Source organism: Stenotrophomonas sp. 220_Sma (assembly GCF_056487375.1).
On the sequence record NZ_CM151348.1, the window covers coordinates 278,893 to 333,872 of the forward strand.

57 protein-coding genes and 1 tRNA gene (2 of these 58 only partly in view) are annotated in these 54,980 nt (G+C 66.3%); 29 read left to right on the forward strand and 29 right to left on the reverse strand.

Annotation, left to right across the window (positions count from 1 at the left end):
• A protein-coding gene (locus tag ACZLIB_RS01330) for an enoyl-CoA hydratase/isomerase family protein (protein ID WP_478468956.1) crosses the window boundary here: on the forward strand, positions 1-835 show its 3' portion. 341 nt of this gene lie to the left of the window's left edge; 835 of the gene's 1,176 nt are visible here — the last part of the coding sequence; its start codon lies beyond the left edge, outside the window; it ends in the stop codon at positions 833-835.
• Positions 832-1,722 carry a 3-hydroxyisobutyrate dehydrogenase gene (gene mmsB / locus ACZLIB_RS01335; RefSeq protein ID WP_004136647.1) on the forward strand — a complete coding sequence of 297 codons (891 nt, stop codon included), beginning with the start codon at positions 832-834 and terminating at the stop codon, positions 1,720-1,722. The genes ACZLIB_RS01330 and mmsB overlap by 4 nt, the downstream gene beginning before the upstream one ends.
• A gap of 100 nt (positions 1,723-1,822) precedes the next feature.
• On the opposite strand, the gene ACZLIB_RS01340 is transcribed toward mmsB, so the two are convergent.
• From ACZLIB_RS01340 to ACZLIB_RS01355, 4 genes are all read right to left on the reverse strand, one after another.
• Positions 1,823-2,713, reverse strand: a complete 891-nt coding sequence (locus ACZLIB_RS01340) for a nucleotidyl transferase AbiEii/AbiGii toxin family protein (protein ID WP_049399844.1) — start codon at positions 2,711-2,713, stop codon at positions 1,823-1,825.
• Positions 2,714-2,722: 9 nt separating this feature from the next.
• Positions 2,723-3,649, reverse strand: coding sequence for a type IV toxin-antitoxin system AbiEi family antitoxin domain-containing protein (locus ACZLIB_RS01345; protein WP_049463053.1), 927 nt, complete (start codon positions 3,647-3,649; stop codon positions 2,723-2,725).
• Between the two features lie 280 nt (positions 3,650-3,929).
• Positions 3,930-4,355: an organic hydroperoxide resistance protein gene (locus ACZLIB_RS01350; protein ID WP_049399846.1), complete on the reverse strand. Its 426-nt coding sequence runs from the start codon at positions 4,353-4,355 to the stop codon at positions 3,930-3,932.
• Between the two features lie 111 nt (positions 4,356-4,466).
• The gene (locus tag ACZLIB_RS01355) at positions 4,467-5,423 is read right to left on the reverse strand and encodes a cation diffusion facilitator family transporter (RefSeq protein ID WP_164081302.1); all 957 of its coding nucleotides are present in this window, start codon (positions 5,421-5,423) and stop codon (positions 4,467-4,469) included.
• Positions 5,424-5,665: 242 nt separating this feature from the next.
• Between ACZLIB_RS01355 and ACZLIB_RS01360 the strand changes: the two genes are divergently transcribed.
• The 6 genes from ACZLIB_RS01360 to ACZLIB_RS01385 all read left to right on the forward strand — a co-directional run bounded on the left by ACZLIB_RS01360 (position 5,666) and on the right by ACZLIB_RS01385 (position 11,956).
• Positions 5,666-7,129 carry a SulP family inorganic anion transporter gene (locus ACZLIB_RS01360; protein WP_478468957.1) on the forward strand — a complete coding sequence of 488 codons (1,464 nt, stop codon included), beginning with the start codon at positions 5,666-5,668 and terminating at the stop codon, positions 7,127-7,129.
• 144 nt (positions 7,130-7,273) lie between these two features.
• Positions 7,274-7,924, forward strand: coding sequence for a DUF6338 family protein (locus tag ACZLIB_RS01365; protein ID WP_049399849.1), 651 nt, complete (start codon positions 7,274-7,276; stop codon positions 7,922-7,924).
• Between the two features lie 206 nt (positions 7,925-8,130).
• Positions 8,131-9,162, forward strand: coding sequence for a tRNA dihydrouridine(20/20a) synthase DusA (gene dusA / locus ACZLIB_RS01370; RefSeq protein ID WP_071229406.1), 1,032 nt, complete (start codon positions 8,131-8,133; stop codon positions 9,160-9,162).
• Positions 9,163-9,374: 212 nt separating this feature from the next.
• On the forward strand, positions 9,375-9,749 hold the full coding sequence (locus tag ACZLIB_RS01375; protein WP_049399851.1) for a hypothetical protein: 375 nt from the start codon (positions 9,375-9,377) through the stop codon (positions 9,747-9,749).
• 73 nt (positions 9,750-9,822) lie between these two features.
• A complete protein-coding gene (locus ACZLIB_RS01380) occupies positions 9,823-10,506 on the forward strand; it encodes a response regulator transcription factor (RefSeq protein WP_004136763.1) in 684 nt (227 codons plus the stop codon).
• Between the two features lie 25 nt (positions 10,507-10,531).
• Complete coding sequence (locus ACZLIB_RS01385; RefSeq protein WP_032128221.1) at positions 10,532-11,956, forward strand: ATP-binding protein; 1,425 nt, start codon at positions 10,532-10,534, stop codon at positions 11,954-11,956.
• Between the two features lie 468 nt (positions 11,957-12,424).
• Here ACZLIB_RS01385 and ACZLIB_RS01390 read toward each other — a convergent pair whose 3' ends face one another.
• The gene (locus ACZLIB_RS01390; RefSeq protein WP_188348095.1) at positions 12,425-13,216 is read right to left on the reverse strand and encodes a M90 family metallopeptidase; all 792 of its coding nucleotides are present in this window, start codon (positions 13,214-13,216) and stop codon (positions 12,425-12,427) included.
• The gene (locus ACZLIB_RS01395; RefSeq protein WP_478468958.1) at positions 13,183-13,461 is read right to left on the reverse strand and encodes a hypothetical protein; all 279 of its coding nucleotides are present in this window, start codon (positions 13,459-13,461) and stop codon (positions 13,183-13,185) included. Before ACZLIB_RS01395 ends, ACZLIB_RS01390 begins: the two co-directional genes overlap by 34 nt.
• A gap of 144 nt (positions 13,462-13,605) precedes the next feature.
• On the opposite strand from ACZLIB_RS01395, the gene birA reads away from it, so the two are divergent.
• The 4 genes from birA to ACZLIB_RS01415 all read left to right on the forward strand — a co-directional run bounded on the left by birA (position 13,606) and on the right by ACZLIB_RS01415 (position 16,276).
• The gene (gene birA / locus ACZLIB_RS01400; RefSeq protein WP_049399854.1) at positions 13,606-14,574 is read left to right on the forward strand and encodes a bifunctional biotin--[acetyl-CoA-carboxylase] ligase/biotin operon repressor BirA; all 969 of its coding nucleotides are present in this window, start codon (positions 13,606-13,608) and stop codon (positions 14,572-14,574) included.
• Positions 14,571-15,302, forward strand: coding sequence for a type III pantothenate kinase (locus ACZLIB_RS01405; protein WP_012509777.1), 732 nt, complete (start codon positions 14,571-14,573; stop codon positions 15,300-15,302). Before birA ends, ACZLIB_RS01405 begins: the two co-directional genes overlap by 4 nt.
• A gap of 9 nt (positions 15,303-15,311) precedes the next feature.
• The gene (locus ACZLIB_RS01410) at positions 15,312-16,160 is read left to right on the forward strand and encodes an SPOR domain-containing protein (protein WP_478468959.1); all 849 of its coding nucleotides are present in this window, start codon (positions 15,312-15,314) and stop codon (positions 16,158-16,160) included.
• Positions 16,161-16,200: 40 nt separating this feature from the next.
• A tRNA-Thr gene (locus ACZLIB_RS01415) sits at positions 16,201-16,276 on the forward strand.
• Between the two features lie 127 nt (positions 16,277-16,403).
• Here the strand turns inward: ACZLIB_RS01415 and ACZLIB_RS01420 are convergent.
• From ACZLIB_RS01420 to ACZLIB_RS01430, 3 genes are all read right to left on the reverse strand, one after another.
• A complete protein-coding gene (locus ACZLIB_RS01420; RefSeq protein WP_478468961.1) occupies positions 16,404-17,255 on the reverse strand; it encodes a hypothetical protein in 852 nt (283 codons plus the stop codon).
• A gap of 121 nt (positions 17,256-17,376) precedes the next feature.
• Complete coding sequence (locus ACZLIB_RS01425; protein WP_154351906.1) at positions 17,377-18,501, reverse strand: XVIPCD domain-containing protein; 1,125 nt, start codon at positions 18,499-18,501, stop codon at positions 17,377-17,379.
• A 22-nt stretch (positions 18,502-18,523) separates the two neighbouring features.
• A complete protein-coding gene (locus ACZLIB_RS01430) occupies positions 18,524-19,123 on the reverse strand; it encodes a hypothetical protein (RefSeq protein WP_478468963.1) in 600 nt (199 codons plus the stop codon).
• A gap of 233 nt (positions 19,124-19,356) precedes the next feature.
• On the opposite strand from ACZLIB_RS01430, the gene ACZLIB_RS01435 reads away from it, so the two are divergent.
• Both ACZLIB_RS01435 and ACZLIB_RS01440 read left to right on the forward strand, forming a co-directional pair.
• A complete protein-coding gene (locus tag ACZLIB_RS01435; protein WP_010486984.1) occupies positions 19,357-19,644 on the forward strand; it encodes a type II toxin-antitoxin system RelE/ParE family toxin in 288 nt (95 codons plus the stop codon).
• A 58-nt stretch (positions 19,645-19,702) separates the two neighbouring features.
• Positions 19,703-20,005: an addiction module antidote protein gene (locus ACZLIB_RS01440; protein ID WP_049431463.1), complete on the forward strand. Its 303-nt coding sequence runs from the start codon at positions 19,703-19,705 to the stop codon at positions 20,003-20,005.
• 57 nt (positions 20,006-20,062) lie between these two features.
• Here the strand turns inward: ACZLIB_RS01440 and ACZLIB_RS01445 are convergent, their stop codons facing one another.
• Positions 20,063-20,386 carry a hypothetical protein gene (locus ACZLIB_RS01445; RefSeq protein ID WP_285301416.1) on the reverse strand — a complete coding sequence of 108 codons (324 nt, stop codon included), beginning with the start codon at positions 20,384-20,386 and terminating at the stop codon, positions 20,063-20,065.
• Positions 20,387-20,466: 80 nt separating this feature from the next.
• Positions 20,467-20,874 (reverse strand): hypothetical protein, encoded by a 408-nt coding sequence (locus tag ACZLIB_RS01450; RefSeq protein WP_149909334.1) that lies wholly within the window; start codon positions 20,872-20,874, stop codon positions 20,467-20,469.
• A 581-nt stretch (positions 20,875-21,455) separates the two neighbouring features.
• Here ACZLIB_RS01450 and ACZLIB_RS01455 point away from each other — a divergent pair.
• A complete protein-coding gene (locus tag ACZLIB_RS01455; RefSeq protein WP_478468964.1) occupies positions 21,456-22,400 on the forward strand; it encodes an ankyrin repeat domain-containing protein in 945 nt (314 codons plus the stop codon).
• 17 nt (positions 22,401-22,417) lie between these two features.
• Here ACZLIB_RS01455 and ACZLIB_RS01460 read toward each other — a convergent pair whose 3' ends face one another.
• Complete coding sequence (locus ACZLIB_RS01460; RefSeq protein WP_132808861.1) at positions 22,418-22,765, reverse strand: hypothetical protein; 348 nt, start codon at positions 22,763-22,765, stop codon at positions 22,418-22,420.
• Between the two features lie 132 nt (positions 22,766-22,897).
• On the opposite strand from ACZLIB_RS01460, the gene rocF reads away from it, so the two are divergent.
• The 3 genes from rocF (at position 22,898) to ACZLIB_RS01475 (ending at position 24,543) form a co-directional block, all read left to right on the forward strand.
• On the forward strand, positions 22,898-23,818 hold the full coding sequence (gene rocF / locus ACZLIB_RS01465) for an arginase (protein WP_478468966.1): 921 nt from the start codon (positions 22,898-22,900) through the stop codon (positions 23,816-23,818).
• A gap of 162 nt (positions 23,819-23,980) precedes the next feature.
• The gene (locus ACZLIB_RS01470) at positions 23,981-24,118 is read left to right on the forward strand and encodes an entericidin A/B family lipoprotein (protein WP_008266021.1); all 138 of its coding nucleotides are present in this window, start codon (positions 23,981-23,983) and stop codon (positions 24,116-24,118) included.
• A 203-nt stretch (positions 24,119-24,321) separates the two neighbouring features.
• Positions 24,322-24,543, forward strand: coding sequence for a CsbD family protein (locus tag ACZLIB_RS01475; protein WP_004153772.1), 222 nt, complete (start codon positions 24,322-24,324; stop codon positions 24,541-24,543).
• 73 nt (positions 24,544-24,616) lie between these two features.
• On the opposite strand, the gene ACZLIB_RS01480 is transcribed toward ACZLIB_RS01475, so the two are convergent.
• The gene (locus ACZLIB_RS01480) at positions 24,617-25,417 is read right to left on the reverse strand and encodes a hypothetical protein (protein ID WP_478468967.1); all 801 of its coding nucleotides are present in this window, start codon (positions 25,415-25,417) and stop codon (positions 24,617-24,619) included.
• A 108-nt stretch (positions 25,418-25,525) separates the two neighbouring features.
• On the opposite strand from ACZLIB_RS01480, the gene ACZLIB_RS01485 reads away from it, so the two are divergent.
• From ACZLIB_RS01485 to ACZLIB_RS01500, 4 genes are all read left to right on the forward strand, one after another.
• A complete protein-coding gene (locus ACZLIB_RS01485) occupies positions 25,526-26,818 on the forward strand; it encodes a tryptophan--tRNA ligase (protein ID WP_478468969.1) in 1,293 nt (430 codons plus the stop codon).
• Positions 26,819-26,944: 126 nt separating this feature from the next.
• On the forward strand, positions 26,945-27,247 hold the full coding sequence (locus ACZLIB_RS01490; RefSeq protein ID WP_065724234.1) for a hypothetical protein: 303 nt from the start codon (positions 26,945-26,947) through the stop codon (positions 27,245-27,247).
• 156 nt (positions 27,248-27,403) lie between these two features.
• The gene (locus ACZLIB_RS01495; RefSeq protein WP_032128178.1) at positions 27,404-28,336 is read left to right on the forward strand and encodes an MBL fold metallo-hydrolase; all 933 of its coding nucleotides are present in this window, start codon (positions 27,404-27,406) and stop codon (positions 28,334-28,336) included.
• 105 nt (positions 28,337-28,441) lie between these two features.
• On the forward strand, positions 28,442-30,094 hold the full coding sequence (locus ACZLIB_RS01500) for a M28 family metallopeptidase (protein ID WP_478469898.1): 1,653 nt from the start codon (positions 28,442-28,444) through the stop codon (positions 30,092-30,094).
• A gap of 126 nt (positions 30,095-30,220) precedes the next feature.
• Here the strand turns inward: ACZLIB_RS01500 and ACZLIB_RS01505 are convergent, their stop codons facing one another.
• Both ACZLIB_RS01505 and ACZLIB_RS01510 read right to left on the reverse strand, forming a co-directional pair.
• A complete protein-coding gene (locus ACZLIB_RS01505; RefSeq protein ID WP_478469899.1) occupies positions 30,221-30,517 on the reverse strand; it encodes a hypothetical protein in 297 nt (98 codons plus the stop codon).
• A 67-nt stretch (positions 30,518-30,584) separates the two neighbouring features.
• Entirely contained in the window at positions 30,585-31,919 is a 1,335-nt protein-coding gene (locus ACZLIB_RS01510) for an MFS transporter (protein ID WP_010486964.1), read from the reverse strand.
• A 223-nt stretch (positions 31,920-32,142) separates the two neighbouring features.
• Here ACZLIB_RS01510 and yedA point away from each other — a divergent pair, with 223 nt between their 5' ends.
• Positions 32,143-33,048, forward strand: coding sequence for a drug/metabolite exporter YedA (yedA, locus tag ACZLIB_RS01515; protein ID WP_049462312.1), 906 nt, complete (start codon positions 32,143-32,145; stop codon positions 33,046-33,048).
• Complete coding sequence (gene rarD / locus ACZLIB_RS01520) at positions 33,045-33,941, forward strand: EamA family transporter RarD (RefSeq protein WP_032128173.1); 897 nt, start codon at positions 33,045-33,047, stop codon at positions 33,939-33,941. Before yedA ends, rarD begins: the two co-directional genes overlap by 4 nt.
• A 118-nt stretch (positions 33,942-34,059) precedes the next feature.
• Here the strand turns inward: rarD and ACZLIB_RS01525 are convergent, their stop codons facing one another.
• From ACZLIB_RS01525 to ACZLIB_RS01545, 5 genes are all read right to left on the reverse strand, one after another.
• Entirely contained in the window at positions 34,060-36,885 is a 2,826-nt protein-coding gene (locus tag ACZLIB_RS01525; RefSeq protein WP_478468970.1) for a TonB-dependent receptor, read from the reverse strand.
• Between the two features lie 426 nt (positions 36,886-37,311).
• Positions 37,312-38,634 (reverse strand): ABC transporter permease, encoded by a 1,323-nt coding sequence (locus ACZLIB_RS01530; RefSeq protein WP_478468972.1) that lies wholly within the window; start codon positions 38,632-38,634, stop codon positions 37,312-37,314.
• A 13-nt stretch (positions 38,635-38,647) separates the two neighbouring features.
• Positions 38,648-39,805: an ABC transporter permease gene (locus ACZLIB_RS01535; protein ID WP_478468973.1), complete on the reverse strand. Its 1,158-nt coding sequence runs from the start codon at positions 39,803-39,805 to the stop codon at positions 38,648-38,650.
• A gap of 14 nt (positions 39,806-39,819) precedes the next feature.
• Entirely contained in the window at positions 39,820-40,509 is a 690-nt protein-coding gene (locus ACZLIB_RS01540) for an ABC transporter ATP-binding protein (RefSeq protein WP_049399872.1), read from the reverse strand.
• Between the two features lie 102 nt (positions 40,510-40,611).
• Positions 40,612-41,865, reverse strand: a complete 1,254-nt coding sequence (locus ACZLIB_RS01545; protein ID WP_478468975.1) for an efflux RND transporter periplasmic adaptor subunit — start codon at positions 41,863-41,865, stop codon at positions 40,612-40,614.
• 202 nt (positions 41,866-42,067) lie between these two features.
• Between ACZLIB_RS01545 and ACZLIB_RS01550 the strand changes: the two genes are divergently transcribed.
• From ACZLIB_RS01550 to ACZLIB_RS01565, 4 genes are read left to right on the forward strand one after another with little or no spacing between them, the layout of a single operon-like run.
• A complete protein-coding gene (locus ACZLIB_RS01550) occupies positions 42,068-42,964 on the forward strand; it encodes an ABC transporter ATP-binding protein (protein WP_478468976.1) in 897 nt (298 codons plus the stop codon).
• The gene (locus ACZLIB_RS01555) at positions 42,961-43,737 is read left to right on the forward strand and encodes an ABC transporter permease (protein WP_478468977.1); all 777 of its coding nucleotides are present in this window, start codon (positions 42,961-42,963) and stop codon (positions 43,735-43,737) included. The genes ACZLIB_RS01550 and ACZLIB_RS01555 overlap by 4 nt, the downstream gene beginning before the upstream one ends.
• A 6-nt stretch (positions 43,738-43,743) precedes the next feature.
• Positions 43,744-44,958 (forward strand): sensor histidine kinase, encoded by a 1,215-nt coding sequence (locus ACZLIB_RS01560; protein WP_478468978.1) that lies wholly within the window; start codon positions 43,744-43,746, stop codon positions 44,956-44,958.
• Positions 44,955-45,557, forward strand: a complete 603-nt coding sequence (locus ACZLIB_RS01565; protein WP_014035676.1) for a response regulator transcription factor — start codon at positions 44,955-44,957, stop codon at positions 45,555-45,557. The genes ACZLIB_RS01560 and ACZLIB_RS01565 overlap by 4 nt, the downstream gene beginning before the upstream one ends.
• 534 nt (positions 45,558-46,091) lie before the next feature.
• On the opposite strand, the gene ACZLIB_RS01570 is transcribed toward ACZLIB_RS01565, so the two are convergent.
• From ACZLIB_RS01570 to ACZLIB_RS01610, 9 genes are all read right to left on the reverse strand, one after another.
• Entirely contained in the window at positions 46,092-46,628 is a 537-nt protein-coding gene (locus ACZLIB_RS01570; protein ID WP_012509795.1) for a cytochrome b, read from the reverse strand.
• A complete protein-coding gene (locus ACZLIB_RS01575) occupies positions 46,625-47,728 on the reverse strand; it encodes a catalase family peroxidase (RefSeq protein WP_180838488.1) in 1,104 nt (367 codons plus the stop codon). The genes ACZLIB_RS01570 and ACZLIB_RS01575 overlap by 4 nt, the downstream gene beginning before the upstream one ends.
• 135 nt (positions 47,729-47,863) lie before the next feature.
• Positions 47,864-49,231 carry a leucyl aminopeptidase family protein gene (locus ACZLIB_RS01580; RefSeq protein WP_478468979.1) on the reverse strand — a complete coding sequence of 456 codons (1,368 nt, stop codon included), beginning with the start codon at positions 49,229-49,231 and terminating at the stop codon, positions 47,864-47,866.
• Between the two features lie 3 nt (positions 49,232-49,234).
• On the reverse strand, positions 49,235-49,954 hold the full coding sequence (locus tag ACZLIB_RS01585) for an HAD family hydrolase (RefSeq protein ID WP_049398104.1): 720 nt from the start codon (positions 49,952-49,954) through the stop codon (positions 49,235-49,237).
• A 31-nt stretch (positions 49,955-49,985) separates the two neighbouring features.
• On the reverse strand, positions 49,986-51,095 hold the full coding sequence (locus ACZLIB_RS01590; RefSeq protein ID WP_478468981.1) for an AI-2E family transporter: 1,110 nt from the start codon (positions 51,093-51,095) through the stop codon (positions 49,986-49,988).
• Positions 51,096-51,162: 67 nt separating this feature from the next.
• Entirely contained in the window at positions 51,163-51,624 is a 462-nt protein-coding gene (locus ACZLIB_RS01595) for a protein sip-5 (RefSeq protein ID WP_293794230.1), read from the reverse strand.
• Positions 51,621-52,091 (reverse strand): phage holin family protein, encoded by a 471-nt coding sequence (locus ACZLIB_RS01600; protein ID WP_478465088.1) that lies wholly within the window; start codon positions 52,089-52,091, stop codon positions 51,621-51,623. Before ACZLIB_RS01600 ends, ACZLIB_RS01595 begins: the two co-directional genes overlap by 4 nt.
• Before the next feature lie 8 nt (positions 52,092-52,099).
• A complete protein-coding gene (locus tag ACZLIB_RS01605; protein ID WP_032128158.1) occupies positions 52,100-52,465 on the reverse strand; it encodes a hypothetical protein in 366 nt (121 codons plus the stop codon).
• A gap of 101 nt (positions 52,466-52,566) precedes the next feature.
• The gene (locus tag ACZLIB_RS01610; protein ID WP_032128157.1) at positions 52,567-54,000 is read right to left on the reverse strand and encodes a Do family serine endopeptidase; all 1,434 of its coding nucleotides are present in this window, start codon (positions 53,998-54,000) and stop codon (positions 52,567-52,569) included.
• A 492-nt stretch (positions 54,001-54,492) separates the two neighbouring features.
• Between ACZLIB_RS01610 and ACZLIB_RS01615 the strand changes: the two genes are divergently transcribed.
• Positions 54,493-54,980, forward strand: partial view of a hypothetical protein gene (locus ACZLIB_RS01615; protein ID WP_049435203.1) — the 5' portion only. The gene runs 406 nt beyond the window's last position; the window shows 488 of its 894 coding nt (coding positions 1-488); it begins with the start codon at positions 54,493-54,495; its stop codon lies off the right edge, out of view.

Consider the following 54,980-nt stretch of genomic DNA (forward strand, 5'->3'; position numbering starts at 1 on the left):
TTACCTCATCCACACCTACGCCAAGCCGATCCTGTGCTGGGGCCACGGCATCGTGATGGGCGGTGGCATCGGCCTGATGTCCGGTGCCAGCCACCGCGTGGTCAGCGAGCGCTCCAAGCTGGCCTTCCCGGAAATCACCGTCGGTCTGTTCCCGGATGTGGGTGGTAGCTGGCTGCTGCCGCGCGTACCGGGCAAGGGCGGCCTGTTCCTGGCGCTGACCGGTGCGCTGCTCAATCCGGGCGACGCCATCTACGCCGGCCTGGCCGACGTGCACGTGGCCGAAGAACGCCGCAGCGCGGTGTTCGATGCGCTGCTGCAGGTCGCGTGGTCCAGCGATGCCGCACACAACCACGAACGGCTCAGCCATCTGCTGCAGTCGCATGCCAGTGACGCCGCGACCGGTCCGCTGCTGGCCAATGCGGCGCAGGTCGATGCGCTGTGCGAAGGCGATGACCTCTCCGCGATCATCGGCCGCATCTCCACTCTGCAGACCGACGATGCCTGGCTGCAGGCGGCACAGAAGACCCTCGCCGCCGGTGCACCAGGCTCGGCACGGTTGTCGTACGAACTGCAGCGCCGCAGTGCCGGCCAGGGCCTGGCCGCGATCTATCGCCTGGAGTACATCGTCGCCCTGCATTGCGCCGCCCACGGTGATTTCGCTGAAGGCATCCGCGCGCTGCTGATCGACAAGGACCGCAATCCGCAGTGGAACCCGGCCACTCTGGCCGAGGCCACCGGCGCGTGGGCCGACACCTTCTTCGCTTCCCCCTGGGCCGATGCCGCGCATCCGCTGGCCGACCTGGGCACTCCCCTTGTTGAAAGGAGCCTTGCATGAGCCGCATTGCATTCATCGGGTTGGGCAACATGGGTGGCCCGATGGCCGCCAATCTGGTCAAGAACGGCCACACCGTGCGCGTGTTCGATCTGGTCCCGGCCGCGGTGCAGGCCGCCGTCGATGCCGGCGCCAGCGCGGCCGCATCGGCGCGCGAAACCCTGGCCGATGCGGAGGTGGTGATCTCGATGCTGCCGGCCAGCCGCCACGTCGAAGGCGTGTACCTGGGCGATGACGGCATTCTTGCCGCGATTCCGGCCGGCGCACTGGTCATCGACTGCAGCACGATCGCACCGGCCAGCGCCCGCAAGGTCTCTGAAGCCGCTGCCGCACGTGGCCTGCAGATGATCGACGCACCGGTGTCCGGCGGTACCGCCGGTGCCCAGGCCGGCACCCTGACCTTCATCGTCGGTGGCGAGGAGGATGCGCTGGAGCGCGCCCGCCCGGTGCTGCAGGCGATGGGCAAGAACATCTTCCATGTCGGCGCCAGCGGTGCCGGCCAAGTGGCCAAGCTGTGCAACAACATGGCGCTGGGCGTGATCATGGCGGTCACCGGCGAAGCCATCGCCCTCGGCGTGGCGCACGGGCTGGATCCGAAGGTGCTGTCGCAGATGATGGCGGTCAGCACCGGCCGCAGCTGGGCCACCGAAGTGTGCAATCCGTGGCCGGGCGTGCTGGAAAACGCCCCGGCCTCGCGCGGCTACAGCGGCGGCTTCGGCAGCGATCTGATGCTGAAGGACATGGGCCTGGCGGTGGAAGCGGCGATGAGTGTCGGCGCCTCGATCCCGCTGGGCGAAGTGGCCCGCAACCTGTACTCGATGAACCACCAGGCTGGCCGCGGCAAGCTGGATTTCTCCAGCGTCGTGCAGCTGATCACCAGCGAAAAGTGACCTGGTAGTGCCGGCCGCTGGCCGGCAACCTCATGCCCCCGTGCGGGACAACGAAGGTGGGATGGGCGGATGTTCGGTTTCGACCGGCATCCGCCCATTTTTACGTCTTCTGGATGGGGAATGGGTTGGCAATAGGCAGGATGAGGCAGGATTCCCAATAGGCGACAATCGCCTGCAGATTCGTCCACGCGGTGTTGAAGTCGATGTCCTTGGGTAAGGTCGGGTCAGATTCGTAAGTGGCCTTGGTAACGGCGAGAGCTTCCGAGAACGTTGCCATGTTGCTGCAGTCGATGAAGCGGGACGCGCAGGCAAGTTTGAATTCGGCGCCCGCGGCATTCCAGAACGCAGTGTCTTCGAGCGGATGCGCTGCCAGTATCTTTGAAACATCATAGATATCCTTGACGCGGACGACTTCGCCTGGCTTCTGGACTTTGGTCCGATAGGCGGGAAGCGAGCTGAGAAATGCCCTGAGCTTTTCGCCAGCGATGCGCTCAAGCGTGTAGGCGAATACGGTGTGCCCATCGACCTCCAATGGGGCAACGGCAATGTCACCCAGGGCCTCTGGCGCAGCAACGTCAAATGAAACGAACGGAAGCCCACGAACGCCTTCGTTGTTGAAGTCTTTCAATCTCACCTTCACATCAAAGGCATTCCAGCCCATGGGATGGTTGGGTGGGTTGTGCGTGATGTCCAATCTGTCCAGTTCGAAACGTACAGGATCCTGTGCCGAAGCGAAGTTGGAAATCGCAGTGCTGAACAAGTCGTGCAGGATTGCTGACTGCTCGTTTCTATCTGGCGTTCTGACCGCGAACGATAGAAGGATGTTGGCATCCAGGTCATAAGACGCTCTTTGTTGCCCTCCAAGCCGCAGGGCAAGGATGCGGGCACCTTTGTAGACGATTTTTCGGGACAGTTCGTTGCAGCTGGCCAGTGCCTGGAAACACATATCGAGGGCTTCGCGCTTCCATGCATCCTGTTGACTCCGATTCATGCACTTTCCTCAAGGTGTTCGCAGGTGCCAGTCGTTCGCGGTATTGCTGTATGGAATGCCTGGAAGCAGTGATTCGGGAGGTTGGTCGGTGGGAAAACCCCTCAGTGCGCTGCGGATCTGATCCAGCAAGGCAGAAGTGGTTTGGTGGTACTCCAGCATGTAACCGGCGCGCCGCATCAGGTTGGGGTTTTGGATCGAGTCGAGCAGCGCCCAAAGCTTTGCGGCATTTGATCGGGGCAAGCCGGATGCCCAGGCCTCGAAAACAACGGCCGGCCCGCCGGCGCTTCGGGGGCGATGCAGGCAATCGAGCAATGTCTGCTCAAGTGTGGTGACCCGCACCGTGCACTGCGAGTGGAGCTGGCGGCGTTGTATGCCCTGGAGATTGTTCGGGTCGCGGCTGGTCAGGAAGCACTTCACATCCTCAAGCGTGAACACTTCAACGCCGAGAGATTGCGGTTTGTCACTGCTTTCTGCCGGCGGCTCGACGGCAGAAGACGCTATGCCTGGCCTGAATTCCGCCAGGTGATAGTGAGGTGTCGGTTGGGTCGTCAACCCGTGCAGTTCCAGGGCCGAAAAATAGCAAAGCGTCCCGGCGGGACGGTAAGCCTGCATGACCTCCAGAGCGGAGGGCTGCGAGGTTTCATTGAAGCCCAGGACGTAGATTTTCACGGGCCTGCCCCGTGGTGACGTCAGTGGCAACCGGCGCAGCAGTTCAGCGCTCTCCAACACCGCGATGATCCTGACCGCAGAGTAGGTGCGGAACGTACCTGAGGTGAGCGCCTTCTGCGTCCGCTGGATGATCGGTACGAGCGAAGCGTGGCTGATGCAGCGCGTAGACGGCAGTTCCTGGGAGGCCGTCAGCAGGGTGAGCTGAAATACGTCAATCAGCTCCGCCGTTGCGTCTATTACTGCTCGATCTCGCAGGTCATTTTTCATTGGTCACTGCGGCCTCAGGCTTCGCAGGCGAAGCCTGAGGCCGCAGTGACCCATTGTCAAACTGAGCGCTTGAATTGGTTCAGGAGTGCAGGACTGAGGCTAATGCGGGCCACAGGGTCCTTCAGTCGGATCTGATCCACCAGTGGCGACTAAGCTTCGCAGGCGAAGCTTAGTCGCCACTGGTGGATATGTCAAACAAATCGCCATCATATTTCGTCAGATTACCTGAATCGGGGTCGGATCCCGTTCACAAGGCGAAATGAACCCGACCCCGGTTCCATCAGGCAACGACCAGCGTCACGTCGATGTTGCCACGCGTGGCATTCGAGTACGGGCACACGATGTGTGCCTTCTGCACCAGTTCTTCCAGCTGCTCGCGCGGCACGCCAGGAGCGCTGATGGTCAGCTCGGCTTCGATGCCGAAACCGGTCGGGATCTGGCCGATACCGACCTTGCCGGTCACCGTGGTGTCGGCCGGCAGCGCGACCTTGGCCTGGCCGGCCACGAACTTCAGCGCGCCCAGGAAGCAAGCCGAGTAGCCGGCCGCGAACAGCTGTTCCGGGTTGGTGCCCGGGCCGCCGGCGCCGCCCAGCTCGCGCGGGGTCGACAGCTGGATATCCAGCACGTTGTCGGAGGAGACGGAACGGCCTTCACGGCCGCCGGTGGAGGTGGCCTGGGCGGTGTACAGAACCTTTTCGATGGACATCGGGATGCTCCTGGTCGGTGGGTGGGTGTTGCGATGGAGCCTACTTTGCCCGGTTTCCGCGTACGTTGGGTTGCAATGCGTACGAAAAATTTGATTGATCGTCCTGCCAGCCTAGATCGTCCATTCGCGGTCGGTGGTGAACATGATGGTCAGCCAGCGGTCCGGCGAGGCCTCGCCCAGTGCATCGCCGATCTCGTCGCGCAGCTGGTCCCATTCCACCAGGGGCCGCGGCGGGTCGTTTTCCGGTACCACGAAGAACAGCTCGATCTGCTCGCCACGCCCCACCTGGGCCACGTAGCTGCGGTGCTCGACGAAGCCGTGCTTGGCCACGATCCCGCGTGCCACTGCATCCACATGGGCCTGCAGTTCCGGCGGGGTGACCAGCAGGATGCCGGCCAGCGCCCGGCGCACCGTGCCGAGCGGGGCGATCATCACCAGCACGCAGACGAAGGCGAGGATGGCCGGGTCGATGTACGGCCCGACCCACGCCAGCGACGTGCCCTGCACCAGTACGCCGCCGAGGAAAGCCAGCAGGTAGCAGGCCGACATGCTGGCCGCGATCACCCAGTTCTTCGCGTCCAATGCGATGAACTCCGAGCCGATGCGGCGGTTGGCGCGCAGGATGAACCAGGCCAGCGCGCCTTCGCCCACGATCGACAGCCCGGCGAAGGCAATGGCCGGGCCGAGGGCGATGTGGCGGCCCCCGGACATCAACGCGTCCACCGCATTGACCAGCGCATACAGCGCCGCACCGATCATCAGTGTGCCGCTCACCCCCAGCACGATCGGCTCCAGGTGCCAGAAGCCCATGGTGAAGCGCTGGTTGAGCCGCGATTGCAGCGCATCGGTCTGCGTGGACAGCGCGATCAGGCGCGCCACCAGCAGTGACAGCCAGGTCATCACCACGTCGATCAGGCCGTAGATGCCGTCGAAGATGATCAGCGAGGAATTGGCCAGCAGGCCGAACACCACCGCCGCCGCGGCCAGCACCAGAGAGGCGGCGATCGACAGGCGCAGCACGCCCTGTTCGGTGGCGGGGTCGAAGAACTGCGGGCGGTTGGCGGCCATGGTTCAATTGTAGAGCGGAGCCAGGCTCCGCTGCCTTTCGCTGCCTTCGCCGGCCAACCGCGCTACCCCCGTGGGGCCGCTTCCCGTAGACTGCGCCCCTCCCACGTACCGACGCCCGCCTGCAGTGATCACGCCACCCTGACCCTTGCCGCACATCGGCAGCCGGCCCGCCCGGCTCAGGAACCCGTGTCTTTCCACTGCAGCGCCATGCGGCCACGCCCGCCTGTGCGCGGAGCTTTCCCATGCAAACGTCCTACCCCCTGCGCCAGCAATGGCTCGGCAACATCCGTGGCGACCTGCTGTCCGGCATCGTCGTCGCCCTGGCCCTGATTCCCGAGGCCATCGCGTTCTCGCTCATCGCCGGCGTCGACCCCAAGGTCGGCCTGTATGCCGCGTTCTCGATTGCCGTCATCACTGCCATCGCTGGCGGCCGCCCTGGCATGATCTCCGCCGCCACCGGTGCAATGGCGCTGGTGATGGTCGACCTGGTCAAGGACCACGGCCTGCAGTACCTGTTCGCTGCCAGCATCCTGGCCGGCCTGCTGCAGGTGCTGGCCGGCGTGTTCAAGCTCGGCTCGTTGATGCGCTTCGTCTCGCGCTCGGTCATCACCGGCTTCGTCAACGCGCTGGCGATCCTGATCTTCCTGGCACAGATGCCCGAGCTGATCGGTCGCGGGCCTACGGTCTATGTGCTGTGCGCCGCCGCGCTGGCGATCATCTACCTGCTGCCACGCATTACCCGCGCCGTGCCATCACCGCTGGTGGCCATTGTGGTGCTGACCGCCGTGGTGATCGGCTTCGGCGTGGACGTACGCAGCGTCGGTGACATGGGCCAGTTGCCTGACAGCCTGCCGCATTTCCTGCTGCCCGATGTGCCGCTCACCTGGGAGACGCTGCGCATCCTGCTGCCGGTGTCGGCCACGCTGGCCGTGGTCGGCCTGCTCGAATCGATGATGACCCTGCAGATCGTTGAGGACATCACCGAAACGCCGAGCGAGCGCAACCGCGAATGCGTCGGCCAGGGCGTGGCGAATACGGTCACCGGCTTCCTCGGCGGCATGGCCGGCTGCGCGATGATCGGCCAGTCGGTGATCAACGTGACCTCCGGTGGGCGCGGCCGCCTGTCCTGCCTGGTGGCCGGCGTGTTCCTGCTGATACTGGTGGTGTACGGCAGCGAACTGGTGCGGCAGATCCCGATGGCGGCGCTGGTGGCGGTGATGATCATGGTCAGCATCGGCACCTTCAGCTGGCGCTCGCTGCGCGACCTGCGCACGCATCCGCGCAGTTCCTCTGCGGTGATGCTGCTGACGGTGGTGGTCACCGTGGCTACCCACGATCTGGCCAAGGGCGTGCTCAGCGGTGTGCTGCTGTCGGCCCTGTTCTTCGCGCGCAAGGTTGGCCGCATGCTGGACGTGCAGCGCGACGATGCCGATGACACGCAGGTCTATCGCGTGCGCGGGCAGGTGTTCTTCGCCTCGGCGGGGCAGCTGGGTGCAGCGTTCGATTACCAGCACGTGGCGCCGAAGGTGCAGATTGATCTGCGCGATGCCCACCTGTGGGACCTGACTGCCGTGGCCGCGCTGGAGCGGGCGCAGGAAAAGCTGGCCGCGCACGGTGCGGAGGTGACGGTGGTGGGGCTCAATGCGGCCAGCCAGACCCTCATTGAGCAGGTGGGTGGCAAAGGCGCTGCTGGCAGCGCGCATTGACGCTATCGGCCCTCGTGGGGCAACTGCAACGCCATGGCCGCCGTTGGTGTTGCTGCATCTTCAGCCTGTGAACCCCACCCAGGGTGGAAGAATCGCTGTGATCGTGCTCCGTTGTGATCCTCACGACGGAGTACTTCTGCCGGAATGGATTCGCTCTTCAACAACGCCACCACGCTGCTGACCTTTCTGCTGCCGGGCTTCCTGTCTGCATGGGTGTTCTATGGGCTGACATCCCATCCCAAGCCGCCGCAGTTCGAACGGACCGTGGAAGCGTTGGTGTTCACCTTCGCGGTCCAGGTGCTGGTCAAGTTCACCGAACTGATGCTCCTGCTGGCGGGTCGCTGCTTTGTGCTGGGGACCTGGACCGAGACCAGCAGCCTGCTATGGGGTTTTGTCCTCGCCGCACTGCTGGGGGCAGGATTGGCCCTCGCTGCGAACAAGGATTCCCTCCACAGGGTTCTCCGCCGCGCAGGCTTCACCACGAGGACATCCCACCCGAGCGAGTGGTACTGCGTGCTGGGTACGCGTCCTGCCTTCGTGGTGCTGCAATTGAAGGATGGCCGTCGATTGACCGGCTACCCCAAGGAGTGGCCGATCAGCCCCGCTGCGGGACAGTTCTACATGCAGATGCCGGCCTGGCTGGTGGATGCGGATCCACCCGATGAAGGTGCCGATCCAGCAGCGGATCCCGTGGCCAGCCCCGCCGTGGTCGAGCTTCCGCAGCTCGATGGCATACTGATTCACGCAGTGGATGTGCAGTGGGTCGAGATTCTCCAGGAGACAGACGATGGCTAAGTTGAGGAAGGGTTCCAACCCACCACTGGACCAGTTGGTCGTATCCATGGAGAACGCGAACCCCAAGCTCCCCGAGGGCAGGAAGCGTCCGCCGCCACCGCCCAGCCCGCCCCGGCCGCCAGCCGGAGCCGGGCCCAACCGGCGCTCGCCGCGCGGCTGACCGGGCGCATTCAGCCGCCCGGTGTAAACTATTGATCTCACTGGCAATGCCAGTCTCCACGATCAATGCCCCGATGACGTCCGCCACCGCCCGTTACGCCGATTCCCTGCGCCTGTCCGTTGCCCCCATGATGGACTGGACGGATCGCCATTGCCGCGTGTTCCACCGCGTGCTGGCGCCGGGCGCGCGCCTGTACACGGAAATGGTGCACGCCAACGCGGTCATCCACGGCGACCGCGAGCGCCTGCTCGGCTTCGACCGCAGCGAGCAGCCGCTGGCGCTGCAGCTGGGTGGCAGTGATCCGGTGCTGCTGGCGCAGGCCGCGCGCATCGCCGCCGAGTGGGGCTATGACGAGGTCAACCTCAACTGCGGCTGCCCGTCCGACCGCGTGCAGGCCGGGCGTTTTGGCGCCTGCCTGATGCGCGAGCCGGCGCTGGTGGCCGAATGCGTTGCGGCCATGGTCGATGCGGTTGATATCCCGGTGACGGTGAAGTGCCGCCTGGGCGTGGACGAGGACAACGACTACGACGTGTTTGCCAGCTTCGTCGACCGCCAGGTCGCCGCCGGTGCGGCGATGGTGGTGGTGCACGCGCGCAACGCGTGGCTGAAGGGCCTGTCGCCGAAGGAGAACCGCGAGGTTCCGCCGCTGAAGTACGACTGGGCCTACCGCCTGAAGCAGGAGCGCCCGGCACTGCCGGTGGTGATCAACGGCGGCCTGGCCAGCATCGAGGCGGTGCAGGCGCAGGCCGCGCACGTCGATGGCGTGATGCTGGGCCGCGCGGCCTACCACGACCCCTACCTGCTGCATCAGCTGGAGGCGCTGCACACCGGCGCCCCGCTGCAGGCCCGTGGCGACCTGCTGCGCGCGATGCGCCCCTACATCGAGGCGCAGCTGGGCGAAGGCCTGGCGCTGAAGCACATCACCCGCCACCTGCTCGGCCTGTTCCACGGCCAGCCCGGTGGGCGCGCATTCCGCCAGGTGCTGAGCGAGGGCGCACACCGTCCGGGCGCCGGCTGGAGCCTGATCGAACAGGCCCTGGCGGTCACCGACCGCGAAGCTGATCGCGCCGCAGCGTGACCGCAGTCACATTCCTGACTTGACAAGGGACGGCGATTCGTCCCGAATGTTCACTTAGCTGAACGAATCGGGCGTAGGGCCGGAAAAGTTCAGACCGGATTCACTGCTGTAAACCAAGAATTTGCAAAAGATTTGTAAAACGCTGGGTTTCGAACCCGGCGCCGGATTTACGACTTTTGAACGAATCGCCGTGCTCGGCTAGGATCGCATCGATGTCTTCCGCTCCCTTCCATCGCCGCATTGCCCTGGCCACCTGCGTGGTGCTGTCGGCTGTGCCGCTGTCTTCGGCGCTGGCGCAACAGCCGCCGCGCGGCGACCAGGGGCGGGCGGAGATGATGGAGCGGGGCGAGCGCGGCAACCGTGGCGACGAGCGTTCGCTGTCCGATGCCGTGCGCCGCGTGCAGCGCACCACCGGCGGCCACATCCTCGGCGCCGAGCGCGTGCCGTTCGATGGTCGTGATATCAACCGGGTGAAGTACATGGACGATCGGGGCCGGGTCCGCTACATGGACGACCCCGCGCCGTCGCGTTCACAGCCGCGCACGCCGCGGTCGGATATGTCATCACTACGCGGCGATAACCCCTGAACAGGGATAGTCGTCGCTATCAACCCGTACCCCACAGGCCTCCGGGCCATACCCAGGACACTAGGGAGAGTTCATGCGTATCCTTCTGGTCGAAGACGAAGCCCCGCTGCGTGAGACCCTGGCAGCCCGGCTCAAGCGCGAAGGCTTTGCCGTCGATGCTGCGCAGGACGGCGAGGAAGGCCTCTACATGGGGCGCGAAGTCCCGTTCGATGTCGGCATCATCGACCTCGGCCTGCCCAAGATGTCGGGCATGGAGCTGATCAAGGCCCTGCGTGACGAAGGCAAGAAGTTCCCGGTGCTGATCCTGACCGCGCGTTCGAGCTGGCAGGACAAGGTCGAGGGCCTGAAGCAGGGCGCCGACGATTACCTGGTCAAGCCGTTCCACGTCGAAGAACTGCTGGCCCGCGTCAACGCGCTGCTGCGCCGCGCCGCTGGCTGGAGCAAGCCGACCCTGGAATGCGGCCCGGTTGCCCTGGACCTGGCTGCCCAGACCGTCAGCGTGGCTGGCAGCAATGTCGACCTGACCAGCTACGAGTACAAGGTGCTGGAGTACCTGATGATGCATGCCGGTGAACTGGTCTCGAAGGCCGATCTCACCGAGCACATCTACCAGCAGGACTTCGACCGCGACTCGAACGTGCTGGAAGTGTTCATCGGCCGCCTGCGCAAGAAGCTGGATCCGGATGGCGAGCTGAAGCCGATCGAGACCGTGCGCGGTCGCGGCTACCGTTTCGCGATCCCCCGCAACGAGGGCTGAGCCGGCTCACCCTGGCGATACCATGATGTCCGGCCGTCTGTGGTTCTTCCGACGCTGGCGGCCGCGCTCACTGCAGGCGCGCCAGATGCTCGCCGCGTCCGTGGGCCTGGTCGCGTTCCTGGCGCTGGCCGGTTACGCGCTCGACGCCGCCTTCGCCGATACGGCGAAGGCGAACCTGCGTGAGCGCCTGAAGAACTACGCCACCGCCTATGCGGCCGGCATCGACTTCACCCGCGACCGCTCGCTGTACATCCGCGAGCAGCCACCGGATTCGCGCTTCGATGTGCCGGGCAGCGGCCTGTACCTGCAGGTGGTGATGCCGCACGGCAAGGGCAATTCGATGTCTGCCGAAGGCCCGATGCTGCCCACCGTCGGCGGTGGCCTGCTGGCGCCGCGCCAGGAAGTGTTCGAAGGCCCGCTGCCGATGATCCAGATCGACGGCAGCCAGGGCTCGGTGTACCGCTATGGCCTGGGCCTGGTGTGGGACGCCGACGCCGATCCCGCCACCGAATTCCCGTACACCATCTACGTGATGGAAGACTCGCGCGCGCTGGGTGCGCAGCTGCGGGTGTTCCGTGGCCGGGTGTGGTTCTACCTGGGTGGCATCGGCCTGATCCTGCTGCTGCTGCAGACCGTCATCCTGCAGTGGAGCCTGCGGCCCCTGCGTCGCGTGATCACCGAGCTGACCAAGGTGCAGCGTGGCGAGACCGCGCGCATGAGCGAGCGCCACCCGCGCGAGCTGGAACCCCTGACCGACAGCATCAACGCCTTCATTGAAAGCGAGCGCGAGAACCTGGAACGTCAGCGCAATACCTTGGCCGATCTGGCACACAGCCTGAAGACGCCCATTGCGGTGCTGCGCACGCAGATGGACAGTGGCGCGGGCGATGGCGCGCTGCGCGAGGAGCTGGACGTGCAGCTGCAGCGCATGAACAACCTGGTCTCCTACCAGCTGGCACGTGCTGCGTCGTCGGGCCACAAGCTGTTCTCCGCGCCGCTGCCGATTGAATCCAACGCCGAGGAAATCGTGCGTGGCCTGGAAAAGGTCTATGCCTCGAAGGGCGTGCTGTGCGAATTCGATATCGACCCGGCCGCACGCTTCCACGGCGAACCGGGTGACCTGCAGGAACTGCTGGGCAACCTGCTGGAGAATGCCTTCAAGTGGGCCAACCGCCGCGTGCTGCTGACCGCGCAGCCGCTGCCGGCACCGAACGCGCGCCGCGCCGGCCTGCTGCTGGCGGTGGACGACGATGGCCCGGGCATCGCCCCGGATGACATCGGCAAGGTGCTGCAGCGTGGCGTGCGTGGCGACGAGCGCGTGCAGGGCCACGGCATTGGCCTGTCGATCGTGCAGGACCTGATCAAGGATTATCGCGGTGAACTGGCTGTGGGCCGCTCCGAGGAACTGGGCGGCGCCCGTTTCGAAGTGCGCCTGCCGCCGGGGCCGTAATCCGCGCGTTCCCGTCCGCCGGGCATCGCCTGGCGCAACAGCGCGTGGCTTTCCGGTAGTGCCGGCCGCTGGCCGGCAACCTCATGATCTTCGGTGGCATTGCCAAGGTGCCGGCCAGCGGCAGGCACTACCGTATTTCGATCGTCGGCGGCTCGCCATAGAACCGCCGCAGCTGCGCGTTCCCGTCCGCCGGGCATCGCCTGGCGCAACAGCGCGTGGTGTTCCGGTAGTGCCGGCCGCTGGCCGGCAACCCCATGATCTTCGGTGGCATTGCCAAGGTGCCGGTCAGCGGCCGGCACTACCGTGTTTCGATCGTCGGCGGCTCGCCATAGAACCGCCGCAGTTGCGCGTTCCCGTCCGCCGGGCATCGCCTGGCGCAACAGCGCGGGTGTTCCGGTAGTGCCGGCCGCTGGCCGGCAACCTCATGATCTTCGGTGGCATTGCCAAGGTGCCGGCCAGCGGCCGGCACTACCGTGTTTCGATCGCCGGCGGCTCGCCATAGAACCGCCGCAGCTGCGCGGCCACCTCCGGCAACGCCTGCTGCAGCAGATCCGGCGCGGAGAAGTGGTACTCGCTGGTCACCGCGAAGAATTCTTCCGGTGCCTCGGCCGCATACGGATCGATCAGCGTCTCTTCGCCGGCATCCACCCGCACGCAGAAGGCATCGTAAGCCTGCTGGAACGTGGCCGCCCACTCGCGCTGCCATGCGCGCGGCAGCGGCGGCGTGCCGTCCATCGCACCATCCAGTGCATCCAGCTTGTGCACCATCTCGTGCACCGCCACGCAGTAGCCCTCGTGCGGCGCCGCCAGGTCGGCCTGCACATCGGCCCAGGACAGGATCAACGGACCGCTGTCCCACGATTCGCCAATCAGTTCGTCATCCCACTCGTGTAGTACCCCGGCCGCATCCATGTGGCTGCGGTGCACGCGGAACGCATCCGGGTAGACGATCAGCTGCGACCAGCCTTCCAGTCCTACCTCGCCGAATTCCAGCAGCGGCAGGCAGCACAGCGCGGCCAGCAGCACACCATCGCCGGCCTGCAATTGCAGGTCACCAATCGGGGTAATGGTCTTCTCATGCAGGAAGCGCGTGGTCAGCACACGCACGCGTGCGCGGCGTTCGTCGTCCAGTCCGTGCAGCCAGGCTGCGCGGCGGCAGGCGTCATCCCAAAGTGCATCGTCGATCGGCCGCGGCGCAGGCCGCAGCCACTGCAGCAACGACTTGATCAGCGGAACATTCCCGGCAGGTAGCTGTGCCACTTCGGCGCGCGGATGCGCGGCAGCATGTCGTCGTCGCTGCCACCGCCACCGGTGGTGGTGCTGGCCGCCGGGCGTACCGGTGCCGCCTTGGTGCTGGCGGCCGATGCGCTGGAGGTCGGTGCGCGCTGCGAGGCGGCATCACCGTTGGACGACACGCAGGCGCCGCGGCTGTCGTCCAGCGCTGCTGTCGCAGACGCCGCGAAGGGCATCATCAGCAGGATCAGGCAATGGGCATAACGGCGCATTGACGACATCCACGTTAAGGGAGGGTGAGTTCCCGATTCTAGCCCGAACCCGGCGCCCCGTTGGAAGCCCCCGCGAAACCCAGCGTGGCGGGCGTCGCTGGCGGCTTTCCCGCATAATTCCTTCCTGACTTCGTGGAAGCTGCCGTGGACGATCGCCAATTGCTGGCCAAACTCGCTGCCGGTCGCCTGTCCGGCGACGCCCTGGCCCGTGAGCTGGGCCAGACCCGGGCGGCCATTTGGAAGCGTATTCAAGGACTTAGGGCCGCCGGTGTGGACGTCGAGGGCCGCGCTGGCGAAGGCTATGGCCTGACCCGCCCGGTCGACCTGCTGGACCCGGATGCGATCCGCGCAGGCCTGCCTGCAGAGGTTATGCCGCTGCTGCACGACCTGCAGGTGGCCTGGACGGTGGACTCGACCAACGCCGAATTGCTGCGTTGCAGCGCGCCCCAGCGCGGGGTGAGCGTTCTGCTGGCCGAACGCCAGACCGGCGGCCGTGGCCGTCGCGGCCGTGCCTGGGCCTCGCCGCTGGCCGCGCACATCTACCTGTCGGTGCTGCGCCTGTACTCCGGTGGCCTCGGCCGCCTGGCCGGGCTGAGCCTGGTGGCCGGTATCGCCGTGGCCGAAGCGCTGCACGACCTGGGCTACACCCAGGCGCAGCTGAAGTGGCCGAATGACCTGATCGTCGATGGCAAGCGCAAGCTGGTCGGCCTGCTCGCAGAAGGCGGTGGCGAGTACGCCGGCCCGGCGCGCGCGGTGATCGGCATCGGCATCAACACGCATATGCCACCGTCGTTCGCCGAGCAGATCACCCAGCCGTGGGTGGATCTGGACACGCTGGCCGGCAAGCCGGTGGACCGCAACGTGGTCGTTGCTGCCGTGCTGACGCGCCTGCTGCCGGCGCTGGAAGAATTCGATCGCGAAGGCCTCGCTCCGTTCCTGCCGCGCTACGCCGCGTTCGACATGCTGGCCGGCCGCGAAGTGCGCGTGGAACTGGACGGGCAGTGGCAGCACGGCACCGCACTTGGCCTGGCCGATGACGGCGCATTGCGCGTGCGCATTGATGGCCAGGAACGTCTGCTGCACGCGGGCGAAGTCAGCGTGAGGGCGGCATGAGCGATTGGTTGTTCGACCTCGGCAACTCGCGCTTCAAGTTCGCGCCGTTGCAGGGTGACCGCGCCGGCGACGTACAGGCCTGGGCGCACGGCGCCGAAGGCATGGCCGGACAGCCGCCGCACAGCCTGCCCAGCGGCACCACCGCGTTCGTGGCCAGCGTGGCCGCACCGTCGCTGACCAGCGCCATGCTGGACCAGCTGCAGCGCCGCTTCGAACACGTGCATGTGGTGCGCACCAGCGCCGAATGTGCCGGCGTGCGCATTGCCTATGCCAAACCGGAAAAGTTCGGCGTCGACCGCTTCCTGGCCCTGCTGGCCGCCGCCAAGGCGCAGCGCCCGGTGCTGGTGGTCGGCGTGGGCACCGCACTGACGATTGATCTGCTCGACGCCAATGGCCAGCATCACGGCGGGCGCATTTCCGCATCGCCCACCACCATGCGCGAAGCGCTGCACGCGCGTGCCGTGCAGCTGCCGGCCACCGGAGGTGACTACAGCGAGTTCGCCAACGACACCGCTGACGCGCTGGCCTCCGGCTGCGACGGCGCGGCGGTGGCGCTGATCGAACGCAGCGCGCAGCAGGCGCATGCGCTGCTGGGCGTGGCACCGTCGCTGCTGGTGCACGGTGGCGGCGCACCGGCGCTGATGCCGTTGCTGCCCGGCGCCGACTACCACCCCTCGCTGGTGCTGGATGGCCTCGCCCGCTGGGCGGTGCACCAGCCCGCAGGCTAGTATCCGCGCATGCTGACCCGTGCCCTGATCGTCGTACTGGCCATCCTCAATCTTGGCGTCGCCTGCTGGTGGCTGCTGCGCGATGCACCGCAACCGCCCGCGCCGCCGCCGCAACCGGCTGGCGTAGCCGAGCTGCGGTGGGTGCCCGGTGGCGTGGATGCCGCTGCGGCCGCCGAGGCCACTGCCGCCGCCCCGACCGCGCCGCTGGTAGAACGCGAACCGGCCGCGAAGACGGCTGTGGCTGCGACGCCTGCACCGGCCACGCCGACCAAGCCGGAAATTGCCAAGCCACAGGTGGCTGAGGCTACGCCGGTTGCTGCCGCTGCCAAGCCGGTAACGCCGCCTGCACCGGCCCCGGCGCCGGAAAAACCCGTAACCCCGCCCGTGGCTGCCGAGCCGCCGCGCTGCATCGCGCTGGGCCCGTTCGCCGACCGCGCTGCTGCGACCAGTGCGCAAGGCAAGGCCGGCAACGTCATCAGTCAGGTGCGCCTGCGCGAACAGCCTGCTGCCAGCGGCAGCGCACGTTTCCGGGTGATGCTGCCGGCCGCCGCCAGCCGCGAAGAAGCCCAAGCCACGGTGAAGCGTATCGTCGCCGCCGGCCTGAGCGACTACTACATCATCAGCCAGGGCGAGGACATCAACGCCGTGGCGCTGGGCCAGTACCGCAACCGTGAAGGCGCCGAGCGCCGCATGGCGGCGGTGCAGGCCGCAGGCTTCCAGCCGCGCCTGGTCGCCAGCGGTGACGCCGGCCAGTGGTGGCTGGAAGGGCAGCTGGCGGCGGGCACGCAGCCGGCCCAGGCCCAGCAGCGCAGCGGGGCGGCACAGAGCCGGTCGCTGGAATGCACACGGTTGCGCTAGAATCCCCGGACCGAGGCTCTGCCGCCGGTGCACCACCCATGCCGCTTTAGCTCAGTTGGTAGAGCAACTGTCTTGTAAACAGTAGGTCATCCGTTCGATTCGGATAAGCGGCACCACATGAGAAGCGCCGAAACGCGTTGGAAATGGCGGTTTCAATAAAAAAGGCCAGAGCGGGGCGCTGGCCCATTCGCGATGATCGGGGAAACGACCCTTGGGCTCAGGTTCTGGACGGGGCCAATGAGGCTACCGAAGCCGATTCATCTCGCGTCTGATCTGCTGACAACGTTGCAGCATCAACTTGCCGGATGGAGTTCCAAGCCGGATGCCTCCGCCCGCCAGCAACGGATAGATTTCCAGCCGCACGCGATAGGCTTCCTGCGAGGAGTAGCGTACGGCCTGATCGCCGGACGCGAGAGGGGCCCCCGGCAAACCTTCTTCCGTGATGAAGCCGTTGATCTGAAGTTGCGCGCATAGGCCCGCGTAGTAGGCGCTTCTTTCGTCCAGCGCTCGGGGATGCTTTGTAGCATGGCCCAATGCATGAACGCTCTCGTGCGCAACCAGATCAACGAGATTTGCGAAGGTCCGGTGTTGATCGCCGTAGACCGGTGACACAAGCGCGAGCGTCCTGCCCGTGGCAAAGCGGCCAAGCGACCTTGCCCGCGCTACCGCAGAAGTGTCTTCCTGTACAAGAAGGATCCGATAGCTATTCGATGCTGCCGGTATCCATGACTCGGATGAGGCAGCCGCCGCATCGACACGTGCACAAGCCTCTTCGGCGTCAATCGCAAGCCCATCCGCGATCTGTAGGTTGATCGTCCGCTCGGTGTTCGCGCAGCGGACGAGATAAGTCGTGCCTACGGCGTCCTGACCAGGAAGCATGGAAGCCGTGTAGAAGTAGCGAAGAGGGCCTAGAGGGACGGAAACAACTTCAGTATATCCAGCTGAGGCAACCCCTTTCGGAAGTGCGGTAGTCGCGCAGCCTGAAAGAACAATGGTGCAGACGCTGACCAGGAAGATTGCGATTGTGTGCATCTTGTCCCCATACGAAAACGGGGCTGATGCCCTCGCTCCAGCCAACAGCGTCAGTTGTTCCACGGCAACCAGGTCATCCGTTCGATTCGGATAAGCGGTCCCCCCATGTGTCGGCGTCACTTTGCAATGCTACAGGCGCTTGCCGGGTGGTTCGAAAGGCGGCACACCCAGCGCCTCGGCAGTCTTACCTTGAGAACGATGGCCCATCCTGCGCATGAACCTGCTGAGCTGATGGCTGTTCAAGATTTACTGCCAACGCCTCAGCGCGATGAAGTGATTCTGCTTCAGATGTGCGAAGCGCATCCATCGTATTCATGGTTCCACGGCGTTGGGCAGGATCGTCCATCGCTCCCTCGACGATGAATACCTTCTCGCCACGTGCAAGGGACTCTGTCGGGTTGTTCAATACAACGTGGTCAACTCTTGAAAGCCCTTGCTCCTTCGCGAGCACCAACAAACTCGCAGACATGCGCTGGCTCGACTCATCCCAGTGCTTCCCGCTCTCGGCGTCCAGGCGTTCCACACCTGCTCTTATCTGCCTATAGAGAGAACGGTCAGCATCGCCGAGTTCAGCTACTGAGGAAGCTGCTCGTTGCATTGAGGGTGAGTCGTCGGCGACCGCGGCGATTCTTTCCGTAGCCGCAGCGCTCTCGGCGTCAAATTCTGGCTCCGGCCTGCGTCGACGTTGCGTAGGTGCTATGTGCTGATCATAGTGCGCGCCATAGTAAAGCTCGTATGTCGCATGAGGACCAACAGAGGGAGCCTCCGTTTTGAACACCTCAGCGATCTGTCCAAGTGCCTGGTTCCGATTGATCCGCCCGGCCTGGAGTTCTACGGCAATGGCTCCATACTGTTGTGGCCGATTGCCCGTACCCGACACGCCAATGTCGGGTCCACCAGCCGCGATGAGTTCACGCTGGACCTGGACATTACTGAGCGTCGCAGCCGCTTCTCCTCGTAGCAGGGTGTTTACATAGGATTGCTTGGACGTTGGATCGGGACGTTCGGTGAAGAGATGGTGCCCTACCTCGTGGGAAAGAGAGCGCGCGATTCTGGAGCCCTGCCCAACCGCATTCTCGTCAATAACGATCTTCTCACCGGGAACAAGATAGGTGCCCATACCGGCTTGCCCCCAGACAATATCCAGATCGTCGCGCTCAGCCTGTGCGAGGCCCGCCCGAAGTGTTGGGGATTTCGCCAGAAGTGGCGCCAACGAAGGGTCAGCCAGCGGGGATGCCGGACGACGTACGGGGCCTGGGCGAGCACCCTCCTGCGGCTGTGGCAGTACAGAGTCTTCAGTACGTTCCATGCTGGGGCTCCTGCCCACGGGGTCAACGCTGACTGATCAATACGTGGGTCAATGTCACATTGTCTGGGGCGAGAGTGAGTACAACCTCAGCGCCGTTCACTGGCGCGGTCCAGTAGGGGCGGGAGCCAGGGGCATCAGGCCGGGGTGGATACTGGGCCGTTCCCTCCCAGATGATCTCTTCGAGCGCAACGCTCGGGGGCGTGACATCAAAAGCAAGCTTCGCCTGCGCGGGATTGTCGACAGCACTTCTCAGCGTGATGTTCCGAACTTCAAGGCCACCCAACATTCCACGTTCTGCGGTTCGTTCGTCCCTCAGGCCCTGCCGAGTCGGCTCTCCAAGATGCGCGTGAAGCTGTTCGTTCAATGCGTCGACATCATCAAAACGCACACGAGACAATCGCTCGATGTCGTTCTTGAATCGCTCCATACCAATTTCACTCCCTGATTCGACGGACTGTTTTTGATTCAGATGATCTGATGGTTTCGGCGGCGCGGCGCTCGAACATGCTGCCAGCACAAGCGCCGGAATAGCGATCGCGAGGCGACGACGCGCTGCGATCCAGAGGCGGCGCTGAAGTCCGCGTTTTGATGAAGAAGCGCATTTCTCGACCCATGCATTCATGAAAGCATCTCGCGCGCCAATGTCACACTCTTGAATCTAGCACAGCATTTTGTGAGTGCGGATCGGGCCCGCGTGAACAATGAGCTACTGAAAACGCACCCGGTTCCACTTTCCAGTTTGAAAAGACGGGGCGTCGGCTGCGAGGGAGGGAGTGCCAGATGGGAGACCGAGCACAGTTCCATGTGTGCATTTCCGATAGTTGAAAGACTGTAGCCAGTAGGCTACAGTCTTCCATGAAGATCCAGCGTACCCGTCAGTTCGCGACATGGATTGACGCTCTCAAGGACGTAACCGCACGCGCTCGCATCCTGGCCCGTATCGGTCGGCTCGCTGAAGGCCATCCCGGAGATCACCGCTATCTGGCGGATGGCGTTTCTGAATTGCGTATCGATGCAGGACCGGGTTACCGCGTGTACTACACCCAGCGCGGCAGGCAGTTGGTGATTCTCCTGGTTGGAGGCGACAAGGGTTCACAGCAGCGCGATATCGAGAAGGCCAGGGAGATTGCGCGTGCCCTGTGAGCATCGAACTGGCTGTAGGCGAAATGACTCAATACTGAAGTACCGGAGCTGTCCCATCATGGCCATCAAGAGAAAAGTTGAACTCAAATCATTTGATGTGGCCGAGCATCTTCGGACGCCGGAGGAGATGGCGGCTTATCTCGACGCCTGCATCGAAGAAAGCGACGGTGATTCTGCATTTATCGCCAAGGCGCTCGGCGATATCGCTCGCGCTCAGGGCATGAGCAAGGTTGCGCGTGCGGCGGGCTTGTCGCGTGAGAGTCTGTATCGCGCACTGTCGGGCGAGCGCAGCCCGGATTTCGCGACCATCCTGAAGGTGACCCGGGCCTTGGGTGTGCGATTGCACGCCAGCGCTGTGTAAAGCATCAGGGCATTTCGCTCACGCTCGGCGATCTCAGAAAGTCTGGCGCGAACAGGTTCAATCAAACCGGATGATGCGGATCAAGCCTCTTGTCGACGATCCGTCTCCGAAGGCGGCCAATGTGCCACAGGGGAACGCCTCCTTCGCACCTTCGTAATTGATGAATGAGATCGTGCAGTGTATCCGCGTGCCGGGACGGATTCGGGTGATGGCTCTGTCATTCAAGACGAAGCTATACCACATGAGTTCAGGACTCATGGAACGCGCCATGGGGCGTGCGGTGGACGCGATCATCTCGGCAACAGCACCGCCACGCGAATCCACTTCGTCCAGCCGCAGCTCAACGAGAACAGGTTTCAGGTTTGGATAAGGTGTGCTCATTCCAGCAGCGGGTATGCTCGATTCGATAGCTGGGGCAGTGACGTTGTGAACCTGTGCAATTGGGATCTCAATGTTCCGCATTATTGAGCCCCACCCACCTGCAACGCGACATACTCCGCCAGCCCCCGACAGGCTAGTATCAGCCCTTCGCGCGTGCCATCGCCGATATCGTCTTTCTCTTCCCCGTCTACACGCACGCGCTCAGCGGCGTGATACAGCTCCAGCAGCGACACCAGGCCAACCGCAGCGCGATCCCTGCGCGCAGCAGCCACGGCGTCGCCAGGTGTGCCTGCCGGTCCCGGCCACGGCTGTCCATCGGCGGCGTCACCCGCCTGGATGCGTTGCAGGCAGCTGGGCAGGTTGATTGGCGCGGGTGCCTCGTTCGCAGCGGCGAAGGCCGCTTCCAACGGCTGCGCCAGTTCCGGCGGCAGGCGCAGGGCGGCCTCGCCCAGGGTTGCGGTCAGGTAGGGGTGATGGGCGTTGGACATGCGGGCATCCTCGTCAGGAACAGAGGTGCCGCCACGATAGGGTGGCGGGCGATGCGTGGCTTCCAAGACCGGGTCAACGAATCGGCGGGCACGAGGCCCCCACGCACCGCCCGCCGTCGATCGGCTAACGGATTGCCAGCCGGCGCCGCACCTGGAAGGACGACGCCGGCTGGCAAGCGTATACATCGTTGACAACTCGGGCTTGGAAGTCCCGACCACCTTTTCAGGTGGCGATTCATCATGCGCACGCAGAATCACCGCCTGCCAGTCGTTTGTTTCGATGGCATCGGGCGATCCGAGAGGAAAAATGAATTATCGCGTTTGGCTTGTTCTGCGCAGTTGCATGGCAAAAGCGACATATCGCGCAGCGCTGGAACGTGCGGGCATATAGCCCATCGCAGCGCAGCCACCTGCGCGCAGGGCGAAACAACGCGTAAAGCCAACTTAACTGACCGCACAGTTCACCCACCCGATCATCATAAGCGGCCAACGGCATCGGTGCTTCACATCGGCACAAAGTGGCCCCGGCGTTGCGATGGCACTAAGCTGCCGGGCCTGTGCCAACCCCACGGAAGCCCCCCATGTCCCACCTCCTGGCCAAGGCGGCCGAACAACAGGATCTCGACCGCATCGACGCACTGCTGGATGCCGGCGCGGACATCGAGTGGCGGCACAAAGGCACCGGACGCACGCCGTTGTTGTCGGCGGTGATCGCCGGAAAGGCTGACGCGGTGGCGCGGCTGCTGGACCGCGGTGCCAACATCGAGCATGCCTGCACGGCGGTGGGCTTTACCGCACTGGGATGGGCGACCGAGCGCAACGACGCAGACATCGGACGCCTGCTGATCGCGCGCGGCGCCTCGCTGGACGTGGCCTCGCCGGAACTGCATCGCACACCGCTGATGGTGGCGGCGCAGGGCGGTCATCTGCCGATGGTCGAGCTGTTGCTGGCTGGCGGTGCTGATGTTGCACGCGTGGATTTCGAAGGACGCAATGCGCTGTCGCTGGCCGAAGCGCGCGGGCATGCGGCTGTGGTGCAGTGCCTGCAGGCAGCGGGCGCACAGATGCCACCGGTGTTGGAGGAGGCGCCGCCGCTTGTGTGGCCTGAACCGGCCGCAGAAGGGGAACCGGCAGCCGTGGTGCGTGGCTATATGCTGGCCTGCCATGCGTGGGAAACACGTGGTTACCGTGATGCCAAGGCCGGTGGAGACCTGCTCGGTAGTGCAGCATTCCAACAGGAGCGCGCGAACATCCTTGCGGCCTGGTGTACCGACCGGAAGCGGGTGTATTCCACGGGCATGTCGGTGGGCAATCCGCCGGTGCACGTGCCGGAGGATCTGCTGGCCGCCGTCGGTCAGCCGACGGCCTCCAAGGCCGAAGTGCTGGTACGTGACCATGCACAGAAATCCCGCGCGCTACGTTACGAACGCCTGTTCGTGCTCAAGCGCGTGGCAGGGCAATGGCGGATCGACGTGCTGAAGAAGCGCCCGTTCCGCACCGAAGCGTGGTCGTCGGCGATTCTCTGAGCGCGACCCGCCGCGCGTCAGCCACACGTCTTCCGCAGCAATACCCACGCCAGCATCAGGGCGAACGTTCCGACCAAGGTCAGGCCGAACCACAGCGCGGCCACTTTCACGTTGCCGATCAACGCCGCCAGCATACGGTGCAGTTCGCTCTTCAGGATTGGATATTCAGCGTGTGCCTTGCGCAGACGCTGCCAACCCAACCCGAGGAATACCAGGGTCGAGAACGGCACCAGCAGGAGCGCCATCTGGATCAACCAACCGTTCGGCGTCGCATCGACCGTGCTGTTCAACAGAACCGCAAAAAGGGCGATGGGCAGTGCCACGATGAAAAAGCGCGGCCAGGCGGTATTGATGAAGGGCGACATCGCAATCTTCCATGAGGGGCGGCTGGGTCCGCGCGGCATCATGCCATGCCAATGTCCTGCTGCACCGCCGCGAGTGGTGTCACACAGCTCTGGCTAGACTGTGCTTCTTTTTCCCCACCGCAGGAGGCACCCATGGCCCATCCCATCTCCGTATCCCTGATTGGCGTTCCCACCGACGTGGGTGCGGGCCATCGTGGTGCCCGGCTTGGCCCGGAAGCGCTGCGCGTGGCGGGCCTGCCGGAGGCGCTGGAGGCGCGCGGCGCGGACGTGCGTGACCTGGGCAACCTGGATGGCCCGCGCAACCCGTGGACCGAGCCGGTGGAAGGCTACCGCCACCTGGATGAAGTGGTGGCGTGGAACCATGCGCTGATGGAAGCCAGCTATGCCGAACTGCAGGCTGGCCGCATGCCGATCATGCTCGGCGGCGACCACTGCCTGGGCATTGGTTCGATCACTGCGGTGGCGCGCTGGTGCCGCGAACAGGGCAAGACCCTGCGCGTGCTGTGGCTGGATGCCCATTCGGATTTCAACACCAGCGACGTGACCCCGTCGGGCAACATCCACGGCATGCCGGTGGCCTGCCTGTGCGGCCTCGGCCCGGATGCGCTGACCCGTCTTGGTGGCAGCGCACCGGCGATCACCCCGGCGCAGATGCACCAGATCGGCATCCGCTCGGTGGATCCGGAAGAGAAGCGCCTGATCAAGACCCACAAGGTCGATGTCTATGACATGCGCTACATCGACGAGAACGGCATGAAGCGCGCGGTGGAAGCCGCACTGGCCGGGATCGACGAGAACACCCACCTGCACGTCAGCTTCGATGTCGACTTCCTCGACCCGAGCATCGCGCCGGGCGTGGGCACCACAGTGCCGGGTGGGGTGAACTACCGCGAGGCGCAGCTGGTGATGGAAATGATTGCCGACACCGGACGCATGGGGTCGTTGGACATCGTCGAGCTCAACCCCTTGCTGGACAAGCAGAATGCCACCGCCGAACTGGCCGTGGACCTGGTCGAAAGCCTGTTCGGCAAGTCCACCCTGATGCGTGACTGACGGCGCCGCCTGAACGGATCTGTGATCCGTTCACGCCCGCTCCACGCCACTGCCGCCAGATTGCACTTCACGCGGCGGTGGTGGGCGTTGGCCTTCTCCCGCCGAGCGAAACAATCCCATCCGCGAATGAAGCGGTGTAGCGGCAAACCCAAGGAGAAGCCCATGAAGCGCGTAGTTGCCCTGATGCTGTTGTCGATGTTCTCGGTGGCCCTGCTGGCCGGCTGCAACACCATTGCCGGTGCCGGCAAGGACGTGCAGAAGGCGGGCGAGAAGGTCGAGGACACCGCGAAGGGCCGTTGAGCCCTGCACGGAACGGAAAGAGAAAAGGCCGGGGATTTCCCCGGCCTTTTTTTGCGCGTGCTTTTCGCTGCGTGCTGTCGAAGCGGAGTGAACCATTCAAGCAGGTGAGCATCTATTTCATTGCCGGTTGACCGGTATTCAACAGCCGCTGCGCGAAGCTGGAGCCACGGTAAGAACGCCGTTGCAACCAAGGACTCCCAGCAATGAACAAAGACATCATTTCCGGCAAGTGGTCGCAGCTGAAGGGCAAGGCCCAGGCCAAGTGGGGCGATCTGACCAACGACGACTTCGATGTGGCCGAAGGCAATGCCGAGTATCTGGCCGGTCGCCTGCAGGAACGTTATGGCTGGGCCAAGGACCGCGCGGAGAAGGAAGTGCGTGAGTTCCAGGACGCCGTGAGCAAGGACTACCCGGACTACAAGTAAGCACTTCGGTTTCCCCCACAGCACAACGCCCGCACCGAGAGGTTGCGGGCGTTGTGTTGTCTGGGCGGGACGATCAGCGCGCCGGCGGGTCCGGCACGTAGCGGTTGGGGAAGGCCTGTGGTTCGCGCGGCAGGCGCGACGGCGAATCCACCAGGATGCCGCGTGCGCGCAGGTTGCGGGCGCTGTCGTAACGCAGCTGCAGTACCTGTGCGGGGCTGCGGCTGGCGCGTTCGAAGTCGGTATCGCGCACCGAAGACTGCTCGCGTGCACCGTGGCCGGTGCCCAGCGCTGGCGCCTGCGACTTGCTGGCATAGCCCTCGATGCGGCTGCTGCTGGCGCTGGCATCGGCCGACGCTTCCGCCGCCGGGGCTGGCAGCGGCAGGCCACGGCGCAGGATCGGATCCGGACGCCAGCGGCGCGCTTCCTCGAACACCGCTACGCCCACCACGCCGATGTTGTCCGGGCGGCTGGTGCGGCTGGCATAACTGCCGCTGGGGCTGCTGAACACGAACTGCGCCACTTCGTCCTGGCTCTTGCGCCAGCCGGTGATGTCGGCGCGCTGGCCGGGATTGAGCACGTAGCCGGTCTGCGAAGGATCGGCATCTTCGCCGGAGATGGCGTTGACGCCGTCCACCGACAGCACCACCAGCACCCGGCGCGGGCTGTCGTTGTACAGCCGCACGGCGTAGCGGTGGCCGCGCTCGCCGGCCACCCAGCGCTGGCCCTCGGCGGGGTAGCTGCGCAGTTCGGTGCCGCGGTCGCGGTCGACCAGGGCCATGCGCACGGGGCCGCCCTCGTACACCGGCGGCGGCATCGGGGCCGGGCGGAAACCGGCCAGGGGCAGGATCAGCAGCAGGGGCAGCAGGCGTTTCATCGGGCGTCTCCAGCGGGGTTGGGTGAATGAACGCGTCGTTGGCCCTGACGGGGTTGACCGTTGGCACGGTAAACTGGCCCCGTTCATCGAAGGTTTCCCCACGCAGTCATGACGACCCGAGTCCTTACCGGCATCACCCCCTCCGGCACGCCCCACCTGGGCAACTACGTTGGCGCCATCCGTCCGGCCATCGCGGCCAGCCGCGCGCCGGGGATCGAGAGCTTCTTCTTCCTGGCCGACCTGCACAGCCTGATCAAGTCGCAGGACCCGCAGCGCACCCAGCGCGCGACCCTGGAGATCGCGGCCAGCTGGCTGGCCTGCGGCCTGGACCCGGAACACGTGTGGTTCTACCGCCAGAGCGACATCCGCGAGACCACCGAGCTGATGTGGTTCCTGACCGCCATCGCCAGCAAGGGCATCCTCAATCGTGCCCACGCCTACAAGGCGGCGGTGGACAAGAACCGCGAGGAAGGTGTGGACGAGGATGCAGGCGTCAGCGCCGGCCTGTTCATGTACCCGGTGCTGATGGCCGCCGACATCCTGATCTTCAAGGCCAACCAGGTGCCGGTGGGCCGTGACCAGATCCAGCACATCGAGATGGCGCGCGATTTCGCCCAGCGCTTCAACCATGTGTACGGCAAGGAGTATTTCCCGCTGCCGGACGTGGTGATCGACGAGCAGGTGGCGACGCTGGCGGGCCTCGACGGCCGCAAGATGAGCAAGAGCTACCACAACACCATTCCGCTGTTCGTGCCGCGCGAGGAGCTGAAGAAGCTGGTGTTCTCGATCCTGACCGACTCGCGCGCACCCGGCGAGCCGAAGGACACCGAGGGCTCGGCGCTGTTCCAGATGTACCAGGCGTTCGCCACCCCGGAACAGACCGCGGAATTCGCCAAGGCGTTCGCCGCCGGCATCAGCTGGGGCGATGCCAAGCAGCAGCTGTTCGAGCGCATCGACAGCGAGCTCTCGCCGCTGCGCGAGCGCTACAACGCGCTGATGGCCGAGCCGGAGAAGATCGAGGCGCTGCTCAAGCGCCGTGGCCAGCAGCTGCGCGAGCAGCTGGCGGCACCGCTGCTGGACGAGCTGCGCCATGCGGTGGGCCTGCGTGACCTGTCCACTGCGGGCGACATCGCCAGCGAGGACGCCGGCGTAGCTCGTGTGGCACCGCCGCTGTTCAAGCAGTACCGCGAAAAGGATGGCCGCTTCTACTTCAAGCTGACCGCTGGTGACGGCACGCTGCTGATCCAGAGCGAAGGCTTCGATTCGCCGCGCGATGCGGGCCAGCTGATCGCGGTGATCAAGCAGGCCGAGCAGGGCGACCAGTTGCAGAGCGAGCTGTTCAAGCTGGACGCGGAAGTGGATGTAGTGCTGGCCGCACTGGCGGCACTTCGAGCCGACTGATCGGTAGATGCCGACCTTGGTCGGCGCCGTTGAAGGGCGGATGCCGGCCAGCGGCCGGCACTACCCGTGAACGAAGGTCATGGCATGATGTCCGCGCGCCTCCGGCGCGATGACATGGAGTCTGCGATGGCCTGGTTGTCGCTGCTGCTGTTCCTGCCCTGGTTCCTGCTGCTGGGCAGCCTGTACTGGCTGTTCCCGCGCCAGCCGCGCACCGCGCGGCGGCGCCTGTTCGACAGCACCACCCTGGTGCTCGCATTCGCGCTGAGCATCGTGTCGATGCTGTGGGGCTACCGCATTGGCGTGGTGCAGCCGGGCGCGGGCCCGATCTGGCCGCAGGTGCTGGCGGTGCTGTACGCCTACGGCGCGTTCCTGGCGGTGCTGGTGTTGGCCCTGTTGCTGCGGCCGCGGTTCGCATTGCGCTCCGGCTGATCGGTAGTGCCGGCCGCTGGCCGGCACATGCATTCTCCTGGCTATCCCGAGGTTGCCGGACAGCGGCCGGCACTACCCGACCAAAGCCGCATCGAACCCGGGCCGCCTGCGCGCCTACCATGGGGGTCTGTTCCCGATCCTGCCAGGTGCGTGCCGATGACCGCCGACCCCAGCATCCACACCATCGATACCGGTTTCCAGCGCCCGGATTTCGACGCTGCCTATCTGATCGTTGAAAACGGCCGCGCTGCGTTCGTCGACTGCGGCACTGGTCTGTCGGTGCCGGCGATGCTGCAGGCGCTGGCGGATGCCGGCCTGGGCGTGGAGGCGGTGGACTGGCTGCTGCTCACCCACGTGCATCTGGATCATGCAGGCGGTGCAGGCCTGCTGATGCAGCAGTTGCCGAATGCGAAGGCGGTGCTGCACCCGCGCGGTGCGCCGCACATGATCGATCCGACGCGCCTGATTGCGGGTGCCACGGCGGTGTATGGCGCCGAAGAGATCGCGCGCAGCTATGGCCGCATCGAGGCGATTCCGGAGCACCGTGTGGTGGTGGCCGAAGACGGCCACCGCATCGACCTGGCCGGCCGCGAGCTGGTGCTGCTGCACACGCCGGGCCATGCGCTGCACCACTACTGCGTGTGGGATGCGCGCAGCCGCAGCTGGTTCACCGGCGATACGTTTGGCATCTCCTACCGCGAGCTGGACAGTGCGCAGGGTGCTTTCATCTTCCCCACCTCATCGCCGGTGCAGTTCGATCCGGAGGCGATGAAGGCCTCGATCCGGCGCATGCTCGATTACGCGCCGCAGGCGATGTACCTGACCCACTACGGTCGTGTGGAACAGGTGGAGAAACTGGCCGACGACCTGTTCGAGCAGATCGATGCGATGGCCGCCATCGGCCGCCAGTGCGATGGCCGACCGGACCGTCACCGCTGCCTGCTGGCCGCACTGCAGGCGCTGTACCTGGAACGTGCACAGCTGCACGGCTGCGCGCTGGACGATGCCGCGGTGACTGCAGTGCTGGCGATGGACATCGAACTCAACGCGCAGGGCCTGGCCTGCTGGCTGGACCGCATCAGCAGGTAGATCCACGCCACGCGTGGATGACGTGGACCCAGGCTGCGCCGTGATGTCACGACCACGTTACACTCTGGTGACTTCCAAGCTAGCCGTGGTACTGCCGTGAATCCGATGCGCGTGTTGCTGCTGTCGTCCTGCCTGTTTGTCGGTGGCCTGGCCCATGCGGCCAACGACCTGCCGGGTGGCGGTATCGATCCGCAGGCACTATCGCGCCACGTGCATGTGCTGGCGTCGGATGAATTCGAGGGCCGCGCGCCGGCCACCGAGGGCGAAGAGCGCACGGTGCAGTACCTGATCGAGCAGTTCCGCAGCTACGGCCTGCAGCCGGGTGGCGTGGATGGCAGCTGGGTACAGCCGGTGCCGCTGGTACGCGCGCAGCTGGACGGCGCGGCCAAGGCCAGCCTGTCGCTGAAGCAGGGCAAGCACGCGCTGGCCAACGGCGTGGACGTGACCCTGCAGAGCCTGCAGCCGCGCAAGCGCGTGCAGATCAAGGATGCGCCGCTGGTGTTCGTCGGCTACGGCATCGACGCGCCGGAGCGTCAGTGGAACGACTACAAGGACGTGGACCTGCACGGCAAGATCGCCGTCGTGCTGATCAACGACGCCGATTTCGAAGCCGATGCGCCGGGCGCGTTCGACGGCAAGGCGGTGACCTACTACGGCCGCTGGACCTACAAGTTCGAGGAAGCCGCACGCCGTGGCGCCGAGGGCGTGCTGATCGTGCACGAGACCGCACCGGCCGCCTATGGCTGGGCCACGGTGAAGAGCTCGGGCACCTCGCCGCTGTTCGACATCGAGCGCAGCCAGGCCGAGGCGATGGCGCAGCACACGCCGCTGCGTGGCTGGATGCAGCGCGAACTGGCCGAGGCGATCTTCGCCGACGCCGGCCTCGACTTCGATGCCGAGAAGCGCAAGGCGATGCGCGCCGACTTCCGCCCGGTGGCGCTGGACAATGCAAAGCTGAGCGTTGATTTCGCGCTCAAGCGCGAGCAGGTGGTGACCCGCAACGTGGTGGCCAAGCTGCCCGGTGGTGAACACGCCGACGAGGCCGTGATCTTCTCCGCGCACTGGGATGCCTTTGGTATCGGCCAGCCGGACGCCAAGGGTGACCGCATCCGCCGCGGTGCGATCGACAACGCCACCGGTGTGGCCACCGTGCTGGAACTGGGCCGCGTGTTCGCCGCCGGCCCGCAGCCGCAGCGCACGCTGTACTTCGTGGCCCTGACCGCCGAAGAGAAGGGCCTGCTGGGTGCCAGCTACTACGCCGCGCACCCGCTGGCGCCGCTGGACAAGACCGCTGCAGTGCTGAACATCGAGATGTTCAGCCCGGATGGCGCGACCCGTGACATCGCCTCGTGGGGCAAGGGCCGGGTCTCGCTGGAGGGTGACCTGGAGCGCGTGGCCAAGGCCCGCGGCCGCAGCTACAGCCCGGACCCGAACCTGGAAGCCGGCTTCTTCTACCGTGCCGACCACTTCGCCTTCGCCCGCCTGGGCGTGCCGGCGATCACCATCGGCCCGGGCCTGGACAAGCTGGACGGCGGCGTTGAAGCCGGCCGCGCGCTGCGCGAGAAGTACTTCGCCGACTGCTACCACCAGGCCTGCGATGCGTGGACGCCGAGCTGGGACCCGAGCGGCCACGCCGCCGACACCCTGCTGGTCTATGACCTGGGCGCCGAGCTGGCCAACAGCCGCCGTTGGCCGACGTGGGAAAAGGAATCGGAGTTCCGCGGCGCGCGCGACAAGAGCGAAGCGGCCCGCCGTTGAGGTAGTGCCGGCCGCTGGCCGGCAACTCCCTGCTCTTTCCGGAGGTTCATGAGGTTGCCGGCCAGCGGCCGGCACTACCGAAAGAGGTGGCGTTGCCGGCCAGCGGCCGGCACGCCCGGGTATTCGTCAGCGCCGGCGCAGCAGCTTCCACGCGCCCCAGCCACTGGCGGCGAGCGCTGCCAGATAGCACGCCAGCATCGTGCGCAGTCCAACCGGCGACCCTGCATTGATGCCGCGATGCAGGCGCAGTTGCAGCGAGCTGTGGCCGCTGCCCAGGTCCACCGCCAGCTGCAGCGCCAGCGCGGCGCAGAACACCAGCAGGGCAATCCCGAATCCGATGCGCGGCCACGCGGCCTGTGCGTTGGGGCGGCGCAGCAGCCAGGCCAATGCCGTGGCTGCGGCCAGCGTCGCCGCGATCCACATCAATGGCGTGGCGGGAGACGCAGCGGCCACCGGCAGTGCACCGGTGGCCGCGATCAGGGCAACGCGCTTACTTGCGGGTGCCGTCGAGCCAGTTCGGGCCCTTGTTGGTGAGGAAGAACACATAGACCACCAACGATACCGCGATCGTCGCGGTCACGTAGATGGCGAACCAGTCGACGTGGCCGGTCTTCAGCGCACCCTGGTACAGCAGCGGGGCGGTGCCGCCGAACAGCGAGTTGGCCAGCGCGTAGCCCAGGCCCACGCCCAGTGCGCGCACATGGGTGGGGAACAGCTCGGCCTTCACCACCGCGTTGATGGAGGTGTAACCGGTGAGGATGACGAACGCCATGGCCAGGGTCAGGAAGGCCAGGGTGGCGTCATGCTGGTGCGGCAGCTGGGTGATCAGGTACCAGCTGTACAGCACGCCGCCGACGCCGAAGAACACCAGCAGGGTCTTGCGCCCGATGATGTCCGACAGCCAGCCACCGACCGGCTGCAGCACCATCAGGAACGCCAGCACGCCCAGGTTGATCAGGGTGCCGGTCATCGGGTCGTTGCCGGCGAAGGCGCTCTGGATCATCTTCGGGCCGTTCACCGAGTAGGTGTAGAAGGCCACGGTGCCGCCGGCGGTGATCAGGAAGCACAGCAGCAGCGGCCGCCACTGGTGCACGAACAGTTCGTACATCGAGCCGGACTTCTGCGCCTTGCCCTCGCGCGCGGCCTCGATGGACGACTCCGACAGCGATTCGTCCATGCCCCGGCGCAGCCAGAACACCACCACCGCGGCGATGCCGCCGATGCCGAAGGCGATGCGCCAGCCCCATTCGGAGATTTCCGGCTTGCCCCAGAAGGTCAGCATCAGCAGTAGCGTCAGCTGGGCCAGCACATGACCACCGACCAGGGTGACGTAGTGGAAGGAGGACAGGAAGCCGCGGCGGCCGGGAATGGCGGCCTCGGACATGTAGGTGGCGCTGGCACCGTACTCGCCACCGGTGGCGAAGCCCTGCAGCAGGCGCGCGAACAGCAGGATGACCGCGGCCCAGATGCCGATGCTGGCGGCGGTGGGGGTGATGGCGATCAGGAACGAACACAGCGCCATCAGCGTGACCGACACGGTCAGTGCCAGGCGGCGGCCATGGCGGTCGGCGAAGCGACCGAAGAACCAGGCGCCGATCGGGCGCATCAGGAAGGTCGCCGCGAAGATCGCCCACACGTACATCGTGGAGTTCTTGTCGTCGGGCGAGAAGAACTGCGATTCGAAGTACACGGCGAACACCGAGTACACGTAGACGTCGTACCACTCCACCAGGTTGCCGGCGGAGCCTTTGAGGGTGTTGGAGATCGACCGCCGCAGGGCGGCGCGGTCGTTCGCGGGGACAGCAGGTTGGGACGTGGTGCTCATCTGGGTGGGAATCCTCGATGCGGCGCGTCCGTGCGCAGGGAAAACGGCGCCCGGCCTTGGGGCGGCGCGGCCGGGCAGCCCTCTTGGTACTGCATCGACCGTCAACACGGGGTAGCAGACCAGAGCAGGGTGCATGGATGGATGACAGCGTGCCACCGTATGGGGTCCCGGACCATACTCAAAACGTCCTAGAATCCGCCTTCCCCCGGCTCCCTGGTGTGTCATGTCGGCTCCCCCCTCTTCGTCTGCGGCTGCCCCCCGGGGTGGCCTTGTCGCGCTGGCACTGCTGCTGGTCTACGTGGTCTGGGGCTCGACCTACCTGGGCATCGCCAAGGCCCTGCACGGCGGCGCACTGCCGCTGACGATGGTCTCGGGCAGCCGCTTCATCATTGCCGGCGGCCTGATGTTCCTTGCGCTGCGCCTGTTCTGGAAGCTGCCGAACCCGACCCTGCGGCAGTGGCGCAACCTGGTCATCATGGGCGTGACCATGCTGGTGCTGGGCAACGGCATGGTGGTGCTGGCCGAGCGTGAGGTGTCCTCGGGCCTGGCCGCCACGGCGGTGGCCTCGGTGCCGCTGTGGATGGCGCTGTTCTCGGCGCTGCGCGGCCAGCACGCCAGCCGTGGCGAGTGGCTGGGCATCGCCATCGGTTTCCTGGGCGTGGTCTGGCTCAACGCCGGCAGCAGCCTGACGGCCTCGCCGACCGGGCTGGTGCTGCTGCTGATCGCGCCGATCGGCTGGGCCTTCGGTTCGGTGTGGGCACGCGGGCTGGATCTGCCGGGCCCGTTCATGACCGCTGCCGGGCAGATGCTCTGCGGCGGCGTGCTGCTGGTGCTGATCGGCCTGGCGGTGGGCGAGCGCCCGACCACGCTGCCCGATACCGGTGGCCTGCTGGCGATGGCCTACCTGTGCGTGTTCGGCTCCATCGTCGCGTTCACCGCCTACGTGTGGCTGCTGCAGAACGTGCGCCCCGCGCTGGCGGGCAGCTACGCGTACGTCAATCCGGTGATCGCGGTGCTGCTGGGCGCACTGCTCAACGGTGAACGCTTCGGCTGGCGCGACCTGTTGGCGATGGTGGTGATTCTTCTGGGTGTGGTGGTGCTGACGATGGCAAGGACGAGAAAGAAATGAGCATGGATGAGAAAGAACAACGCCGGGGCCTGCTGGTCACTGCGTCCACCTTCGTGATCTGGGGCCTGGTGCCGGTGTACTGGCACCTGCTCAACGAGGTGCCTTCGTTCCAGATCATCGCCCACCGCATCATCTGGAGCACCGTGCTGGTGCTGGGCTGGCTGCTGATCAGCTCGCGCCTGGGTTGGTGGCAGAAGATCGCCGCGCAGCCGCGCGCGCTGCCGATCCTGCTGGTGTCGAGCCTGACCATCGCCTTCAACTGGGGCCTGTACATCTGGGCGGTCAACGCCGGCCATGTCATCGAGACCAGCCTGGGCTACTTCATCAACCCGCTGGTGAACGTGCTGCTGGGCGTGCTGGTGCTGAAGGAACGCCTGCGCCGCCTGCAGTGGGTGGCGGTGGCGATGGCGGCGGTGGGCGTGGCCTGGCTGACCATCGACGCCGGCACACCGCCGTGGATCGCGCTGGGCCTGGCCTGTTCGTTCGGCCTGTATGGCCTGTTGCGCAAGCTGGTTTCGGTCGACCCGGTGGCCGGCCTGGGCGTGGAAAGCATGTACCTGTTCCTGCCGGCGCTGGCCTTCGCGATCTGGGCCGAGAACGGCCATGGCGGCGCGTTCTTCCATGGCTGGGGCTGGCGCAACGACCTGCTGCTGATCTTCGGCGGCGCAGTCACCGCCGTGCCGCTGATCGGCTTCGCCTACGGCGTGAAGCGCATTCCGCTGTCGCTGGTCGGCATCCTGCAGTACATCGCGCCGAGCCTGCAGCTGCTGCTGGGTGTGTTCTTCTTCCACGAAGCGTTCGACACCGCAAAGGCGATCGGCTTTGCCGCGATCTGGGCCGGCCTGGTGCTGTTTGTCGGCGACAACATCCGCACGATGCGCGCCAAGCGCTAGCGCCGCGTCCGCTCGGCTGACACGTGTGCACAAAAAAGAGCGGCGCCCCGAGGGGCGCCGCTCTGCTTCCATCCACAGCCAGGAGAGAGTTGGCTGTGACGGGAACGCGGTTGCAGGCTTAGAAGCGCTGCTGGTACTTCATGTACATGAAACGGCCGATATCGAAGCCACCGTAGTAGGTGAAGCTGCTGTTCGGCTGGCTGTACATGATCGGACCCTGGTGGTCGAAGACGTTGTTCACGCCCAGCGACACGGTGCCGTCCCACGGCAGGCTGTAACGCACCTGCAGGTCGTGGAAGGTGTTGGAGCCCACCTTGTTGGTCGGCGATGCACTGGTGTACGACGAACTGAAGCCCGGCAGGTTGCACTCGTCCATGTACGAGCACTTCTCCTTCATGCTGGAGTAGTAGCGCGCGGTCCAGCCGATGCCGAGGTCGCCGTACTGCCAATCCAGGTTGAAGGTCGAGCGGACGCGGAAGTCGCCGCCCCAGCTGGTGCGCTGCTCCACCGGCGTGGTCGCGGCGTTGTCGTTGCGCTGCTTCAGGTAGTCGGTGTAGGTGGTGTTCCAGTTGACGGCGAACTGGCCGAACGTGGTTTCCGGCAGGCGGTAACGCACGTTGATGTCATAGCCGGCGGTTTCGCGGAAACCGGCATTGACCAGCGAGCGGTCCAGGCTGTTGACCTGGCCGTTGCTGCCACGGGTGAAGCGGCCACAGGCGGCGTCCGAACCCTGCACATAGCACTGCTCGAGAATGCTGTTGGTGGTCTCGGAGACGATGGCGTTGTTGATGCGGATCTTCCACCAGTCGAGGCTGACATCCAGGCCGGCCACGAAGTCCGGGCTGTACACCAGGCCCACGGTCCAGGTCTTGGCGGTTTCCGGCTTCAGCGCCGCGTTGGAACCCGAGTTGAAGTCGACGGTCGACTGCTGGCCCGGCTTGGTGGCAACGGTGCCATCGCTGTTGAGCTGGCGGAAGTTGGCCGGCACCTTCAGCGCCTGGCAACGGGCAGCAACGGTCGGGCTGGTGGCCGCGGTACCGAACGAGGTATCGCACGGATCGGTGAACGAATCGCGGGTACTGACGGTGCCACCGTACAGGTCATCCACGGTCGGTGCACGGAAGCCGGTGCCGTAGGTGGCGCGTACCAGCAGGCTGTCGATCGGCTTCCACTTCAGGCCGAACTTGCTGTTGGTGGTCGAGCCGAAGTTGTTGTAATCCGAGTAGCGACCGGCCACGTCCAGCGACAGTTCGCGCGCGAACGGCAGATCGGCCAGCAGTGGCACCTGCAGCTCCAGGTAGACCTCGTTGAGCGAGTAGTCGCCACGGGTCGGCTGGCCGGTGGTGCCGGTAATCTCACCCTTCTGCACCCGCATGTCCGGGGTGTAGCTGGCTTCTTCGCTGCGGTGCTCGAAGCCCATCGCGCCCATAATGTCGCCGGCCGGCAGGGTGAACAGCGAACCGGAGATGTTGGCGCTGGCCACCTTGGTGGTGCTCTTCATCTTGTCGACGAAGCGGGCGAACAGGTAGTCCTGTACGTCCTGGTTGCTCAGCGAGCCAGGGCCGGTATAACCCATCGGCGCAGCCGGGTTCCACGGCACGCAGCCGGCGATCACCGCACCCGGTGAGCCGCAGCGGGCCACGTTGCCATCCATGAAGGACGGGCCGACGGCCTGGTTGACGTGCGGCTGGTACATGCTGCCGGTACCGATGCGCTCGCCTTCATTGCGGTTGTACATGTAGCTGACGTTCCAGTCCCAGTACCGCGAACCGGTTTCGAAGCTGCCTTCCAGGCCGATGCTGGCGCGCTTGGTCTCCAGATTGTTCTCGGTGCCGCGCGGCAGCTCCTCGGAGCGGTGCGCGAACAGCACATCCTGGCCCCACAGGTTGAACGTGCTGTCCTTGGACAGGGCGGCACGGCTGCCGTTGCGCGCCTGGGCGGCGCTGACCGAGTACGGGTAGCCGGCCAGCTGCTTGGTCGATTCGCGCTTGCTGTACAGCGCGTCGGCGACGATGCGCAGGTCGTCGGTGATCGAGAAGCCGCCGTTGGCGAACACCGAGGTGCGCTCCAGGCCGGTCAGCAGGCTCATGTTGGTCTTGCTGTTGGCACCATCGGCCGGATCCGGCGCGTGGAAGTTGCCCTTCTGGCTCGGATCGCCGCCCGGGCCCACGGTCAGGTTCTTGCCACCGACGGTGACGTAGCCCCACGGGGTGTTGCCGTTCAGGTTGTCGGTCGGGTGGCGCGGGCCGTTGGGATAGCGGCTGAACTCGCGATCCTTGCCCAGCACTTCGTCTTCCTTGGTGCGCTCGGCACCCACGGTGAACCAGCCGCGGTCGAAGGTCTTGCCGAAGGTGGCGCTGTAGGAACGCTTCTGGCCGTCACCCTGGCCGTACTGGCCGAAGTAGACGCTGGCTTCGCCACCATCGAAGTTCTTGCGGGTGATGATGTTGACCACGCCGGCGACCGCGTCCGAGCCATACAGAGCGGATGCACCGTCGGTCAGCACTTCCACGCGCTCGACGATGGCCGACGGAATCGAGGCCAGGTCGGAGTAGCCGCCGGCGCTGACGCCCATGCGGCGGCCGTCGATCAGCACCAGGCTGCGTTCCGGGCCGAGGTTGCGCAGGCTGACGTACATGCCGCCGAAGTCGCGCGAGGAGGTCAGCGAAGACGCGCGGCTCATGCTCGGCGAACCAGCAGCGGGAATGTCCTGCAGGATGTCGGCGACGTTGACGTAGCCCTTCTTCTCGATCTCGGCGCGGTTGAGCGCGATCACCGGCTGTGCGGTCTCGACACTGGCCTGGCGGATGCGCGAGCCGGTGATTTCGATGCGGTCGAGAGTGGTGGTGGCGTCGCCGGTGCTCTGTGCGAAGGCGGGGGTGGTGCAGCTGGCGGCCAGCGCGATGACGATCGCGTTGCGCAGCGGATTGGTTTTCAGGGACATCCGTGAAATCTCGTGCTTCAGAAAAAACATGCGCCCGTTCTGTGGGCGCGTGGGGTGCTGCAAACCAACGTGGGGGCGCGATTCTAGAATGTTTCCATTCGTAACTGTTTATCGCTGTGCCGCGGATGTGCGCGAAAATGAATCGCAACCAACAATCCACAGATGTGATGTGCGCAACGTCACGTGCGTTGCGTTGGCGATGGGCAGAGGCATCGATAGCGGCGGATTTCCCGCAATCTGTAGCAGTGCGTGTGTGCAGGCATCCATCCACGCATGGCGTGGATCTACTGGACGTACTGGTTCATCACCAGGCCCGGCTGCATCGCCCTGAGTAGATCCACGCCATTCGCGGATGACGCGCAAGAAAAAGGGACGGAGCGTTCGCTCCGTCCCCTGCGTGATGCGCAGTCTGTCGCTGCGTGATGCTCAGGTTTCGCGCAGCGCCGTGGTGATGGGTAAACGTGCCGCGCGCAGCGCCGGGAACAGGCCGCCGACCAGGCCGATGCCCAGCGCCCATTTCAGGCCGGTCCACAGCAGTTCCGGCGACACATGGAACTTGAACACCACTGCGCTGAAGTTGCTGCCGATGGTGGACACGCTGTAGCCATTGAACAGCAGCCATGCCACTGCGCAACCGAGCAGGCCGCCGAGCAGGGCCAGCAGCATCGTCTCCAGCATCACCGCCGTCACCACCGGCAGGCCGCGGAAGCCGATCGCGCGCATGGTGGCGATCTCGCGCGCGCGCGTGGCCACTGCTGCATACATGGTGTTGAGCGCACCGAACACCGCACCCACCGCCATGATGGTGCCGATCACCTTGCCGAGGATGTCGATCAGCTTGGTCAGGCCACCGCCCTGCTTGCTGTAGTACACGCGGGTGGTTTCCACGTCCAGTTTCAGGCGCGGGTCGGCAGCGACGGCGGCCTTGAACTGCTCGAAGCCGGGCTTGCCATCGGTGCGCACGCTGATCGACTGCCACGCACTGCGCTGGTAGGTGGTGGCCAGCGTATCGGCGTCGGTCCACAGTTCCGAATCATGCGCGTCGCCGGTGGCGAATACGCCCACCACGGTCCAGGTCTGGTTGCCCAGGGTCAACGTCTTGCCCACCTCCATATCGCGGAACTGGCCCTTGGCGCCCTGGCCGACCACGATCTCGCGCAGGCCGGTGGCGAACGTGCGGCCTTCGACGATCTTGACCTTGTCATGCACCGCCCACGCCTGCGGGCCGACGCCGCGGAATTGCGCATTGACGTCGGTACCGTCGGACTTTGACACCAGGTTGACCACCTGCGACAGCTCCGGTGACAGCAACGGCCGGCCTTCGGCATCGCGGCTGATGCCGGGCAGGGTGGACAGCGTGGGTACCTGCTCGCGGGTGATGACCGAGTTGGTTTCGGCCTGCGAGCCGCCACGCAGCACGATGGCAGTGGTGTCATCGCCGGTGTTGTTGAGCGTGGCCTGGAAGCCTTCGCCCATCGCCAGCATCGCCACCAGCACGCCGACCACGCCAGCGATGCCGACCACGATCACCGAGGACGCACCCCAGCGCTGCGGCAGGCTGGCCACGCCGATGCGGGTGGCGGCCAGTGCCAGTCGCCCACCGCGGGTCAGCAGCAGCCACAGGGCCACCAGCACGGCCACGGCCAGCACGCCGATCCACGGCAGGCTGATCCACAGCACCAGGCCGATCACCAGCAGCAGCACCGTCACGCCGTTGCCCAGCCACTTCTTGAGTTTGCTCTTGAACATGTCTGCGTTCTCCTCAGCGGCCGGCCAGTGCGTCGACGATCTTCAGGCGCTTGGCACGCAGCGCCGGCAACAGGCCGACGATGATGCCGATCACCACGATCAGGCCCAGCCCCATCAGCCAGGTCGGCGTCGGCACGTGCGGCGGCAGCATGCCCATGCTCTTCGGCCCGATCGCCGGCAGGATCAGGGCGGCCAGGCCCATGCCGATCAGGCCGCCCAGGCCGATCAGCAGCACCGACTCCACCATCACCAGGGTCAGCACGGTGCTGTCCTTGAAGCCGAGCGTCTTCAGCGTGGCCAGCTCCGGCACGCGTTCGCGCACCGCCTGCGCCATGGTGTTGCCGGTCAACAGCAGCAGGGTGAAGAACACCGCACCCATGATCGACGTAACGATCATGCCGATGTCCGCGAACTGCTTGACGAAGGCCTGCTGGAACGCCGATTCGGTCTGGGTCTTGGTCTCGTGGTCGGAGTTGGCCGAGATCGCATCGATGGCCTGCGCCACCCGCGAGGACTGGTCCGGGTTGTCCAGCGTCACCGTGTACCAGCTCACCTGGTTCTTGATGTAGTCGTTGGACTCATCGAAGTACTTCCAGTTCATCATCAGCTGGCGTTCTTCATTGGCGGCCAGCGCACGGTCCTTGGAGCGGAAGATGCCCTTCAGCTCCAGCGGCCAGTCGTTGCTGCCGCCACGCGGGAAGATGGTTGCCTGCAGCGGGATGGTGTCGCCGATCTTCCAGCCGAACTGCTTGGCCAGGGTCTCGCCGACGATGGCACCGGTGCGGGTCTGTTTCCAGTCCTCCAGCTGTGCCGGATCGATCTGCAGCTCGCGGTAGACATCGAAGTAGTTGCGTGACACCGAGAAGTTCGGGAAGAAGTTCTTCGGGTCCTGGTAGATGCCGCCGAACCACATGCCGTAGGCCACGTCACGCACGCCGGCCACCTGCCGCACCTGGGCTTCCAGACGGATCGGCAGCGACTGGGTGATCGACAGCCGCGAGGCGACCACCAGCCGGTTGGCGCCTTCCACGCTGCCGCCGGAGGTGAATGCCACGCGTACCGAATCGAGCATGCCGAACAGCAGGAACGCGGCCACCACCGAAAGCAGGGTCAGCAATGTACGGGTGCGGCTGCGGAACAGCTGCGCCCACACCAACGAGAAATATTTCATCGCCGTGGCCTCCGTCAGTGGGCCAGCGGCGCGTCGGCCAGCTCGCCCTTGTCCAGGTGTACCGTGTGCGTGGCGTACTCGGCGGCCTTCGGGTCATGGGTGACCATGATGATGGTCTTGCCGTGCTCGCGGTTGAGCTGCTGCAGCAGGCCGAGGATTTCCTCGGCAGACTGGCGGTCGAGGTCGCCGGTCGGTTCGTCGCAGATCAGGAAAGTCGGGTCGGAGACGATTGCGCGCGCGATCGCCACGCGCTGCTGCTGGCCGCCGGACAGTTCATTCGGGCGGTGGCTGCGGCGGTCGGCCAGGCCGACCAGGGTCAGCGCGATCTCGGCGTTGCGCTTGCGTTGCGCCGCATTGAGATGGGTCAGCAGCAGTGGCAGTTCCACGTTCTTCTGCGCGGTCAGCATCGGCATCAGGTTGTAGAACTGGAACACGAAGCCGACGTGGTGGCTGCGCCAGGTCGACAGCTGGCCGCCACTCATCTGGTCGATGCGCTCGCCTTCGATGCTGATCTCGCCGCCGCTGGGGTTGTCCAGGCCGCCGATCAGGTTGAGCAGGGTGGTCTTGCCTGAGCCGGACGGACCCATCAGCGCGACGAAGTCGCCGCTGGCGATGTCCAGGTCGATGCCGTGCAGCACCTGCACTTTCTCGGGGCCACGCTGGTAGGTCTTGGTGATGTTGCGCAGTGAAACCAGGGTCGACATGGGTGGTTCTCCACGGAAGGCGGGAAACGGGGAAGCGCCACGGCGGGGGCCGCAGGCGTGCGTCGAGCGGTGCTGCCGGCGGCGCCCGTGGGCGCCAGGCCGTTACTGCGCTTGTTTCTGTTGCACCTTGGCGCCATCGTGCAGGGTGTCGGGCGGGTTCACCACCACCGACTCACCCGCGCTGACGCCCTTGAGGATCTGGCGGTCCTTGCCCATCGCCTGGCCGGCCTCGACCGTGCGCTGCTGCACGCGGTTCTGGTCGCCCAGCACGAAGGCCACCGAGGCGCCCTCGCGCTGGACCACGGCGCCCGCCGGCACGCGCACGCCCTGCGGTTTGGCCGCCGCCTGCGGCTGCGCCTGCTCCAGGAAGCTGACCCGCACGCCCATCTCCGGCACGATGCGCGGGTCCTTCACCTTCAGTGCCACGCGCACCTTCACCGTGGCCTTGCCGCGGTCGGCGGTGGGGATGATGGCGATCACCTCGCCGGGAATCTTCCACTCCGGATAGGCGTTGAGCGTGGCTTCCACCGGCATCTTCGGCTGCACGCGGCCGATGAAGGCTTCGCCGACCTCGACTTCGATCTCCAGCGAGTCCATGTCGACGATGGTGCCGATGCCGGTGCGGGTGAAGCCGCCGCCGGCCGACAGCGGCGAGACGATTTCGCCGGGCTGCGCGGCCTTGGCGGTGACCACGCCGGAGAACGGCGCACGCACGATGTTGTTGTCGACGCCCAGGTCGGCGATGGCCAGCTGGTCGTTGGCCACCTTGACGTTGCGCTGCGCGGTATCCAGCTGGGCACGCAGGCTGTCGCGCTGGGCCACGGCCTGGTCGTACTGCGAGCGCGACACCAGCTGCTGGCCGACCAGCGCCTGCAGGCGGCTGGCTTCGGCGGCGGCCTGCTTCTGCTGTGCCTCCAGACCGGCCACCTGGCTGCGTGCGGCCTGCAGCTGCGAGGCATACAGGCTGCGCTGCGCGTCGGCATCGATCGGGTCCAGCGTGGCCATGATCTGGCCCTGCTCCACGCGCATGCCTTCCTCGATCATCACCTCACGCACCTTGCCAGTGATCTTGGCCGAGACCGTGGCCATGCGCCGGGCGACCACGTAGCCGCTGGCATCGAGCACCGAACTGCTGGCGCTGCCCTGCTGGATGGCCACGGCGGGTGCGGTTTCCACTTCCACCGCTGGCGTACGCCCGAACAGGGCGAAGGCAGCAGCGGCCAGCAGCAACACGATCACGATGATCGCGATCCACAGCCAGCGGCGGCCACCACCACTGCCACTCCCTCCGGAGGCGGGCGGCGGGGACTTGCGGTCGATACGGAGTTCCTTCAACAACTCGGCAGAAGCGTTCATTCGTTCCATCACAGACGTTCGGGCGGGTGTGGCCGGAAGAGCGGACGGCGGCGGTTCCGGCGGTGGAGCGTGCGGCACAGCATGAAGGCAGGCACAGCGATGACGGCAGTGACAGCTGTCACCCGATGACACTGACGGCGGCAACTGCGAAATGTGACCACGGCGGCACAGGATGGCAACGTCCCCGCTACCGGTACCGCCCATGGATCCGATCGTCCCGTCGCTGGCCCGCCTGCAGCAGGTGCAGGTGCGCTACCGAGACCATACCGCCCTGCATGGCATCGACCTGCAGGTCCGCGCTGGCCAGGTGCTCGCATTGCTGGGCCGCAACGGTGCCGGCAAGAGTACCGCGATCAGCGTGCTGTTGGGCCTGCGCCGCGCCGACGCCGGCCAGGTCGAACTGCTTGGCGGTGACCCGCAGCAGTGCGCCAGCCGTATCGGCCTGGGCGTGATGCTGCAGAGCACCAGCCTGCCGCCGATGCTGCAGGTGGACGAACTGGTGGCGCAGGCCAGCGCCTGCTATCCCGACCCGATGCCGTTGCAGGAGGTGCTGCAGCGTGCCGGCCTGCAGGCGCTGGCGCGCCGCCGCTACGGCCAGCTGTCCGGTGGCCAGCAGCGCGCCTTGCAGTTCGCCATCGCCCTTTGTGGCCGCCCGCGCGTGCTGTTCCTGGATGAGCCCACCACCGGCCTGGATATCCAGGCGCGGCAGGCGATGTGGCAGGCAATCCGGCAGCTGGTGGCCGAAGGCTGCGGCGTGCTGCTGACCACCCATTATCTGGAGGAGGCCGAAGCGCTGGCGCAGCAGGTGGTGGTGCTGGAGCAGGGCCGGGTGCTGGCCGATGCACCCTTGAGCGAGCTGCGCCTGGCCGACCGGCCACGCCGCATCCGCTGCCGCAGCGTGCTGACTGCTGAAGACGTACAGCAGTGGCCGGGCGTGCAGGACGTGCAGCGCGACGGCGAGCACCTGCAGCTGCTGGCGAGCCCGGCCGAGCAGGTGGTGGCGCGCCTGCTGGCCGCCGATGCGCAGCTGCGCGAACTGGAAGTACAGGGCGCGGCGCTGGCCGACGCCTTCCTCGACATGACCCGGGAGGCCGCATGAACACCCTTGTCCGTACCGCCAGCGCGCCAGCAGCCTCATGGCGCCGCGTACTGCGCCCCTACCGCGCCGAGCTGATGGCCGAACTGCGCCGCGCCTGGCGCACGCCGGCGTTCGCGGTGCCCTCGCTGCTGTTCCCGGTGCTGTTCTACCTGCTGTTCGGCGTGCTGCTGGGGCGCGGTCATGCGCCGTTGTACCTGTTGGCCACCTACTGCGTGTTCGGCGCGATGGCCCCGGCCCTGTTCGGCTTCGGCGTGCAGTTGGCGCTGGATCGTGAAGGCGGCCTGCTGACTCTCAAGCGCGCGCTGCCGATGCCGGCGGCGGCACCGCTGCTGGCACGGCTGGCGATGGCGGTGATGTTCGCGCTGCTGGTGGCGTTGCTGCTGATCGGCGTCGCGCGCGTGCTCGGTGGCGTGCAGCTGCAGGCGTTGCAGATGGTGCAGCTGCTGGCGGTGGCGGGCCTGGCGGCGCTGCCGCTGGGGGCGATTGGCCTGCTGATCGGCAGCCATGTCAGTGCCAGCGCGGCACCGGCGATGGTCAATCTGGTCTACCTGCCGCTGGCCCTGTTGTCGGGCCTGTGGCTGCCGCTGTCTGTGCTGCCCACGCTGTTCTCGACGATGGCCCCACTGTGGCCGACCTGGCATCTGGCGCAGCTGGCGCTGCCGGTGGTCGGGCTGCCGTCGGTGGGCAGCGTGGCCGGCCACCTGCTGGTGCTGCTGGCGGTCACCGTGGTCGCGCTGCTGCTGGCGCGCCGTCGCCTGCGCCGGATCGGCTGAACTGGCATGATCGGCAGCGATCGTCCCCGCCTGGATTCTCCCGTGTCGTCGAGCTGGCTTGCGTCCCTGCTGCGCCCCGCACCGGATTCGGCGGTGGCCGAGCTGCTGCGACGTGGCAAGTCGCCCTGGAGCGGAGCGATCCACCTGCTGTGGTCGGTATGGATCTTCCTCACCCCGGTGCTGGGCAATGGCTTCACGCTGCGCTGGCTGCTGCTGACCCTGCTCAGCTATCCGTTGTTCCTGCTGCTCTATGCCAGGGTGATGCTGTCGCCACGGCACCATGGGTGGCGCTATGCGCTGGGCATGATCGTGCTGGCGCTGGTACTGCTGCCCTGGTACCCCTCGGGACTGAGCTACTTCGTGTTCGGCTGCGTGATGATCCGCATGAGCGGGCGCAGCAGCTGGTGGGCGTACCTGCTGCAGCTGACCGCGCTGAACCTGCTGTTCTGCGGCACCGCGCTGTACTTCGGCTATCCGTGGCAGGCCATGGTGTGGATGCCGGCGGTGTCGTTCATCGTCGGGCTGGTGGTGAACGTGGAGGCCCTGAGCCAGCAGCGCGACGTTGCCCTGCAGCTGTCGCAGGACGAGGTGCGGCGACTGGCCACCACCGCCGAGCGCGAGCGTATCGGCCGCGACCTGCACGACCTGCTGGGGCACACGCTGTCGCTGATCACGCTGAAGCTGGAGCTGGCACGCAAGCTCTACGATCGCGATGACGCGCGTGCACGGCAGGAGATCGGCGAGGCCGAGGACATTGCACGCGAAGCGCTGGCACAGGTGCGCAGTGCAGTGACCGGCATCCGCGCCAGCGACCTTGCTGGCGAGCTGGCATCGGCGCGCCTGCTGCTGGAATGCCAGCAGGTACATCTGCAGTACACGACGCCACCTGCGATGCCGGTGGACGTGGAACGTGGCCTGGCGCTGGTGCTGCGCGAGGCGGCAACCAACATCGTGCGCCATGCGCAGGCGACCCGGGTACAGGTGGATTTCATGCTTGAGGAACGACAGTTGGCGATGCAGATACGCGATGACGGCCGTGGCGGCGTGCAGGCCGAGGGCAATGGACTTTGCGGCATGCGTGAGCGGGCCGCAGCACTGGGTGGCCAGTTGACGCTGCAGTCGCCGCGCGGGGCGGGCACCGTGCTGACGGTGCGCGTGCCGTTGATGGCCGCGACTACGCCGCTGTCGCCTACGTCGTTGGCGCAGGACGGTGCCGCATGATCCGCATCCTGCTGGCCGAAGACCAGGCGATGGTGCGCGGTGCGTTGTCGGCGCTGCTCGGCCTGGAGCCGGACATCGAAGTGCTGGGCAGCGCCGCCGATGGCGAAACCGCGTGGCGGATGCTGCAGCAGCTGCAGCCGGACATTCTGGTCACCGACATCGAGATGCCCGGCTTGTCCGGTCTGGAACTGGCGCAGCGCATCGCCCGCCAGGAACTGCCGATCAAGGTGGTGATCGTGACCACCTTCGCCCGTGCCGGCTTCCTGCGCCGCGCGCTGGAGGCGGGGGTGCTGGGCTACCTGCTGAAGGACGCACCGGCCGAGAACCTGGCCGATGCCCTGCGCAAGGTGAAGCAGGGCATCCGCGCGATCGACCCGCAGCTGGCACTGGATGCGTGGTCGCAGGCCGACCCGCTGACTGACCGTGAGCGCCGCGTGCTGCGGCTGGCGGGCGAGGGCCGCACCGCCAGCGAGATCGCCGAGCAGCTGGGGTTGTCGCACGGTACGGTGCGCAATTACCTGTCCGAGTGCATCGGCAAGCTGGGCGTGGCCAATCGGATCGAGGCGTATCGGCTGGCGCGGCAGAAGGGGTGGTTGTAGCGGATCATTTCCGCGCCTGCGGAGAGGTGTCACTTTCTTTGCGCGCAAAGAAAGTAACCAAAGAAACGCTCCGCCGGCCGCGAGCCGGCGCGCTTCGCACGCCGGTGCCCTGCGCTCCTCGGTCCGTCGAGGGACGGCGCGGGAACTCGCTGCGCTCAAACACCCGCGCCTCTTCGCCCTCGCCGGACCTGCGGTGCTCGGCTCGCTCAAGGCGGACTTGAAGGGCAAGATCAACAGCTAGAGCATCCACGCATGGCGTGGATCTACTGGGTGCAGTTGTGGCATTTGACCTTGGGTCCGCCTTGAGCGAGCCGAGCATCGCAGGGGAATCAGGGGCGAAGAGGCGCCGGTGTTTGAGCGCAGCGAGTTCGGCGCCGTCCCCTGATTCACCGAGAAGCACAGGGCACCGGTGCGCAGCACCGGCTCGCGCTCTGGCGGCGCGTTTCTTTGGTTACTTTTCTTTTCGCGCGAAAAGAAAAGTGACACCCCCCGCGGTCGCGGAAACGATCCGCCGGGAACACCCGGCGAACCCTTTCAATCCTTCCCGCGCGCCATCGCCTGGAACACCCCATCACGCCGCACCCACAGGTGGAACAGCGCCGCACCCACATGCATCAGCACCGTGGCGAACAACACATACGCCAGCAGGCTGTGCGCGTTACGCAACGCGGCATACAGCGCCGGGGTGTGCGGCACGATCGGCGGCAGGTGCAGGCCGCCCCACAGCACGATCGGGTAACCGCCGGCCGACAGCATCGCCCAGCCGATCAGTGGCATCGCCAGCATCAGTGCATACAGCATCCAGTGCGAGGCCTTGGCCGCCATCACCTGCCATACCGGCAGATCCGCTGGCAGCGGCGGTGGGCGATGGCGCAGCCGGTTGTACAGGCGCAGCAGCACCAGTACGCCGATGGCGATGCCCAACGGGCGATGCAGATCGATCAGCATCGGCCGCAGGTGCAGCGAGGCGACCATGGTCACGCCGATGAACAGCATGGCGATGATCATCAGCGCCATGGACCAGTGCAGCACGCGCGCGAGCAGGTTGAAGTGGCCGTTGCCGGTGCTCATCGTGCGGCCTCCTTCGGTTGCTCGACGTTGCCGGTGGCGCGCTCGCGTTCGCGGCGGTTGAAGGACTGCGAGTACACGGCGGAGCGGGCCGCCAGGATCGGATCGTCACTGCCACGCACGCCACTGGGCAGGATCAGCGGATCGAAGTTGATCTGGCCGCACGCGCCCTGTTCCTGCGACTGCATGCGGTCCAGGCTGAGCACGCCGGCCACCACCTGATCACGCGATTCGGGCCACGGCACCGACGGATCATCGATGGCATCGCCGGGCTCGGCGGTGGTCACGACCAGGTTCCAGCGCACCGGGCCGCTGGCCAGGCGCTGCTGCAGTTCCTGGCTGAGGAAATCGACGCTGGCCTGCTTGCGGGTTTCCGCATCCATCTCGACCACCGGCGCCTGCGGCTGCCAGCGCCAGCGCACCGCGCGTTTCTGGCCCTGCGCGTTGGTGAACCAGAAGCTGTTGACGCTGTTGAAGGTGGTGTCAGCCCAGCTGCTGGTCCACGGCGCGGTCTTGGCCCACTGCTGGAACGCTTGTGCACTGGGGTATTTCGCCAGCACCGCGGCCATTTTCTGCGGGTCGGGCTTGCCGGTGGCCGGGTCCGGGATGGAGGCGCGCGTCTGCGCGTAGAACGCCTCGGCGTTGGGCACGGCGAAGAACGGGAAGCTGTTCATCGCCATGCGCCATTCCTGGCCATCATCGCTGACCATCTGCACCGCGAGGCTGCGTACGCGCGCGGTGTTGTCGGCGCCGTACGGGTCGCCGCCGCCGATCGACAGGCGGCCCATCACCGGCACGCGGCGCTGCGAGAATACTCGTGCGCTGGACAGAGTGGGGGCCTGCGCACTGGGTTCGAACCAACCGCTTACACACACGCCCTTGCTGTGCGCACGGCGGAAGCCCGGATGGGCCGGGCCGGTGGCCTCGATGGTGTCGGTGAAGCGCTGCGCGGTCAGGCGGCCGCCAATCCAGCCGGCCAACCAGGCGAAGGCCAGCGCCACCGCACCCAGAATGAGTGCGATCAGTGCGATCCAGAGCAGGGGGGAATGCTTGCGCGGTGCGCCCGGCGTCTGGCCAGCGCGGGTGTAGCGGAAGAGCGACATGGTCGGAGTCCTGCCTTCACGGAGCGTGTGGGTGGTCGACCCACACATCCTCGCAGAACCCTTCCAGGCCCGGTATTCAATTTTTCGTCAAGTTTGCCGGGGACGGCGTGCCGACCAAGGTCGGCACCCACCCGATCAGCTGTAGCGCTGCTTCAGCATCGCCCACGCCGAGCGCAGCGCCAGCGCTTCGCCGCCAGCCGGCCGGCCCGGGCGTTCGCCGTCGTTCCAGGCATACACGTCCAGATGTGCCCAGCGCTGGCCGTCTTCCAGGAAGCGTTCCAGGTACAGCGCGGCGGTGACCGAGCCGGCCATGCGCGAGCCGGCGTTGGCCAGGTCGGCGATGCCGCTGCTCAGGTAACGCAGGTAGGGGCGCCACAGCGGCATGCGCCAGACCGGGTCGCGGGTCGCGTCGCCGGCCTGCAGCCACTGCTGGGCCACGCTGTCGTCGTTGCTGAAGAGCGCCGGCAGGTCCGGGCCCAGCGCGATGCGCGCGGCGCCGGTGAGGGTGGCGAAGTCCAGCACCAGGTCCGGTTTCTGCTCGCTGGCGAAGGTCAGCGCATCGCACAGGATCACGCGGCCTTCGGCGTCGGTGTTGTCGATCTCCACGCTCAGGCCCTTGCGGGTGGCGATCACTTCGCCCGGGCGGAAGGCATCGGGGCCGATCGCGTTTTCCACCGCCGGCACCAGCAGGGTCAGGCGCACCGGCAGGCTGCGCGCCATCACCAGGCCGGCCAGGGCCAGTGCATGCGCGGCACCGCCCATGTCCTTCTTCATGTTGCGCATGCCGTCGGCCGGTTTGATGTCCAGGCCGCCGGTATCGAAGCACACGCCCTTGCCGACCAGCACCAGTGCCGGATCGGTGTCCTTGCCCCAGCGCAGCACGACCAGGCGCGGAGCGCGGTGCGAGGCGCGGCCGACGGCATGGATGGCCGGGAAGTTCTGCTTCAGCAGTTCATCGCCGGTGATCGCCTCGACCTGCGCACCGTGCGCATCGGCCAGCGCGCGCGCGGCGTCTTCCAGCTGCTGCGGACCCATGTCTTCGGTCGGGGTGTTGACCCAGTCGCGCACGCGCAGGCTGGCGGCGATCAGGTCGGCCACTTCGCCGGTCGGCTCAGCCACCAGGCGTGCCGGTGCACGGTGGCGCTTGCGGTAGCGATCGAAGCGGTAGCTGCCCAGGCCCCAGCCCAGCTGCAGCAGCGCCTGTTCGGCGGCCGGCAGTTCGCTGGCCAGCTGCCACACGCTGCCTTCCGGCAGCGCGTGCGGGGCATGCGAGTAGCTGTAGGCATCGCCACGATCACCCACGCCGATCACCGCACCGGCCAGGCCATCGGCGCCGGGCAGCAACGCCGTGGTGAAGGCACCGGCGGTGAAGCCCTGCGACGCCAGCCAAGCCTGGGTGGCGGCCGGCTGGCCGTCCTTCCAGGACGCGAACTGCTCGCGGTCCAGCACGTACAGCGGCAGTGCTGCGGCGGTGTCGGCAGTGAAACCAGTGATCTCGCTCATGCGTCAGGTACTCCGGGGTGCGGCAGCGTCGAGGTTGGCATCCAACCAGTCGGCCAGGCCGGTGAGGGTGTCGAACTGCAGGTCCGGCTGCAGCTGCGGATGGGTCCAGGTGGCTGCTTCGCGGTTGATCCAGCAGCCGCGCAGGCCGGCGGCGATCGCCCCGGCCACGTCCATTTCGGCATGGTCGCCGACGTGCAGTACCTGTGCCGGCGCCACACCCAGGCGGGTGCAGGCGGCATGGAAGATGCTCGCCTCCGGCTTGGCTGCGCCGTGTTCGCGCGCGCCCAGCTGGAAGGCGAAATGATGGGCCAGACCGATCCGCTCCAGATCGGCATTGCCGTTGCTCAGCGCCGCCACCGGCACCCGCGCGGCAATCCGCGCCAGTGCGTCGATCGCATCGGGGTAGCACTCGACCTGGTTGCGCGCGGCGAAGAACACGTCATACGCCGGCTCCAGCAGATCCAGGCTGGCACCACTGGTGTGCAGCGCTTCGTGCAGGGTCAGCCGGCGCAGTGCGCTCAGGTCGTGATGGAGGTGCGGATGGGCGTGGTACAGGCGCTCGCGCAGTTCGCGCATCGCCGCCACCGGATACATCTCGGCCGTGGCGGGGCTGTGTTCACGCATCCACTCGTGCAGGACCAGGTCGATGCGGGCGCCGATCGGAGCGAACGGCCACAGCGTGTCGTCAAGGTCGAGGGTGATGGCTTGGACGGGGAAATTCACCCCGCCATTCTACCCCTGCCCGCGCGGGCTTTCATTCCAGCAGACGCGCCCAGCCCTGCATCCCGTCCAACCGCGCCAGCACCAGCTTGATGCAGACCAGCAGCGGCACCGCCAGCAGCAGCCCGATCATGCCCCAGGCCCAGCCGAACACCATCAGCGCAAGGATCAGCACCAGTGGCGACAGTTTCATGCGACGGCCCAGCACGATCGGGGTCACCATCTGCCCTTCCAGGGTGTGCAGGCCCAGGTAGGCGGCGGCTGGCAGCAGGGCCTGCAGCGGGTCGCGGAATTCCACGAAGCCCATCAGCAGCATCAGCGCCACGCCGATCAACGGACCCACATACGGAGCGAAATTCAGCAGTGCGGCCACCGTGCCCCACAGCAACGCTTCCTGCAGGCCGATGCCGAGCAGCATCAGTACGCCGGCGAACACCAGCCCGACCAGGGTGTTGATCACGCTGATGGTCAGCACATAGCGCGACACCTCGCGCTCGATCGAACGCAGGATGTCACTGGTGAAGCGCTGCTGCTGACGGTTCGGGAACAGGGCGATCGCCGCGCGTTGCAGGTTCTGCCCGTAGATCATGAAGAACAGGGTCAGCAGCACCACCGCCAGCACCGAGGCGGCCAGCCGCGGCGCACGGGTCAACATGCGGTACGGGTCATCGAGCTGGGCACGGATCACCTGCACCTTGCGGTTGCTGTCGCCACCGGCCACGCGGGCGAAGTTCTCCGCGGCCTGGTTGGCCTGCTGCACCGGCTTGGTCAGGCCCTGCACCTGGCGGGCGATCTTGCGCAGCTGCTGCGGTGCTTCCTGTGCCCATTCCATTGCCGGGCCGATCAACTGCACCGCCAGCGAACCGGTCACGCCCAGGCCCGCGCCGAGGATCAGCAGAGCGCCCAGCGCACGCGGAATCCACAGCTTCTGCAGCAGGCGCAGGATCGGATTGCCGACCAGTGCGAAGAACATCGCCAGCAGCACCGGCAGGATGATGTCCTGTGCCGCCCACAGCGTGTAGCCCACCGCCAGGGTCGCCAGCACCACCAGCGACATCGGTCCGCGTGGACGCGACGGTGGCGGCAACGGGGCGTCGGGCTGTTCGGGGCCGGCCGGTGACGGGGACAGGAGGGACTCGCTCATCGACGCACCAACCGGGAAGGGGAGCGCATTATCCGCCGGCCGCGATCGGCGCGGCGGATTCCATGGATCAACGTTCGGACAGCTCGGTGGCCGCTTCGGCCGGATGCGGTCCGCGCGGGTCCGGCTCTGGCTCCGGCACGGAGCGTGGAGCCGGTGCCGGCCGTGGCTCGGCAGCGGAGGCCGCCGCCTGTGCCTGTTCGCTGGCTTCGTCGGCTTCCTCAGCCGCGTCGTCGGCAGTGGCTGCGGCCTGCGCCGCCATCGCCGTGGCGAACGCCGCCTGTGCACTGGCGAACAGGTTCGAGACCGAACCCACCATCTGCAGCCAGCGGGCACCGTTGACCTTGCCCGGCACTTCCAGCTTGCCGGCGATGAAGCCACCGGCCAGGCCGACCACCACGATACGCAGCGGCGACCAGCCCTTTCGCCAGACGTCGCTGAGCGTGGACCAGTGGTCCTGGGTTTCGCCCAGGCGCACGGTCACCACCTGTTCGCAGCGTTTCACCCGCCGTTGCAGCGCGCCGAACTTCATGGCTTGCCCTCGGGCAGCTGCACCTCGGCATCGGGATCCTCTTCGCTGGGTTCGTCGAACAGGCCCAGGCGTGACAGCTGGCGCCGGGTAGCGTGCATGCCGGTGTGGTGGAAGAAGTAGGACACCCGCCAGATCGCATAACCGGTGACGGCCAGGCTCAGCAGCGAGGTGATCAGCAGCGCCTGCAGCCAGCTCAGGCCCCAGCTCTGCAGCAGGGCGATGAGGGTGGCGGCCATCAGCAGCCAGGCCGAGGCACCGAACACGATCGCCACGCCGGCCCAGGCCAGCGCGCGACCGAATGCACTACGCGCCAGCGCGAAGTCGGCCGAGGCCAACCGGCGCAGCGAGCGCAGCGTGTGCTTGGCAGAATCGGCAGCGGCACGACCGGCCGCGCCGACCTGGCGGATGCTCTCATCCAGCGGCGGGGTAGCCGCCGGATCAGGCGCTTGCGCGTTGTCTTCGCTCACGCCGCGGCTTACTTGTCGCTGCTGCCGCGGGCCAGCTTGGCGATGATCCAGCCGGCAGCGAAGGCGACACCGAACGAGGCCAGCGGACGTTCACGGATCAGCTCAGCGGCGCTGTCGATCAGGTCCTTGCCCTTGTCCATCAGCGCGTCGACCTGTTCCTTGGCGGCTGCACCACCAAACTCGGCGGCGGCCAGGCCGGACAGCGCGCTGTCGGACAGTTCAGCCTTGACGTTGGCCTTGCCGATGCGCAGTTCGTCGCCGGCTGCGCCGGTTGCACCCTTGATCGCACCGCCGGCGGCCGACGCGGCCTGCTTCAGGTGGGAACCGGCTTCACCCAGGTGTTCCTTCAGGTTCTCGGTATTGGTGGGGCTCATCGAATCACTCCTGTTGCGATGGGGGAACGGGAGTCGGCGGTGCCGACCTGGACTGACAGCAATAGCATTGCCGGGGTATAGGGGGTGTTACGGCAGGGCGATCAGCGCATCACGAGCTGGCCCTGCTGCTGGCCATTGTTGCGCAGCACGCGTATCACCAGGGTCGGCGGGCGCTGCTGGAAGTTGGCGCGCCAGCTGGCCAGGTCGGCGAATTCGCCCACGGTGGCATCGGTGATGATGTCGCCCTGCTGCAGGCCGTTGGTGGCCGCGCGGCTGCCGCGCTTGACCTCGCTGACCAGCACGCCACCGACACCGGACTGGCGCAGCGACTCGGGCAGGTCGACGAAGGTGGCCCCGGTCAGGCGCGGGTCCAGGCTCTCGCCGGTGACCGCGCGCGCCTGTTCCTTCAAGGTTGCCTTGATCTGCAGCGGCTTGCCCTCGCGGCGCACGTCCAGCGTCAGCGTGCTGCCGACCGCCGCCAGGCCTTCCACGTTGTGCAGGGCTTCGGCGCTGTCCACGCGCTGGCCGTTGGCCGAGACCACCACGTCGCCCGGCTTCAGGCCGGCGGTCGCAGCGGCCGAACCGGCCAGCACGCGGGTGATCAGTGCGCCACGGCTTTCGCCCAGGCCCAGGCCCTGCGCGATCTGCGCGGTCAGGTTCTGGCTCTCCACGCCCAGCGTGCCGCGCACCACTACGCCGTGCTTGACCAGCTGGTCGACCACGCTGCGCGCCAGGTTGGAGGGGATCGCCAGGCCCAGGCCGATGTTGCCGGCCATGCTGCCCTGCGGGTTGAAGCTGGCGGTATTGATGCCGACCAGCTGGCCCTGCAGGTCGACCAGCGCGCCACCGGAGTTGCCCGGGTTGATCGACGCATCGGTCTGGATGAAGTTCTGGTAGCCCAGCCCGCGGATGCCGCTGCGGCCCACCGCCGAGACGATGCCGGAGGTGACCGTCTGGCTGAAGCCGAACGGGTTGCCGATGGCCACCACGAAGTCACCGACCCGAAGCTGGTCGCTGTTGCCGAGCTTGATGTCGGTCAGGTTCTGCGCCGGGATGCGGATCAGCGCGATGTCGGTATCGCGGTCCGAACCGAGGAACTCGGCCTTGACCGTGCGCCCGTCGGCCAGTGTCACCTGCACGTCATCGGCGTTGTCGATGACGTGGTGGTTGGTCAGCACCAGGCCCTCCTTGGCGTCGATGATCACGCCCGAGCCCAGCGATTCGTTGATGCGTTCCTGCGGGATGTCCGGGAACAGGCGGCGGAAGAACGGGTCGTTGAAGAAGGGGTTGCGCACGCGCACCACCTGCTTGGTGTTGACGCTGACCACGGCCGGCATCGCCTTCTCCAGCATCGGTGCCAGCGACGGCACCGCCTGTCCGGCCACCGAGGCCGGCAATGCCGCCGTGGTCGGCAGTACCGCAGGCAGCGGCGCGGCGTCGGCGCGGTTGTCCAGGTGGGCATTGATGCCGGTGGCAACGAAGCCACCGAAGGCGGCGGCGATTGCGAGCGTGAGCAGGGTGGGAAGCGGTCGCATGGGAGTCGGTTCGCTGGCGTGGGTGGGGGCGGTTCGGCCCTACGGTAAAACAAGCTGAATGAGTGTGTCGCGATCTGGATAAATGCGCCATGAAAACCGGGCGCCCGGAACGCGGGTCGGCGTCGCCATCTGTGGGGCGGTGGCGACAACGTCGGGCGTGCTTCGCAACGTGCCGACGTCTGCCGAAGCGCGTGTGGATACAGGCCGATACTTGCGCAGTTCTGCGCATCCTGGTGCCGCGATGCGCCATATCGCATGCCTTTCGCAGCACTCGGGCAGGTGCGCGCAGGCAGCACCTGCCGCTACCCGCACCGTGCGGCGCAGCACTGAAAAAAAAGGGGTTTCCTGTCAACCCACTGTGCTCGAGAGGGTGCTGGGCTACACCATTGCCGTCGCAGCAGATGCGATTGCGGGCGCACGCCCCGTTCCACGATCGTCAATGTCGGTATAGCATCGCCCCGTTTTGATACTTAAGGCCCGCAGGAGGGCAACATGAGCAACGGTAATGGTGTGTCGGTCGTGACCGACGCCGTCGAGAACGTCAAAGAAACCGCCACCAACGTTGGCGAGACCATCGCCCACGCTGCCGAAGACGCAGTGAAGTCGGTCAAGAAGACCGTCAAGCGCGCCACCAAGGCTGCGGGCACCCGCGTTGCCAAGGCCAAGAAGGCCGTGGCCAAGGTCGAGAAGACCGTTGCCAAGAAGGCCGAGAAGGCTGCCAAGTCGGTCGGCAAGACTGTTGCCAACGCCAAGAAGAAGCTGGAAGCCGCCAAGAAGAACGCCAAGGCCGAAGCCGCTGCCCTGAAGAAGGAAGTGGCCAAGAAGAAGGCGGCTGCAGGCAAGGCCGTGACCAAGAAGGCCGCCGCTGCCAAGAAGACCACCAAGGCTGCCACCAAGGCTGCTGGCAAGAAGGTCGCTACCGTGAAGAAGGCTGCCACCAAGAAGGCCGCCGTCGCGAAGAAGACCGTTGCCAAGAAGAC

Coding starts and splice junctions, on each gene's coding strand:
- ACZLIB_RS01410 (WP_478468959.1), top strand. CDS start 15,312: ATGCTGACCCGTGCCCTGATCGTCGTACTGGCCATCCTCAATCTTGGC.
- ACZLIB_RS01355 (WP_164081302.1), bottom strand. CDS start 5,423: ATGGCCGCCAACCGCCCGCAGTTCTTCGACCCCGCCACCGAACAGGGC.
- ACZLIB_RS01575 (WP_180838488.1), bottom strand. CDS start 47,728: ATGTCGCTCTTCCGCTACACCCGCGCTGGCCAGACGCCGGGCGCACCG.
- ACZLIB_RS01565 (WP_014035676.1), top strand. CDS start 44,955: ATGATCCGCATCCTGCTGGCCGAAGACCAGGCGATGGTGCGCGGTGCG.
- ACZLIB_RS01460 (WP_132808861.1), bottom strand. CDS start 22,765: ATGTCGCCCTTCATCAATACCGCCTGGCCGCGCTTTTTCATCGTGGCA.
- ACZLIB_RS01540 (WP_049399872.1), bottom strand. CDS start 40,509: ATGTCGACCCTGGTTTCACTGCGCAACATCACCAAGACCTACCAGCGT.
- ACZLIB_RS01480 (WP_478468967.1), bottom strand. CDS start 25,417: ATGAAACGCCTGCTGCCCCTGCTGCTGATCCTGCCCCTGGCCGGTTTC.
- ACZLIB_RS01425 (WP_154351906.1), bottom strand. CDS start 18,501: ATGGAACGTACTGAAGACTCTGTACTGCCACAGCCGCAGGAGGGTGCT.
- rocF (WP_478468966.1), top strand. CDS start 22,898: ATGGCCCATCCCATCTCCGTATCCCTGATTGGCGTTCCCACCGACGTG.
- ACZLIB_RS01595 (WP_293794230.1), bottom strand. CDS start 51,624: ATGAAGTTCGGCGCGCTGCAACGGCGGGTGAAACGCTGCGAACAGGTG.
- ACZLIB_RS01385 (WP_032128221.1), top strand. CDS start 10,532: ATGTCCGGCCGTCTGTGGTTCTTCCGACGCTGGCGGCCGCGCTCACTG.
- ACZLIB_RS01605 (WP_032128158.1), bottom strand. CDS start 52,465: ATGAGCCCCACCAATACCGAGAACCTGAAGGAACACCTGGGTGAAGCC.
- ACZLIB_RS01490 (WP_065724234.1), top strand. CDS start 26,945: ATGGCCTGGTTGTCGCTGCTGCTGTTCCTGCCCTGGTTCCTGCTGCTG.
- ACZLIB_RS01525 (WP_478468970.1), bottom strand. CDS start 36,885: ATGTCCCTGAAAACCAATCCGCTGCGCAACGCGATCGTCATCGCGCTG.
- ACZLIB_RS01360 (WP_478468957.1), top strand. CDS start 5,666: ATGCAAACGTCCTACCCCCTGCGCCAGCAATGGCTCGGCAACATCCGT.
- ACZLIB_RS01530 (WP_478468972.1), bottom strand. CDS start 38,634: ATGTTCAAGAGCAAACTCAAGAAGTGGCTGGGCAACGGCGTGACGGTG.
- ACZLIB_RS01365 (WP_049399849.1), top strand. CDS start 7,274: ATGGATTCGCTCTTCAACAACGCCACCACGCTGCTGACCTTTCTGCTG.
- ACZLIB_RS01380 (WP_004136763.1), top strand. CDS start 9,823: ATGCGTATCCTTCTGGTCGAAGACGAAGCCCCGCTGCGTGAGACCCTG.
- ACZLIB_RS01495 (WP_032128178.1), top strand. CDS start 27,404: ATGACCGCCGACCCCAGCATCCACACCATCGATACCGGTTTCCAGCGC.
- ACZLIB_RS01440 (WP_049431463.1), top strand. CDS start 19,703: ATGGCCATCAAGAGAAAAGTTGAACTCAAATCATTTGATGTGGCCGAG.
- ACZLIB_RS01445 (WP_285301416.1), bottom strand. CDS start 20,386: ATGAGCACACCTTATCCAAACCTGAAACCTGTTCTCGTTGAGCTGCGG.
- ACZLIB_RS01450 (WP_149909334.1), bottom strand. CDS start 20,874: ATGTCCAACGCCCATCACCCCTACCTGACCGCAACCCTGGGCGAGGCC.
- ACZLIB_RS01470 (WP_008266021.1), top strand. CDS start 23,981: ATGAAGCGCGTAGTTGCCCTGATGCTGTTGTCGATGTTCTCGGTGGCC.
- ACZLIB_RS01340 (WP_049399844.1), bottom strand. CDS start 2,713: ATGAATCGGAGTCAACAGGATGCATGGAAGCGCGAAGCCCTCGATATG.
- ACZLIB_RS01345 (WP_049463053.1), bottom strand. CDS start 3,649: ATGAAAAATGACCTGCGAGATCGAGCAGTAATAGACGCAACGGCGGAG.
- ACZLIB_RS01395 (WP_478468958.1), bottom strand. CDS start 13,461: ATGCGCCGTTATGCCCATTGCCTGATCCTGCTGATGATGCCCTTCGCG.
- ACZLIB_RS01535 (WP_478468973.1), bottom strand. CDS start 39,805: ATGAAATATTTCTCGTTGGTGTGGGCGCAGCTGTTCCGCAGCCGCACC.
- ACZLIB_RS01560 (WP_478468978.1), top strand. CDS start 43,744: ATGATCGGCAGCGATCGTCCCCGCCTGGATTCTCCCGTGTCGTCGAGC.
- yedA (WP_049462312.1), top strand. CDS start 32,143: ATGTCGGCTCCCCCCTCTTCGTCTGCGGCTGCCCCCCGGGGTGGCCTT.
- ACZLIB_RS01510 (WP_010486964.1), bottom strand. CDS start 31,919: ATGAGCACCACGTCCCAACCTGCTGTCCCCGCGAACGACCGCGCCGCC.
- ACZLIB_RS01405 (WP_012509777.1), top strand. CDS start 14,571: ATGAGCGATTGGTTGTTCGACCTCGGCAACTCGCGCTTCAAGTTCGCG.
- ACZLIB_RS01545 (WP_478468975.1), bottom strand. CDS start 41,865: ATGAACGCTTCTGCCGAGTTGTTGAAGGAACTCCGTATCGACCGCAAG.
- ACZLIB_RS01505 (WP_478469899.1), bottom strand. CDS start 30,517: ATGTGGATCGCGGCGACGCTGGCCGCAGCCACGGCATTGGCCTGGCTG.
- ACZLIB_RS01375 (WP_049399851.1), top strand. CDS start 9,375: ATGTCTTCCGCTCCCTTCCATCGCCGCATTGCCCTGGCCACCTGCGTG.
- ACZLIB_RS01435 (WP_010486984.1), top strand. CDS start 19,357: ATGAAGATCCAGCGTACCCGTCAGTTCGCGACATGGATTGACGCTCTC.
- ACZLIB_RS01430 (WP_478468963.1), bottom strand. CDS start 19,123: ATGAATGCATGGGTCGAGAAATGCGCTTCTTCATCAAAACGCGGACTT.
- mmsB (WP_004136647.1), top strand. CDS start 832: ATGAGCCGCATTGCATTCATCGGGTTGGGCAACATGGGTGGCCCGATG.
- ACZLIB_RS01350 (WP_049399846.1), bottom strand. CDS start 4,355: ATGTCCATCGAAAAGGTTCTGTACACCGCCCAGGCCACCTCCACCGGC.
- ACZLIB_RS01580 (WP_478468979.1), bottom strand. CDS start 49,231: ATGAGCGAGATCACTGGTTTCACTGCCGACACCGCCGCAGCACTGCCG.
- ACZLIB_RS01570 (WP_012509795.1), bottom strand. CDS start 46,628: ATGAGCACCGGCAACGGCCACTTCAACCTGCTCGCGCGCGTGCTGCAC.
- rarD (WP_032128173.1), top strand. CDS start 33,045: ATGAGCATGGATGAGAAAGAACAACGCCGGGGCCTGCTGGTCACTGCG.
- ACZLIB_RS01555 (WP_478468977.1), top strand. CDS start 42,961: ATGAACACCCTTGTCCGTACCGCCAGCGCGCCAGCAGCCTCATGGCGC.
- ACZLIB_RS01590 (WP_478468981.1), bottom strand. CDS start 51,095: ATGAGCGAGTCCCTCCTGTCCCCGTCACCGGCCGGCCCCGAACAGCCC.
- ACZLIB_RS01500 (WP_478469898.1), top strand. CDS start 28,442: ATGCGCGTGTTGCTGCTGTCGTCCTGCCTGTTTGTCGGTGGCCTGGCC.
- ACZLIB_RS01485 (WP_478468969.1), top strand. CDS start 25,526: ATGACGACCCGAGTCCTTACCGGCATCACCCCCTCCGGCACGCCCCAC.
- ACZLIB_RS01550 (WP_478468976.1), top strand. CDS start 42,068: ATGGATCCGATCGTCCCGTCGCTGGCCCGCCTGCAGCAGGTGCAGGTG.
- ACZLIB_RS01455 (WP_478468964.1), top strand. CDS start 21,456: ATGTCCCACCTCCTGGCCAAGGCGGCCGAACAACAGGATCTCGACCGC.
- ACZLIB_RS01475 (WP_004153772.1), top strand. CDS start 24,322: ATGAACAAAGACATCATTTCCGGCAAGTGGTCGCAGCTGAAGGGCAAG.
- dusA (WP_071229406.1), top strand. CDS start 8,131: ATGCCAGTCTCCACGATCAATGCCCCGATGACGTCCGCCACCGCCCGT.
- ACZLIB_RS01610 (WP_032128157.1), bottom strand. CDS start 54,000: ATGCGACCGCTTCCCACCCTGCTCACGCTCGCAATCGCCGCCGCCTTC.